48 protein-coding genes and 1 tRNA gene (2 of these 49 cut by a window edge) are annotated in these 57,671 nt (G+C 60.4%); 24 read left to right on the forward strand and 25 right to left on the reverse strand.

The genetic code is table 11. The annotated features are described in order from the left end of the window. Positions 1-1,236 carry the 5' portion of an NADP-dependent isocitrate dehydrogenase gene (gene icd / locus J4D99_RS10045; protein ID WP_208131569.1) on the reverse strand. It extends 30 nt beyond the left edge of the window, so the window shows 1,236 of its 1,266 coding nt (coding positions 1-1,236); the start codon lies at positions 1,234-1,236; its stop codon lies off the left edge, out of view. A gap of 204 nt (positions 1,237-1,440) precedes the next feature. After that, entirely contained in the window at positions 1,441-4,446 is a 3,006-nt protein-coding gene (locus J4D99_RS10050) for a M16 family metallopeptidase (protein ID WP_236018609.1), read from the reverse strand. A gap of 250 nt (positions 4,447-4,696) precedes the next feature. On the opposite strand from J4D99_RS10050, the gene J4D99_RS10055 reads away from it, so the two are divergent. Continuing rightward, on the forward strand, positions 4,697-5,515 hold the full coding sequence (locus tag J4D99_RS10055) for an SDR family oxidoreductase (protein WP_208131570.1): 819 nt from the start codon (positions 4,697-4,699) through the stop codon (positions 5,513-5,515). A gap of 145 nt (positions 5,516-5,660) precedes the next feature. On the opposite strand, the gene J4D99_RS10060 is transcribed toward J4D99_RS10055, so the two are convergent. After that, a complete protein-coding gene (locus tag J4D99_RS10060) occupies positions 5,661-7,364 on the reverse strand; it encodes a DEAD/DEAH box helicase (protein ID WP_458326956.1) in 1,704 nt (567 codons plus the stop codon). A 189-nt stretch (positions 7,365-7,553) separates the two neighbouring features. Between J4D99_RS10060 and J4D99_RS10065 the strand changes: the two genes are divergently transcribed. The 3 genes from J4D99_RS10065 (at position 7,554) to J4D99_RS10075 (ending at position 10,848) form a co-directional block, all read left to right on the forward strand. Further along, a complete protein-coding gene (locus tag J4D99_RS10065) occupies positions 7,554-8,294 on the forward strand; it encodes a class I SAM-dependent methyltransferase (protein ID WP_208131571.1) in 741 nt (246 codons plus the stop codon). A gap of 73 nt (positions 8,295-8,367) precedes the next feature. Further along, positions 8,368-9,492, forward strand: coding sequence for a CaiB/BaiF CoA transferase family protein (locus J4D99_RS10070; RefSeq protein ID WP_236018610.1), 1,125 nt, complete (start codon positions 8,368-8,370; stop codon positions 9,490-9,492). A gap of 78 nt (positions 9,493-9,570) precedes the next feature. Beyond that, positions 9,571-10,848, forward strand: coding sequence for a zinc dependent phospholipase C family protein (locus J4D99_RS10075; RefSeq protein WP_208131572.1), 1,278 nt, complete (start codon positions 9,571-9,573; stop codon positions 10,846-10,848). 24 nt (positions 10,849-10,872) lie between these two features. Here the strand turns inward: J4D99_RS10075 and J4D99_RS10080 are convergent, their stop codons facing one another. From J4D99_RS10080 to J4D99_RS10095, 4 genes are all read right to left on the reverse strand, one after another. Continuing rightward, positions 10,873-11,328 (reverse strand): DUF4890 domain-containing protein, encoded by a 456-nt coding sequence (locus tag J4D99_RS10080; RefSeq protein ID WP_208131573.1) that lies wholly within the window; start codon positions 11,326-11,328, stop codon positions 10,873-10,875. Between the two features lie 133 nt (positions 11,329-11,461). Further along, on the reverse strand, positions 11,462-12,271 hold the full coding sequence (locus J4D99_RS10085; RefSeq protein WP_208131574.1) for a SusE domain-containing protein: 810 nt from the start codon (positions 12,269-12,271) through the stop codon (positions 11,462-11,464). 100 nt (positions 12,272-12,371) lie between these two features. Next, the gene (locus tag J4D99_RS10090; protein ID WP_208131575.1) at positions 12,372-13,985 is read right to left on the reverse strand and encodes a RagB/SusD family nutrient uptake outer membrane protein; all 1,614 of its coding nucleotides are present in this window, start codon (positions 13,983-13,985) and stop codon (positions 12,372-12,374) included. Positions 13,986-14,007: 22 nt separating this feature from the next. Then, positions 14,008-17,016: a SusC/RagA family TonB-linked outer membrane protein gene (locus J4D99_RS10095; protein WP_208131576.1), complete on the reverse strand. Its 3,009-nt coding sequence runs from the start codon at positions 17,014-17,016 to the stop codon at positions 14,008-14,010. Between the two features lie 784 nt (positions 17,017-17,800). Here J4D99_RS10095 and J4D99_RS10100 point away from each other — a divergent pair. From J4D99_RS10100 to J4D99_RS10110, 3 genes are all read left to right on the forward strand, one after another. Further along, entirely contained in the window at positions 17,801-18,472 is a 672-nt protein-coding gene (locus J4D99_RS10100; protein WP_208131577.1) for a hypothetical protein, read from the forward strand. Between the two features lie 65 nt (positions 18,473-18,537). Continuing rightward, complete coding sequence (locus J4D99_RS10105; protein WP_208131578.1) at positions 18,538-19,692, forward strand: alpha/beta hydrolase; 1,155 nt, start codon at positions 18,538-18,540, stop codon at positions 19,690-19,692. Between the two features lie 269 nt (positions 19,693-19,961). After that, complete coding sequence (locus J4D99_RS10110) at positions 19,962-20,813, forward strand: hypothetical protein (protein ID WP_208131579.1); 852 nt, start codon at positions 19,962-19,964, stop codon at positions 20,811-20,813. A 77-nt stretch (positions 20,814-20,890) separates the two neighbouring features. On the opposite strand, the gene J4D99_RS10115 is transcribed toward J4D99_RS10110, so the two are convergent. The 5 genes from J4D99_RS10115 to J4D99_RS10135 form a co-directional block, all read right to left on the reverse strand. Beyond that, positions 20,891-21,754, reverse strand: coding sequence for a dienelactone hydrolase family protein (locus J4D99_RS10115; RefSeq protein WP_208131580.1), 864 nt, complete (start codon positions 21,752-21,754; stop codon positions 20,891-20,893). Between the two features lie 79 nt (positions 21,755-21,833). Next, positions 21,834-23,147 (reverse strand): ABC1 kinase family protein, encoded by a 1,314-nt coding sequence (locus tag J4D99_RS10120; protein ID WP_208131581.1) that lies wholly within the window; start codon positions 23,145-23,147, stop codon positions 21,834-21,836. 2 nt (positions 23,148-23,149) lie between these two features. Further along, positions 23,150-23,785 (reverse strand): TetR/AcrR family transcriptional regulator, encoded by a 636-nt coding sequence (locus tag J4D99_RS10125; RefSeq protein ID WP_208131582.1) that lies wholly within the window; start codon positions 23,783-23,785, stop codon positions 23,150-23,152. Between the two features lie 68 nt (positions 23,786-23,853). Next, entirely contained in the window at positions 23,854-24,570 is a 717-nt protein-coding gene (locus J4D99_RS10130) for an SDR family NAD(P)-dependent oxidoreductase (protein WP_208131583.1), read from the reverse strand. A 71-nt stretch (positions 24,571-24,641) separates the two neighbouring features. Next, entirely contained in the window at positions 24,642-25,580 is a 939-nt protein-coding gene (locus J4D99_RS10135) for a DMT family transporter (RefSeq protein WP_208131584.1), read from the reverse strand. A 151-nt stretch (positions 25,581-25,731) separates the two neighbouring features. Here J4D99_RS10135 and J4D99_RS10140 point away from each other — a divergent pair, with 151 nt between their 5' ends. The 5 genes from J4D99_RS10140 (at position 25,732) to J4D99_RS10160 (ending at position 32,564) form a co-directional block, all read left to right on the forward strand. After that, a complete protein-coding gene (locus J4D99_RS10140) occupies positions 25,732-27,024 on the forward strand; it encodes a replication-associated recombination protein A (protein WP_208131585.1) in 1,293 nt (430 codons plus the stop codon). A gap of 251 nt (positions 27,025-27,275) precedes the next feature. Further along, entirely contained in the window at positions 27,276-29,033 is a 1,758-nt protein-coding gene (sppA, locus tag J4D99_RS10145; RefSeq protein WP_370551408.1) for a signal peptide peptidase SppA, read from the forward strand. 140 nt (positions 29,034-29,173) lie between these two features. Continuing rightward, positions 29,174-31,057, forward strand: coding sequence for a M1 family metallopeptidase (locus tag J4D99_RS10150; protein ID WP_208131587.1), 1,884 nt, complete (start codon positions 29,174-29,176; stop codon positions 31,055-31,057). A 134-nt stretch (positions 31,058-31,191) separates the two neighbouring features. Next, the gene (locus J4D99_RS10155) at positions 31,192-32,010 is read left to right on the forward strand and encodes a purine-nucleoside phosphorylase (RefSeq protein WP_208131588.1); all 819 of its coding nucleotides are present in this window, start codon (positions 31,192-31,194) and stop codon (positions 32,008-32,010) included. 80 nt (positions 32,011-32,090) lie between these two features. Beyond that, positions 32,091-32,564, forward strand: coding sequence for a hypothetical protein (locus J4D99_RS10160; RefSeq protein ID WP_208131589.1), 474 nt, complete (start codon positions 32,091-32,093; stop codon positions 32,562-32,564). 2 nt (positions 32,565-32,566) lie between these two features. Here J4D99_RS10160 and J4D99_RS10165 read toward each other — a convergent pair whose 3' ends face one another. The 3 genes from J4D99_RS10165 to trxA all read right to left on the reverse strand — a co-directional run bounded on the left by J4D99_RS10165 (position 32,567) and on the right by trxA (position 36,279). Further along, positions 32,567-33,436 carry a DUF4249 domain-containing protein gene (locus J4D99_RS10165; protein ID WP_208131590.1) on the reverse strand — a complete coding sequence of 290 codons (870 nt, stop codon included), beginning with the start codon at positions 33,434-33,436 and terminating at the stop codon, positions 32,567-32,569. 101 nt (positions 33,437-33,537) lie between these two features. Further along, the gene (locus tag J4D99_RS10170; protein ID WP_309509579.1) at positions 33,538-35,781 is read right to left on the reverse strand and encodes a TonB-dependent receptor; all 2,244 of its coding nucleotides are present in this window, start codon (positions 35,779-35,781) and stop codon (positions 33,538-33,540) included. 192 nt (positions 35,782-35,973) lie between these two features. Beyond that, positions 35,974-36,279 carry a thioredoxin gene (trxA, locus tag J4D99_RS10175; RefSeq protein ID WP_208131592.1) on the reverse strand — a complete coding sequence of 102 codons (306 nt, stop codon included), beginning with the start codon at positions 36,277-36,279 and terminating at the stop codon, positions 35,974-35,976. A 102-nt stretch (positions 36,280-36,381) separates the two neighbouring features. On the opposite strand from trxA, the gene J4D99_RS10180 reads away from it, so the two are divergent. The 6 genes from J4D99_RS10180 to J4D99_RS10205 all read left to right on the forward strand — a co-directional run bounded on the left by J4D99_RS10180 (position 36,382) and on the right by J4D99_RS10205 (position 40,786). Next, on the forward strand, positions 36,382-37,107 hold the full coding sequence (locus J4D99_RS10180) for a polysaccharide deacetylase family protein (RefSeq protein WP_236018611.1): 726 nt from the start codon (positions 36,382-36,384) through the stop codon (positions 37,105-37,107). Positions 37,108-37,156: 49 nt separating this feature from the next. Further along, on the forward strand, positions 37,157-38,269 hold the full coding sequence (locus J4D99_RS10185) for a glycosyltransferase (protein ID WP_208131593.1): 1,113 nt from the start codon (positions 37,157-37,159) through the stop codon (positions 38,267-38,269). Between the two features lie 11 nt (positions 38,270-38,280). Continuing rightward, positions 38,281-38,712, forward strand: coding sequence for a GNAT family N-acetyltransferase (locus J4D99_RS10190; RefSeq protein ID WP_208131594.1), 432 nt, complete (start codon positions 38,281-38,283; stop codon positions 38,710-38,712). Positions 38,713-38,727: 15 nt separating this feature from the next. Beyond that, a complete protein-coding gene (locus J4D99_RS10195; protein ID WP_208131595.1) occupies positions 38,728-39,504 on the forward strand; it encodes a TatD family hydrolase in 777 nt (258 codons plus the stop codon). Positions 39,505-39,540: 36 nt separating this feature from the next. Then, positions 39,541-40,623, forward strand: a complete 1,083-nt coding sequence (locus J4D99_RS10200; RefSeq protein WP_208131596.1) for an asparaginase — start codon at positions 39,541-39,543, stop codon at positions 40,621-40,623. A 75-nt stretch (positions 40,624-40,698) separates the two neighbouring features. Beyond that, positions 40,699-40,786, forward strand: a tRNA-Ser gene (locus J4D99_RS10205). Positions 40,787-40,884: 98 nt separating this feature from the next. Here J4D99_RS10205 and J4D99_RS10210 read toward each other — a convergent pair. The 9 genes from J4D99_RS10210 to J4D99_RS10250 all read right to left on the reverse strand — a co-directional run bounded on the left by J4D99_RS10210 (position 40,885) and on the right by J4D99_RS10250 (position 49,445). Next, positions 40,885-41,307 carry a BLUF domain-containing protein gene (locus J4D99_RS10210; protein WP_208131597.1) on the reverse strand — a complete coding sequence of 141 codons (423 nt, stop codon included), beginning with the start codon at positions 41,305-41,307 and terminating at the stop codon, positions 40,885-40,887. Between the two features lie 141 nt (positions 41,308-41,448). Next, complete coding sequence (locus tag J4D99_RS10215; protein ID WP_208131598.1) at positions 41,449-43,305, reverse strand: PAS domain-containing sensor histidine kinase; 1,857 nt, start codon at positions 43,303-43,305, stop codon at positions 41,449-41,451. A gap of 127 nt (positions 43,306-43,432) precedes the next feature. Further along, on the reverse strand, positions 43,433-43,870 hold the full coding sequence (locus J4D99_RS10220) for a BLUF domain-containing protein (protein ID WP_208131599.1): 438 nt from the start codon (positions 43,868-43,870) through the stop codon (positions 43,433-43,435). 149 nt (positions 43,871-44,019) lie between these two features. Beyond that, entirely contained in the window at positions 44,020-44,604 is a 585-nt protein-coding gene (locus J4D99_RS10225; RefSeq protein WP_208131600.1) for a TetR/AcrR family transcriptional regulator, read from the reverse strand. 66 nt (positions 44,605-44,670) lie between these two features. Next, entirely contained in the window at positions 44,671-45,348 is a 678-nt protein-coding gene (locus J4D99_RS10230) for a cytochrome b/b6 domain-containing protein (protein WP_208131601.1), read from the reverse strand. A gap of 51 nt (positions 45,349-45,399) precedes the next feature. Further along, positions 45,400-46,638, reverse strand: coding sequence for a pyridoxal phosphate-dependent aminotransferase (locus J4D99_RS10235; protein WP_208131602.1), 1,239 nt, complete (start codon positions 46,636-46,638; stop codon positions 45,400-45,402). An 82-nt stretch (positions 46,639-46,720) separates the two neighbouring features. Next, positions 46,721-47,356, reverse strand: a complete 636-nt coding sequence (locus J4D99_RS10240) for a bifunctional nuclease family protein (RefSeq protein ID WP_208131603.1) — start codon at positions 47,354-47,356, stop codon at positions 46,721-46,723. Between the two features lie 246 nt (positions 47,357-47,602). After that, entirely contained in the window at positions 47,603-48,580 is a 978-nt protein-coding gene (locus tag J4D99_RS10245) for an electron transfer flavoprotein subunit alpha/FixB family protein (protein ID WP_208131604.1), read from the reverse strand. Between the two features lie 124 nt (positions 48,581-48,704). Further along, positions 48,705-49,445, reverse strand: a complete 741-nt coding sequence (locus J4D99_RS10250; RefSeq protein WP_208131605.1) for an electron transfer flavoprotein subunit beta/FixA family protein — start codon at positions 49,443-49,445, stop codon at positions 48,705-48,707. Positions 49,446-49,592: 147 nt separating this feature from the next. Here J4D99_RS10250 and J4D99_RS10255 point away from each other — a divergent pair, with 147 nt between their 5' ends. Next, positions 49,593-49,928 (forward strand): tetratricopeptide repeat protein, encoded by a 336-nt coding sequence (locus tag J4D99_RS10255; RefSeq protein ID WP_208131606.1) that lies wholly within the window; start codon positions 49,593-49,595, stop codon positions 49,926-49,928. 22 nt (positions 49,929-49,950) lie between these two features. Here the strand turns inward: J4D99_RS10255 and J4D99_RS10260 are convergent, their stop codons facing one another. After that, positions 49,951-50,619: a DUF4369 domain-containing protein gene (locus J4D99_RS10260; protein ID WP_208131607.1), complete on the reverse strand. Its 669-nt coding sequence runs from the start codon at positions 50,617-50,619 to the stop codon at positions 49,951-49,953. 110 nt (positions 50,620-50,729) lie between these two features. On the opposite strand from J4D99_RS10260, the gene J4D99_RS10265 reads away from it, so the two are divergent. The 5 genes from J4D99_RS10265 to J4D99_RS10285 form a co-directional block, all read left to right on the forward strand. After that, positions 50,730-51,416, forward strand: a complete 687-nt coding sequence (locus tag J4D99_RS10265) for a response regulator transcription factor (protein ID WP_208131608.1) — start codon at positions 50,730-50,732, stop codon at positions 51,414-51,416. Between the two features lie 19 nt (positions 51,417-51,435). Further along, positions 51,436-52,866: a sensor histidine kinase gene (locus tag J4D99_RS10270; RefSeq protein ID WP_208131609.1), complete on the forward strand. Its 1,431-nt coding sequence runs from the start codon at positions 51,436-51,438 to the stop codon at positions 52,864-52,866. A 176-nt stretch (positions 52,867-53,042) separates the two neighbouring features. Beyond that, positions 53,043-54,767: a TolC family protein gene (locus J4D99_RS10275; protein WP_208131610.1), complete on the forward strand. Its 1,725-nt coding sequence runs from the start codon at positions 53,043-53,045 to the stop codon at positions 54,765-54,767. A gap of 93 nt (positions 54,768-54,860) precedes the next feature. Next, a complete protein-coding gene (locus J4D99_RS10280; RefSeq protein WP_208131611.1) occupies positions 54,861-55,967 on the forward strand; it encodes an efflux RND transporter periplasmic adaptor subunit in 1,107 nt (368 codons plus the stop codon). A 36-nt stretch (positions 55,968-56,003) separates the two neighbouring features. After that, a protein-coding gene (locus J4D99_RS10285) for an efflux RND transporter permease subunit (protein ID WP_208131612.1) crosses the window boundary here: on the forward strand, positions 56,004-57,671 show its 5' portion. It continues 1,440 nt past the right edge of the window; only the first 1,668 of its 3,108 coding nucleotides appear in the window; it begins with the start codon at positions 56,004-56,006; its stop codon lies off the right edge, out of view.

The raw sequence follows: 57,671 nt of genomic DNA on the forward strand, positions 1-57,671 counted from the left end.
CTCGCTCGTTTTGAGCAAGGTAGCGCCTTCCATCTGGCGCTCGAAGTCGTAGGTGACGCGCTTGCTGGCAATGGCGGCTTCGAGGCCTTTATTGATGAGGGCAGCGGCTTCTTTCCAACCCAGGTGCTCGAGCATCATCACGCCCGAGAGGATAACCGAGCCGGGGTTCACCTTATCTTGGTTGGCGTATTTGGGCGCGGTGCCGTGCGTAGCCTCGAAGATGGCGTGGCCGGTCACGTAGTTGATGTTGGCGCCCGGCGCGATGCCGATGCCGCCCACGATGGCCGCCAGGGCATCGGAGATGTAGTCGCCGTTCAGGTTCAGGGTAGCCACTACCGAGTACTCCGACGGGCGAAGCAGGATTTGCTGCAGGAAGGCATCGGCGATGCTGTCCTTGATGATGAGCTTGCCCTGGTCCTGCGCTTGCTTTTGCAGGGCATCGGCCACCTGCACGCCTTGTTTGGCCACGATTTTGTCGTACTGCGCCCAAGTGAATACCTTGGCGCCAAACTCCTTCTCGGCCAGCTCGTAGCCCCAGGTTTTGAACGCGCCCTCGGTGAATTTCATGATATTGCCCTTATGCACCAGCGTCACCGAAGGCAGCTTGTTGTCGAGGGCGTACTTGATGGCGGCGCGCACGAGGCGCTCGGTGCCTTCTTTCGATACCGGCTTAATGCCGAACGACGACGACTCGGGGAAGCGAATCTTCTTCACGCCCATCTCGTCTTGCAGGAATTCAAGCATTTTCTGAGCCTGCGGCGTGCCGTTCATGTACTCGATGCCGGCGTAGATGTCCTCCGTGTTTTCGCGGAAGATGACCATATTAGTCAGCTCGGGGTGCTTCACGGGCGAGGGCACGCCGTCGTAGTAGCGTACGGGGCGCACGCAGGCATACAGGTCCAGCTCCTGGCGCAGGGCCACGTTGAGCGAGCGGATGCCGCCGCCCACGGGCGTGGTCAGCGGGCCTTTAATGCCCACCAGGTAGTCTCGGAAGGCGTCCAGCGTTTCGGCGGGCAGCCAGTTGTTGAGTTGCTTGTAGGCTTTTTCACCGGCCAGCACTTCTTTCCACACCAGCTTCTTCTTGCCGCCGTAGGCTTTTTCAACCGCGGCATCGAATACGCGCTGCGAGGCCCGCCAAATGTCCGGCCCAATACCATCGCCCTCAATAAAGGGAATGGTCGGTTGGTCGGGTACATTCAGCTTGCCATTTTTAATGGTGATTTTTTGCTCTGCCATGAGGAAAAAGATTGTCTAGTAGTTAGTTGTCAGTTCAGGTGGGAAATCTTATTTGGTGCCAGCCCGTCGGTTAGGGTGGCTGGCCTCGTCTGTCATTGCGAGTAAAGCGAAGCAATCTTTCCTTGTCGTTGGAGTAGTACCCCTAGCGGTAAGGAAGGATTGCTTCGCTTTACTCGCAATGACAGGCGGTAAATGGATTATTACTCAATACCCGAAAATTTCTTTCAGGGTCAGTTGCTGGACGGTGCCGTACTTGGCCAGCTCCTTGAAATTCAGTCTGTCCTTAGAGCCGATAACCAAGATGACCTGGTTTTGGCCCCGAATCTTGGCCTGCTGAAATTTCTGCAATTCGGCAAACGTCATGTTCTGGGTTTGGTCATACACGTCGCGGCGCAGGTCGTAATCGAGACCTAGCCGGCGGGCGCGCTCGTAGCTGAGCAAGATGCCTTCGTGGGTAATGCGGTCGGTGGCAATGCTGTTGCGAATGCTCTGCTTGGCAATGGCTAGGTTGGCATCGGCTAGGGGCATATCGGTGAGCAGACCTTCCATGCCGGCCATGGCCTCGGGCAGTTTATCGCTCTGCGTGCCGATGTAGCTGAGGATGTAGTTGGAGCGGCCCGTCTTATCGGCGTTCGCGTAGCGTGACATGGCCGAGTAGGCTAGGGCCTTGCTCTCGCGCAAATCCTGGAAGACGATGCTGCCCATGCCGCCGCCGAAGTACTCGTTGTAGAGCGCCACGGTGGGGGCTAGCGCACGGTCGTAGATGTCGCCCTTGGTCAGGAACAGGATTTCGGCCTGCACCATCTTGTAGTCAACCCAGTAGACCTTTTTGTCTTTCAACGGTTGCTCGGCGAAGTCCTTGGCCGGTGGGGTCGGCTTGAGCTTAGCAGGTGTGCGGTGGTCGGCAGCGATTATTTCTGTAATGCCATCCGAACCTACTGTAATGGATTTTCCATTGTTATCACGTCCCATATGGTAGCTCCCATCCATACGACGAGGCCCATAGTACAGCACGCGGTGCTGGTACGTCGGCAGCGATTTCAGTAGGCTCGTCAGCTGCTCCGGCTTCAACGCTTTCAGCTGCGCCTCGGGCACGATGTTCGTAAACGGATTGCGCGGGCCATACTTGGCGTAGTTCAGCATGGCCTGATTCAGAATCACGCCCTTATTGAGTTTAGCATCCTGGCGCTGCTTCAAAATGCCGGCCACCTGGTTTTTGAGGGCCGCCGCGTCGGGGCGCGGGTTGTTTAGCAACTGCTCAAACAGCAGCATGGCTGGCTTCAGGTTGCTGTCGAGCCCGCTGAGGCTGATGAGCACGCGGTCCTGGCTGCTGCTGACGGCAAACGAGCAGCCTAGCTTGTAAAACTCCTGTTGCAGCTGTGCCGCCGAGTGCTGGCCGGTGCCCAGGTACTGCAAATAATCGGTAGCTACGTCGAGCAGCGGATTATTATTGGTACCCAGGTCGATAGCGTAGAACAGGCTGAACAGCCCATTCTCGGTATTCCTGGTGTAGTACAGCGGCAGGCCGGGCTTGATATCGGCCGTTTGAATGTCCTTCTTGTAGTCGAGGAATACCGGCTTTAACTCGGTGCTGGGCAGCTTCGATACTTCGGTGTAGTAAGCCGAAGCCGCATCGCGGTTGGCGGGCACCGGCGTGATGGCCGGCTTCACCACTTTCACTTTGTTGGGGTCTTCGCCAGTGCGCTTGAACACAGCCACGTAGTTCTGGCCGTAGTTGTCGTTGGCAAACTTGACGATTTCGGCCTTCGTGATGGTGGCAAAATCCTCGTTCTGCTTCAGGTAGTCGGCCCAGCTCACGCGCTCGATAAACGCCTCGTACATGGCGCTAGCCCGCGCCTCGTTGCTTTCGTAGCTCTTGGTGCGGCTCAGCTTCTCGTTGTTTACGATGGCCGGAATGAGCCAGTCAGGGAAGTCGCCGCGCTTCACTTTGGCTACTTCGGCCAGCATCAGGGCCTGCACCTCTTCCAGCTTCTGGCCCTGGCGCGGCGTGCCGTAGAGCACGTGCGTCGAGTAGTCGTCGTTGAGGTCAGCGAAGGTCTGGGCTTGCAGCACGCGCTGCTGCTGGTTCAGGTCGAGGTCGAAGAGGCCGGCCTGGCCGTTGGTCAGGATTCTGTCCAGCATGCGCAGGCGCAGGGCATCACGGGTAGCCTTGCCAGGAAAACGATACCCTAGCATCACATTTTCCGACTGCGGCCCGAGCACTTCTTTGGTAATGGGCGCGGTAATGGGCTTCTCGACCGGGGCCACGAATGCCGGGGCCGGCTTACCCTGCCAAGCACCAAAATATTTATCAATCAGTCGAATGGTCTGGTCGTAGTCCAGGTCGCCGCTCAGGCACAGCGCTACGTTGCTAGGCACGTAATACTGGCCGAAGTACTTCTTAATCTCGGTTATCGACGGGTTTTGCAGGTGCTCAATCGTGCCGATGGTCGTCTGTGTACCGTAGGGGTGGGTAGGGTAGAGGCTGGCATTCAACGCCTCAAACTCCTTGCTGAAATCCGAATCCAGCCCCCGGTTTTTCTCCTCATACACAGCCTCCAGCTCAGTATGAAACAAGCGTGGCACCATCTCGGTAAAGCGCTCGCTTTGCACGGCGGCCCACTTTTCGAGCTGGTTGCTCGGAATGTCTTCCTGGTAAACCGTCTCCTCATTGGAGGTGTGTGCGTTCGAGCCCTTGGCCCCGATGCTGCCCATCAGCTTGTCGTACTCGTTGGGCACGGCGTAGCGCGCCGCTACCCCGGAAACAGAATCAATCTGATGATACGTGCGCTTGCGAGCCACCGGGTCGTTGCGCTCGCCCCGATAGGTTTCGTACAGCGCCTCAATCTTATCCAATTCGGGCTTCTCCTTGGCCCAATCCTTGGTGCCAAGCCGCGAGGTACCCTTGAACACCATATGCTCCAGGTAATGGGCTAGCCCGGTAGCGGTAGCCGGGTCGTTCTTGGAGCCGGCGCGCACCGCTACGTAGGTTTGAATGCGGGGCGCGTTTTTGTAGTCCGACAGGTAGACGGTCAGGCCATTATCCAGCTTATACACACGCACCCCCAGCGGGTCGTTGGGCGCCGTTTCGTAGCGATATTCTTTGGCCGGGGCCGGGCTGGCGGCGGGGGCAGTAGTGGCCGCCGTAGTGGCCGGCTTGCTCGATTGGCACTGCGTGGTGAGGCCGAGGGCCGCCAGGGCGGGCAGCAAAAGCAACAACGGTCGATTCACAAACAGGCTAGTCAGAGCGCGGGGGACTACAATAAGGGGCACAAAGGTAGAAGTTCATGCGAGGAATAAAAAACAAAAAAATCAATTCCACTGAGTTACCTTTACAGGTTTGATTTGAGCGGTAGCACCTTATAAAGTACATATTTGCGCCAAAACGTTGCCAGGGATTGCAATAAAAACCTGGCGGTTGTGTCAGCAGGAGCTCACTAGTCGATTACCTCCTTCTTAAATGGCCCAAACAGTTTTCATTACCGGCACCTCGACCGGTATCGGCGCCGCTGCCGTGCGGCTTTTTGCGGCCCATGGCTGGCAGGTGGCGGCCACCATGCGCAATCCCGCCGATGCCAAATTTGGCGACCTGCCCGGCGTGCGCTTGTACGCGCTCGACGTCACGGATGCCGCCTCAGTGCAAGAGGCCGTAGCCCAGGCGCAACACGATTTTGGGCAGCTCGATGTACTGGTCAACAACGCCGGCTATGGGTTGGTGGGCCCCTTCGAGACGGCTACAACGGCGCAGATTCAGCAGCAGTTTGCTACCAATATGTTCGGCGTTTTTGCCGTGACGCAGGCCGTGCTGCCCGCCCTGCGGGCGCAGCACTCGGGCATTATCATCAATATTACCTCGGTGGGCGGGCGCACGGGCTTCCCTATGAACTCGCTTTACCACGCCACCAAATTCGGGCTCGATGGCTTTTCCGAGTCGCTGTGGTATGAGCTGGCGCCGTTCGGCATTCAAGTGAAAGTGGTGGCGCCGGGCGGCGTGGCCACCGATTTCGCCACCCGCTCGCTGCACCTCACCGCTAGCCCCGACGATGCCGCCAACCCCTACGCCGGCCAGATGCGCGCCGTGCTCGACGCCTTCAGCGGTCGCGCGGGCAACGCCTCGCAGCCCGAGCAAATTGCCGAAGTCATCTACCAGGCTGCTACCGATGGTTCGTCGCAGCTGCGCTACATCGCCGGTGCCGATGCGCAAAGCCTGCTAGCCACGAAGGCGCAAATGCCCGAGGCCGACTTTATGCAGATGATACAGAAAAGCTTTGGTGGCTAGGGGGCAATTTTGGACAAAAACCAAAGAAAGCAGCAAAGGATGCGCAATTGTCTCACTACCATGAAGTAATTGCTGCCGACATATAAGTGCATAAAAAATCCCGGTCACGCTAGTTGTGGCCGGGATCTTTGATTTGAGCTAGCGGCTATTCGGCGCTAGGGGTTGCCGAGGGCTCGGCCGCTGGCATAGTGCCATCGGCCGGGCGCGGGCCTTTGCCGCGGTTGCGGCCGCCGCGCTTGCGGCGGCGCTGGCCTTCAGGCTTGTCGCCATCGGCGCGGGGCTCGCGGGGCGCAGGGTTTTCGCCGTCGGCGCGGGGTTCGCGCGGTGGCCGGGCCTCCCCGGCTGGGCGGGGCTCGCGGGGCGGGCGGGCTTCACGCGGGGCCTCACCTTCGGGGCGCGGGGCGCGGGGGGGGCGCGCTTCGCGGGGCGGGGCTACGTAAGCGTTCACGGGTGTCTGGCCGGCGTCGATGGCGGCCAGGCGGGCGGCCGCATTGGCTAGCCGCTCGGCGCGCTGCGGGTCGTTCTTATCGCCGTCGCGACGGGGGCCTCGGTCGCGACCACCGCCACTGCGGCGGTCGCCGTCAGGGCGCGGGCCACGGTCACCTTCGGAGCGGGGGCCGCGGTCACGGCCACCACTGCCGCCGCTACGGCCACCATCGCGCGGGCCGGTTTTGCCGCGCAGGCCGCTAAAGCGTTTGGGGTCAAACTCGGGCGCGGGGCCGTAGCCCAAGCCTTCGGTAATGGCCTGCTTCTCAATCTCGCGCTCGATGAGCTTCTCGATTTTGATGATTCGGTCCTGGTCCTGGTCGGCGATGAAGGTGATGGCCGTGCCCGTAGTAGCGGCCCTAGCGGTGCGGCCGATGCGGTGCACGTAATCCTCGGCAGCGCGGGGCACGTCGAAGTTCACCACGTGGCTCAGCGAGTCAATATCAATGCCCCGGCTCACCACGTCGGTGGCCACGAGGATGGGAAACTGCTTGTTTTTGAAGGCACGCATAGTGGCTTCGCGCTCTTCCTGGGTGCGGTCCGAGCTGATGCCCTGGGCCGGGTAGCCCAGCTTGTTGAGCGAGCGCACGATGCCGGCGACGGCCGACTTCTTGCTGGTAAAAAGCACCATGCTTTGCACGTCCTGAGCTTTGATGAGGTGCTCTAGCACGGGCAGCTTTTGGTGGTCAAAAGTCATGTAAAACTGCTGGTTGATGCCAGCGGCGGGCTTGCTCACGGCGAGGCGTACCTCGTCGGGCTCGTGCAGAATCTGCTGCGAGAAGTCGCGGATTTTGCTCGGCATGGTGGCCGAGAATAGCAGCGTCTGACGCGTTTTAGGCAGCTGCCGCACAATGTTGAGGATGTCATCGGCAAAGCCCATATCCATCATCTTATCGGCCTCGTCGAGCACCAGGTATTTGAGGTCGTCAAACTTGACGTACCCTAGCTGCATGTGAGCGATGAGGCGGCCGGGCGTGGCAATAATAATATCGGCCCCGCTCGTGAGGGCCCGCTTTTGCTGCTCCCAGTTTTCACTTTTGCCACCGCCATAAATGGCAATGGAGGAGGCTTCTACAAAGTAGCCGAAGCCCGTTACCTGCTCATCAATCTGGGTGGCCAGCTCGCGGGTGGGTACCAGCACCAGGGTCGACGTGGTGCCGTGCTTGGCGTGCGAAATCTTGTCGAGCAGCGGCACGAGGTAGGCGGCCGTCTTGCCCGTGCCGGTCTGGGCGCAGGCAATGAGGTCTTTGCCAGCCAGGATTTTCGGAATTGCCTGCTCCTGGATAGGCGTGGCGTTGAGGTAGTTCATGGCGTCCACGCCAGCCAGCAGGTCGTCGTGGAGATTAAAATCGTGGAAAGTCAAGAGTGCAGCTGGTAAAGTGAATAAATTAGGGCTGACCTTGCATTTCCTGGTCAGCAAAACCGCTTGATTTAGAACAAAGGTAAGCCGGATAAGTGCCCGGCTTGCGGGCTGGTGCGTAGGGGTAGCTTTAGCTTGCCGTTTTATCGGCAGCTGCCCTGGCGGCAGGCTAAAGCTACCCTTACTACTCGCATGGCCCTCGACCGCTTTTCTGCCCAGGCTGCACAATACGCTCGCTACCGTATTGACTATCCAGCTGAACTCTATGCCTGGCTGTTGCCGCAGGTGGCCAACCACTTGCGCGCCTGGGACTGCGCTACCGGCAATGGCCAGGTGGCGGCCGTGCTAGCCCGGCACTTTCGCGAGGTAGAAGCTACAGACCTTAGCGCCAGCCAGCTGGCCGAAGCGCCCCGGCTGCCCAACGTACGCTACCAGGTGGCCACAGCCGAACATTCGCCTTTTCCCGACGATTACTTTGACCTCATCACGGTGGGGCAGGCGGTGCATTGGTTCGATTCGGAGGCTTACCACCGCGAGGTGCGGCGCGTGGCCGGCCCCGGCGCTACCCTGGCCGAGTGGGGCTATGGCCTGAGCCAGACCGGCGACGACGCGATGGACGCGCTCATCCGGCGCTTCCACGACGACACCGTGGGCCCGTACTGGGATGCCAACCGCTGGCACGTGCTGGATGAGTACGCCCGGCTGCCGTTTCCCTTCGCTAGGGTGCGCCGGGCACGCTTCGAGGTGCGCAAGAAGTGGTCGGCGGCGTGGTACCTCGACTACCTGCGCACGTGGTCGGCAGTGGCTAACTATGGCCGGCAGCACGAGGGTGCCGACGCCGTGCTGCTGGTAGCCGACGAACTCACGCGGCTCTGGGGACAGGGCGAGCGGGAGATAACATTTCCGGTATTCGCGCGGGCTGGCGTGGTGTAGCGGCTAGGGTAGCTTTGGTGTAATATTCCTGCGGCGAAGGCGATGAAGCCAGCCGTACCTATCAGTTGCTTCCATGACTTCTTCCCTTCCCTTCGATGGCCTGCGCGTACTGGAGCTGGCGGCCGTACTGGCTGGCCCACAAGTAGGCCAGTTTTTTGCGGAGCTAGGAGCAACGGTTCTAAAAATAGAGCCGCCCACTGGCGACGTAACGCGTACCTGGCGCACCCCCGGCGACGAGCCCGACAGCTCGGTGTCGGCGTATTTTGCCGCCTCCAACTGGGGCAAAACTTCACTGGTGCTCGACCTCACCGAAGCTGCCGCTCAGGCTGAGCTGCACCGGCTGGCCGGCGAGGCCGACATTCTTATTGCGAGCTACAAGCCCGGCGATGCCGAGAAGTTTGGTGTTTCCTACGCCACGCTGGCCGGGGCCAATCCGCGCCTTATTTATGCGCACCTCACGGGCTATGGGCCGGCTAGCCCCCGCGTGGGCTACGATGCCGTGCTGCAAGCCGAAACCGGCTTTATGCACCTCAACGCGGCCAGCCCGGCCGACCCGCCGCAGAAGATGCCAGTGGCACTTATCGACCTGCTGGCCGCGCATCAGCTCAAGGAAGGTATTCTTACGGCGCTTTATCAGCGCGAAAAAACCGGTCGGGGTGCTTTTCTCACCGTGAGCTTGCTCGACAGCGCGCTAGCCTCGCTGGCCAACCAGGGCGCTACCTGGCTTGTGACCGGCCACGACCCCCTGGCGCTTGGTTCGGGCCACCCCGGCATTGTGCCCTACGGCACCGTGTACCGCGCCGCCGATGGCCAGCGCCTGGTGCTGGCGGTGGGCACCGATGCGCAGTTTCGGCAGCTGTGCCTGGTGCTGATGCGCCCGCACTGGGCCGCCGAGCCGCGCTTTGCCACCAACTCAGCCAGGGTACGCCACCGGACGGCCCTTGAGGAGCTGCTGCTTGTGCGCATTGCCGAGCTCGACAGTACTGCCCTGCTGCACGAGCTGGCCCGGCTAGGGGTACCCGCCGGCGCCGTGCGCACCGTAGGCGAGGCCCTGAGCCAGGAGGCAGCCCAGGCTATGCTGCTGCCACCTCAGGGTCCGGCATTTCCCTTCGCTGGGCTGCGCACGGTGGCATTTCGCAGCTCGGCGTGGTCCGTGGCGGCGCAGCTGCCCGCGCCCCCGGTGCTACCTGCCAGATAGGGGCTAGCGGATAAGTAAACTCGGCCGTGCAACGCCGGAGGGGGCTTTGCCGTTGAGCCAGTTCTTACGCTCCCTCCCATGACTTCTGCATTTGTATCGCGCCTGCTGGGCGTGCTGCTGCTAGGGCTGTTGCTGCTGGCACAACGGCCGGCCCGGGCCTACTCGGTGCTCAGCCACCAGGCCAATATCGACTCGTGCTGGCTGCCTTGCCTGCGGCCGGCCATTGAGCGCCGCTTTCCGGGCGCTACGCCCGATGAGCTGCGCGAAGCCAAGGCCTACGCCTACGGCGGCGCCATCATCCAGGATATGGGGTATTATCCCTTTGGCTCGCCGCTGTTTACCAACCTCACGCATTATGTGCGCTCGGGCGACTTCGTGGAAAACCTGCTCAAAGAAGCCCACGACCGCAACGAGTATGCCTTTGCGCTAGGAGCGCTGGCGCACTATGCGGCCGATATCTACGGCCACGAAATGGGTATCAATCGGTCGGTACCGCTGCTGTTTCCCAAGCTCAAGGCTGAGTACGGCCCCGTTGTGACCTACGCGGAAGACCCGGTGGCCCACGGGCGCACCGAGTTTGCCTTCGATGTGACGCAGCTGGCGGCCGGCAAATACCGGTCGGCAGCTTATCACGATTTTATTGGCTTCAAGGTCAGCAAAGAAGCCTTGGAGCGCGCTTTTGCCCGCACCTATGGCATCGAGTTGAAGCAGGTTCTCTTTAACGTTGACTTGGCGCTGGGGTCCTATCGCTTTGCCGTGCGCAACTTAATTCCGCTGGCTAGCCGGGCGGCGTGGCGCGCCAACCGGCATAAGCTGCGCGAGGTAAATAACCGCATCCGCCGCCGGGACTACGTCTACAAACAAGGCAAAGACGAGTTTGAGAAAGAGTTTGGGACTGCCTACGAGCACCCCAAGCTAGGGGCGCGCATCGTGGCTGGCATCATCGATATTCTGCCTAAAGTGGGCAAGTTGAAGAGCCTGAAGTTCATCGCGCCTTCGCCCGAAGCACAGGCGCTGTTTCGGGCCAGCTTCAAGCAGACAATGGTAACGCTGTGCAGGTTTACCAACGAGCAAATGGCCATTGACAAGCCGGCGCCCGACCTGGTGAATACCGATTTCGACACTGGCCACCCTACCAAGATTGGCGAGTACAGCCTGGCCGACCGCACCTATGGCGAGTGGGTGCGCGAGCTGGCCAAACGCGATTTTAAAGATGTTTCGGCGCCCATGCGCCAAAATATCCTGGCCTTTTTCGGCAATGCCAACCAAGCGCCTATTGATGCTGAAGAGAAGGAAAAAGACAATCGCGCCAAGACGGAAGAAGCGCTAGCCCGCCTGCGCTCGCTGAAGATGTAGCACCCGTAGGCGGCCTAGCGGCCTTTATTCATCGCCCCGGTTGCTGGGTAGGCCGGGAGGAGGTGTGCCCTGGTTACCGCGCAACGTCGGGATGCCCATTTTCTCCTCCCGCTTCTGCTGGTAGCGCGCAAACTGCGTAGACGTGAGCACATCCTTCAGCTGGTCGAGCCTGGCCAGGCTAACGTCGTCGATGTAGCTTTTTAGCTTGGCCGGGTTGTCGTGGTAGCGCTGGCGGGCTGCTTCTACATTGCGCACTGATGTTAGGTTGATGGAGCGCACCTTTTCAACCTGAGCCGGCGTGAGAGCCAATGCCTGGGCCATGTTAGTCGTCAGGGCATCGGCCCGCGCCGAGGTGCTGGCCGCGACTGGCGGAGTGGAAGTAACTGGTTGCGTAGCAGGCGTAGGGTGCTTGGCCTGCGCCAGGAGCGTGACAGGGGCTAAAAGCAGGGCAGCTAGCAGAGCAGTCGGGGAGATATGCATAACTTATAAAAGCCTAAATGCCGAATTAGTTGAAGCGTTTGAGCTGGGTGGCAACAAAGCTACTTTTAGGCCAGTTCATAAAAAAAACCGCTGTGAGCAGCGGTTTTTTTATGAAGAGCAATGTACGAGCCTATTAGGGCTTGATTGTAACGGTGCCCGACTTGCCGTCGGCGCTCGGGGCTAGCACGATATTATACGTGCCGGCCGTAGTGATTTGCAGGTTGTTGTTGCCATTAGTGAGTGTGATGCCTTGGGCCAGGCTGCTCATCGTGATAGCGGTTGTTGCCTGCGTAGTTCCAAAGTTTACTGACCAGTCATTGTTAGCACGGAACTTGAATTCAGCGGCTTGCAGGGGAAGACGGGCTTTAAAAGTTTGGCTGTAGCAATCGTAGGTGAGGGCTACATCAGTGCCCCAGTCGGTGCCGGCGGGGCCAATCAGGCTCCAGGTACGACCAGTGGTGTTCGGTACGCATACGGGTGTAGGAGTAGCCGAAAGCGTTACGACCGACGAAGACTGCTTGGTAGCATTTGGGCTCACCGAAGCAACCACGCGCGCGTCTACCTGGCCAGAAGCCCCATAAGGTACCCCTAGCGCAAAGAAGGCGTTTGCCAACTGGGCCTTGGTCAGCGTAATAGCGCCAGCCGAGGTGCCGCCATCGAACGATTGTGGGCTGCTGAAGTCGCCACCTTTTTTATCAATCTGCAGCGAGTAGCTGGTAGCTGACTGGTAGCCAAAGTCGGCAGCGGTGAACGTAAACGTGTCGCCGGTGCTGTTCGCATTAGCGGTAGAAAGCACCAGGTCTGGCGTAGTGGTAGCAACCGAAAGGGCGGGCGCCGCCTTGGGCGTGAGCGTGACTTTCGTCTCGTCCTTCTGGCACGAGCTGAAGCCAAGCAGGGCTAGCGTAAGCAAGCCGGCCGTAGCACGGGTAATAGAGGTAAACATGGGATATACAAGCTAACTGGGTGAGAAAAAGACAGTCGAATACCTAGAGTTCGCAAGCTGTAGCAGCCAAGGGCCCGCCACAGCCTGCGAACGAAATAGGTTAGTTGTAGCCGGGGTTCTGCGGTAGATTGGTATTCACAGTCCGGTCGCTGTTCGGAATGGGGAACAGCGTGCGGAACGACTCAATGTCTTTGCCAGCCGGTACGCCGCCTTTGAAAGCCCAGTTATAGCCGGTAGTGAATTTACCAAAGCGGATAAGGTCGGTACGGCGATGACCTTCCCAGTACAGTTCCCGGGCGCGCTCATCGAGGATATCATTCAGCGCAACGGCAGCCAGCGGTGCGGCGCCCGAGCGGGCCCGTACCTCGTTTACCTGGTCGAGGGCCGTGCCAGCCGTGCCGCCCGAGCCGCCCCGTAGCAAGGCTTCGGCATACATCAGCTTCACGTCGGCTAGGCGGAACATCGGGAAGTCGGTATCGGGGAAGTTGCCCGAGCCACCATTCACTTGTGCATCAGAGCCGGCTGCACCCGTCGAAGTAACATTCTTATACTTCAATACCAGGTAGCCATTGCTAAACAAGGTCAGCGTGTCTACGCTAGACTTCTGGCCCTTGGTGAAGAACAAGGTCTGGCGAGCGTCGGCATTACCTGTAGCGCCGCCCGGAAACAGCGTCGTCAGGGTAGGCTTGGTGCGCAGGCCGCCCCAGCCACCATTGATGCCGATAGCGGCGGGCTGTACGGCACCACCCACCGGGGCGTGCACGAGATAGGTCATGCCGCCATAGGTCTGGGTACGAATGCCATCGAACGTGATAGGGAAGATAATCTCGTTCTTAGCCGCCGATTTATCATTGTCGGCCAGGAAAAGCCACGAATAGTTGGGGCTCAGCGTATAGCCGGCGCCCAATACTTTGTTGGCATACGTGATAGCGTCGGTCGAGCGGTCGGTGCCGGTATACACCTTGGCGTTCAGGTACAGCTTGGTGAGCAGCGTCCAGCATACGGCCTTGTCGGCACGGGCATACACGGCGCGGGGGGCTAGCAGCAGCCCAGCCGCGTCTACAGCCTTCAGCTCCGACTCGATGTAAGTGAACAGGTCAGTGCCTTTTTTATACTGTGGAGTAGTGCCGATAGCATCATTCTCAGTAGCAAAAGGACCACCGCCAAACAGGTCGAGGGCGTGCCAGTACGAAAGGGCCCGAAGCACACGGGCCTCTTCGCGATAAACGCGTACCGTATTAGCCGCGTCCGAGCCTAAGCCACGCTTCGACAGGTTGGCGTCCGAAGTCTGGCGAATGAACTCGTTGCAGAGAGCGATTTCGTAAAACACCCGGTCGTAGGTGGCGCGCACAAACTCGTTGTTGGCATCCCACTGGTCCGTGTTCAATTTAGGAAGCGTACCATCGTTCCAGCCAATAATGGCTTCGTCGGTGGTTACTTCCTGCACCTGCCAGTACTGGCGCAGGTAGTTCGAAAAGCCTTCGTCGATGCCCGTGATGTCGGGCTGGCCGGCGGGGCCCTGCTGGCCGCTCACCGCGAAGGTGGCGTAGAGGCGGGCTAGCACCTGCTGAATCTGGGCGGGGTCGCTATACACCACCTCCGCGTTGGCCGAATAGTCGGGCGCCTGATTGAGGTCTTTGGTGCACGAGGAAGCGGCGGCCAGCCCGGCGGCGAGCGCTAACATTCCCAGGGTGCGAGTGAAGTTGCGTTGCATAATAGCGATAGGGTGGGAAAAATTAGATACCAAGGTTTAGGCCAACGGTGAACGTACGAGGACGGGGGTAAATCGTATTGTCGATGCCCTGGGTGTTAGGCGTGCCGAAGTTTACAATTTCGGGGTCCAGGCCCGTGTACTTCGTGATTACAAACACGTTCTGAACTGCAAAGCTGAGGCTTAAGTTCGTACCTTTCTTAATTAGCTGGCCAAAATTGTAGCCTAGCGTAGCGTTCTGCATCCGCAGGAACGAGCCATTCTCCATGAAGTAGTCCGAATAGTACTGAGCCGAGGTGAAGCCTGAGTTCAGTACCTCGCGGTTCTTGTTGCTCACAAAGCCATTGCTGCCGGCGTCGTAGAAGGCCCCCGAGCGCTGGTTGTTGTAGATGTAGTTACCGAGGTTAGCCCGCAGCGTGAAGGCCAGGTTAAGGCCACCGTAGTTGATGTTGGCACCACCACCAAGGATGTAGCTTGGGCGGGGCGACTTGTAAACATAAAAATCGTCGGCAGTCGTGCCATTGCCATTACGGTCTACATACACGCCTTCGAGGGGCTTGCCATTCTGGTCGTACACCTGCTGCTGCAGATAAAACGACTGGGCCGCATAGCCAGCTTTGTTTACTTGAATCGTATTGCCTACGCCACCGCTGATGCCGCCCACCTTGTATACATCAGGTAGATAAGTAATCTCGTTGTGGTTGTACGTGGCATTGGCATTCACCGTAATGTTAAGACGGTCGCCCTTAACTACATCCATGTTAACTACGGCCTCTACCCCTTTGTTGGTGAGCGAGCCGATGTTAAAGTTGCCAGCGTTGGAAAGGCCGGACAGCGCGGGGATAGTGACGAAAGCCAACAGGTTTTTCGTGTCGCGCTTGTACACGTCGATAGAGCCGTACAGGCGGCCGCCGAAGAAGCCGTAGTCCAAGCCCGCGTTGTAGGTCGTCGTGGTTTCCCAGGTAATGTTGGGGTTGTACTGATTCGGGCGCAGCGTCTGATAGAACGTGTTGCCGAGCTGGTACTGCGCCGTGAGCGTGCTCAGGCCCAGGTTGGCCAGGTAGGGGTAGTAGTTGCTATCGCCCAAGTCCTGCTGGCCGGTCTTGCCATAGCCAAAGCGCAGTTTCAGGTCCGAGATAGCCGTGTTGTCCTTCAGGAAATCCTCGCCTTTTATGCGCCAAGCAATGGCACCCGATGGGAAATAGCCGAAGTGATTTGGGTTAAAGCGCGAAGTGCCATCGGCGCGGAAAGTGCCGGTGACCAAGTACTTATCCGAGAAGTTCAGGTTAAGACGGGTGTAATAACCTTCCAGCACGTTGGTGTTGAGCGTAGTATATGAGCCATTGTAGGCCGGGGCCACGGGCTGCTGGAAAACGGTGCCGTCAGCCGAGTAGTTATTAACGATGTAGTTGCGGTTCTGAAACTTCTGGAACGAGTAGCCTGCCAAGAATTCCAGCTTGGTGTTGGCACCAAACGTGTGCTCGTAGCGGCCATAGGCTTCAAGCAGCGTGTTGTTGAGGTCCTGGGCGTAGTAATTGTTCACGCCGCGCTGGTTGAAATAGGCGGCAGCATTAGGAGCTGCATTAAGGGTACCCCGGCCGCGCTGAATGTCGTAGCCCACGTTGAGGTTGGCGCTCAGGCCCGGCACAAACGGGATTTTGTAGTCGAGCTGCAGGTTGCCAATGCTACGACGTACCGTGCTGCGGTCGCGGCGCTGGTTGATGAGGGCTACCGGGTTGAGTGTAGCCAGCGAGTTGAGGTTGCCATTGCCGCTAGGGTCCAGGAACTGGTAGTAGCCGCCAAACGGAGCATACTTGGGGTCCGAAGAAGTGATGGGCTGAGTGGGGTCATACGAAACGGCAGCACCCACGGCGCCCTGGTCCGAGAAGTTGTTGTCAATCCACGAGCCTTTCAGGTTCAGGTTTACGCGCAGGCTGCCGTTGAGCAGCACCGGGTTCAGGGTGATGGCGCCGGTGTAGCGCTTCAGGTCGTTGCGCTTCAGGATGCCTTCCTGGTAGAGGTAGCCAGTCGAGATGCGGTAGGGCAGAATGCCCGCCGCGCCGCTGATGCTCACGTTGTTATCAGCCGTGTAGGCAGTGCGGTAAATTTCGCGCTGCCAGTCGGTGCTGGCGTTGCCCAGCGAGGCCTTCTGGCTAGCCGAGCCCTTGGCGTTTACTAGGGCCTTAAATTCGCTGGCATTCAGCACATCCACGTACTTAACAGGCGTAGACAGCGACTGCTGCGTCGAAGCGGTAGCGTGGAACGTGTCGCCCTGCGTACCGCGCTTGGTGGTGACCAGGATAACACCGTTCGAAGCACGCACCCCGTAGATAGCCGTCGACGAAGCATCTTTCAGCACCGTGATGCTCTCGATGTCGTTGGGGTTGATGAGTGTCAGGACGTTAGAAGCCCCAGATAGGCCCGTGTTATCTACCGGCACGCCATCGATAATAATAAGCGGCTGGTTAGAAGCCGACAACGACGAGCCGCCGCGGATAAGAATCTGCGAATTTGCGCCCGGTGCGCCACCGCCGGTCGTAATCTGCACGCCAGCTACTTTGCCTTGCACTAGCTGCTCCGGGCTGGTTACCTGGCCCTTTACAAACTGCTTGGAGTCGATTTGCTCTACCGAGCCCGTCAGGTCCTGGCGGCGCTGCGTGCCATAGCCAATTACTACGGCTTCGCCCAGGGCAGTGGCATTTTCAGCCAGCGTCTGGGCCGCTACGTTGGTCGTTTGGCCGGCCCGCACCGTCACCGGTACCCGGCTGGTAGCGTAGCCTACAAAAGAGATTACCAGCGTGTGCCCGCCGGTCGGAATGCCCGAGATAGTGTAGGTACCATCGGCATTGGTAGAGCCACCAACACTGGTGCCTTCTACCAGCACGGTTACGCCGGGGAGGCCTTCATTTTTAGCGTCGGTTACACGGCCGCTTACTGTGCCGGTACCCGCTTGGGCCCAGGCGCCTAGCGAAGCAGTCAGGCCTAGTACTAATAGAAGGAGAAACCGTAGTTTCACCAAGTAGGGTTGTTTCATAAATTTGAAACTGGGGTGGGGAAAAGTGAAATAGAAATTACAAGCTCAGAGGCTCTTGGCTAGCCGGCACAACGCGTGAAAATGGCCACTTACTGGTGCCAGGCAGGCCTCCGCAACAAGGAAGAAAAAAGGTGAGTAAGACCTGCAATCGATTGCAGATTGAATGGGGCAGAATGTTAAAAAATTATTAGAATTCATAGCAAGATAAGCCATCGACCCAGCAGAAACCAACTAAAAAGCCCCTGCCAGCACGTGTGCACAAACCGCTTTTGGGGCACGGTCATGGCCATAGCATTTCGATAGTGGATAGAGGCTTTGTATAAAACATATTTATCTTATAAATAAATATTTAAATTTAACAAGCAAAATATTGAGCATTTGATTTAGGTAATCCGTTGAAAGGCATTGCTATGGCGCGATGTATTGCTCAAGATAGGCTAGCGGATTCCTGCGTGTAGAACCGTTGCGGGCTAGGTAAAAGCAGCTACAGTTTGGTAGGGTCCAGTGCCTGCTTCATCAGAAAAACAGACTGCCTAGCTGCCCATGAAAGGCAGTTTTTTGTGGTAGCTAGGCGCTAAGTCACGGCACAAATTCTGCTCAGCGGCTCATTATACTAACAGTAGTTAGCTTTTGCGTTTTAAAACGGTGGCAAAAACTGCTTAGGCACCCTATATTTTGTTGAAATCAACGGGGCTTGCCCGCTAAGAAATGCGCTCCGTACTTTTGGATGATTTCGATTGCTTCCATGAAACCACTCCAGTATTCTTTGGCGCTGAGTTTAGCGTTGTCGCTTCTTGCTACCAGCGCCCGCGCTCAGACCCGTCGGCCGGCCCCTGGCAAGCCCGTGCCCGGCAAGGCGGCTTCCAAAGGCCGCCCCGGCACCAAAGTGCCGCCCCCGCCGCCCGCGCCCATCGAAGCAGCCAAGCGGATAGAGGCGGAAGATGAAAAGCCGCCGCTCGTTATCAATCGGATAAAGATTAAGGACCCAGTGCTGGTATTTTATCAACAGGCCGGCCCTACCAATGCTGTGCAGCAGCTGCTAATGGATGAAAAGAGCCTAGGGCTACTGAAAACCATGCCGCTGGAAGAGCTGGTTGCTCGCCGCGAGGTTTTTATTGATGGGCTAGGCAACTACGACCCACCCAAAGGCACGGCCGATGCGCAGAAATACCGCCTGGCTGGCGTGAGCCTGCTGGCCAACAGCGAAAAGCGCAAAGCGGCCCCCGACGGCCGCAGCACCTACGCCCGCCTGAAAGTGCCTAGCCCCGGCGACCTCTACGTAGTGCGCGAATCGGCGGAGGAATATCGTCACTTCGTGAGCGGCCCTCAGAAAAAAGGCTCGCGTATCGATTTCAGCGTCAATGGCTTGCCGGGGGTTGATTCTGTGCGGGCGGTGTATACGCTACGCAAAATTGATACCTCGGAGCGTGGCACAAGCGGTGACGTTATTCGGTAAGGGCGCTCGCGAAATCATTAAAAAGCACTTGTATGCATGGAATGAAGTGGCCAGTTAGGCTATGGTTGAGCGCGTTTGCAGCGTTACTGTCGTGGCAGGCCCAGGCTCAAACTACACTGCGCCTTACGGTGCCAGCCACTACTCCGGTCGCACAATCCATTTATGTAGCCGGCTCTTTCAATAATTGGACGCCTGGCGCGGCGGACTTTGCGCTGACCCGCCAAGCCGACGGCAGCTACCAGCTGACCCTGCCCGCCACGGTACGTGGGGTGCAGGAATTTAAGTTTACGCGTGGCTCCTGGGCCACGGGCGAGGCCGACGCGGCGTTTCAGCCGGTGGCCAATCGCCGCGCCGAGTTTGGGGCTAGCCCCGCTGTGCATACGTTTCAGGTAGTGAACTGGCAGGACCAGCGCCCTGGCGGCACCGCTCCGGCCGCCCCAAAGCCCCACACGCAGACCGTTAACGTGCACATCCTCAGCGATTCGTTTCGGCTGCCGCAGCTAGGGGGGCGAAGGCGCCGGGTGTGGCTCTACTTGCCTCCTGGCTATGCCGCAGCCCGGCTGAAGCGCTACCCGGTGCTGTACCTGCAAGATGGCCAGAACGTGTTTGATGAGGCAACTTCCTTTTCGGGCGAGTGGGGCGTTGATGAAACGCTGAACCGCTTGGCAGCGGGTAAAAGCGGCCCCGAGTGCATCGTGGTGGCCATTGATAACGGGGGTGAGCGCCGCCTCGATGAGTACTCGCCGTGGCCCAACGCCGAATATAAGAAGGGTGGGGAAGGCGACCAGTATACCAACTTTCTGGCGCTTACCCTAAAGCCCTACATTGATGCGCACTACCGCACTCAGCCCGACGCTGCGCACACCGCTATTGCCGGCTCCAGCATGGGCGGCCTCATTGCGCTGTATGCGGGGCTGAAATATCCGCTGCTGTTTGGGCGAATAGGGGTGTTTTCGCCCGCCATCTGGTTTGCCAAAGACTCGATTTTGGCCTATGAGCGTCGCCGGCCTGCCCCGCGGGCTAGCCGGTTCTATTTTGTGGCGGGCCTTGGCGAGAGCGAAACGATGGTGCCGCTGATGAAGGAGGTGCGCGCAGGCCTGCTGGCCAAGGGTGTGCCAGCCAGCCACATTGCCTACACTACGCCCGCCGATGGCAAGCACGCCGAATGGTTTTGGCGGCGCGAGTTTGGGCCGGCCTACCGCTGGCTGCTGGCCGAGTAAGCACGCAGGCAAGCAAAAATAATCTGTCGAAAACTTGCGGGTGTTGGCGCCGCCCGTATATTTGCCGCCATATGAACCGCCACCAGCTAGTCATTACCGCGATGAATTGCCGACCCAAACCGGGCTCCGGAATCGCGCGTCATGGCCAGCTGCCTCGGGCACTCAGCAACTAAAAATGCTCCCGCCCCTCCCGTTCAGCTAAGCTTTACAGCCCGATTCCAGGTCTCTGGAATCGGGCTTTTTTTTGGTGTTTCCTTTTCGTTACCGCTATGTCACTGCACGTGCTTGCCCGCCCGCACCACCCCGCCACGCCCGCTTCGGGTATGGTCTGGAAGATGTTGTTCGACCGCCAGCAGGCGCTGCTGCATCGCTGGGCTAGCCCGGCGTTTGGCCAAGCCGTGGTTGAGCTGGGTCTGCGCCGCGATGCATTGCCTAATCTCACGCACATCGGCCAACTGGTGCACCAGCGCACGGGCTGGACACTGCTGCTCACGAGTACTCCAGTGAGCGAAACGACGTACTACGCGGCCCTGGCCCGGCGCGAACTGCCGATAGTATCACGGCTGCGCAGCTTTAGTGAGTTTGACCAGCCGCCTGGTGGGCCCGACCTGTTCGCCGACCTCTTTGGGCGGGTGCCACTGCTGCTGGAGCCCGGCTATGCCAGCGCACTGCAAGGCCTGGGGCAAGCCTGGGCGCTGGCCACCGCGCCGGCCGCGCTGGCCTTGTTGCGGCGCTTCACCCGTGCCACCTTCGACCGGGGCTTGCTGGCAGGCCCTAGCGGCCGGCCGCAGTTTTACGGCGCGGCACTGCTCACCTCGGCCCGCCACCTGCACGCAGCGGCCGCCGCCGATGCAGCAGCCTATCAGCCCCTGGCCAGTGCGCTACCTGCTTTGAGCCAGCCCGAGCTAATTGAAAGCAACTTGCTGGCCGTGGAAGCACCTGTTTATTACGTAGCTGCCAACTGGGCTGACCTGGGCGCGGCGGTGCAGGGCTTGCATCAGCAGCTTGCGAAACTGCACCGCCAAGCCCTGGCAAGCCGGCCGCTACCCTTTGCCAGCGTACCGGCCGCGGCCGATAGCCGGAGCCGAGCATTTGCGGCGCGTATTCCCGGGCTGCGCTAGGGCCTGGCTCAACGCCCTATTAAAAAAGGCGCCCACTTCAAGCGAAGTGGGCGCCTTTTTAGGAGCAGTAAGTTGGGTTAGGCTTTAAGACGCGCCTTGAGGTAAGCCAGGGCGCGCTGGTGCGCATCGGCGGCTAGCTCTCTATTGAACTTGGGGTTGGAAGGGTTGGCGAAGGCGTGGTCGGCGGGGTATTCTTTTACAGCTACCTTTTTGCCGGCGGCAGCCATGTCTTTCTCAAACTGCTTTACCACCTCGGGGTTAATCCATTTATCCTGCTCTGCGAAGAGGCCTAGCACGTCTGAATTCAAGGTTTTGAGCTTGGCTACGTCTTTTTCGGGCATCCCGTAATACATCACGCAGCCCACGGTTTGCTTGCCGCCAAGCAGGGCGCTTTGCAGGCTCCAGCCGCCGCCAAAGCACCAGCCTATCGAGGCAAACTGCGCTTTCGGGCCGGCGTATAGCTGGGCGCCTTTGATGATGGCCTGAGCGCGCTCGGTTTTCACGCCCTGCATCAGCTTGCCGGCTTCTTCGGGTGTGGTGGCCACCTGGCCGTCGTAGAGGTCCAGGGCAATAACGTTTACGCCGGGTAGTTCCTGGGCGTAGGTCGCAGCCTCCTTCTTGATGTAATCGTTCAGCCCCCACCATTCGTGGATGACGAACAGGTACTTATTGCTCGGCTTGGCGCTCTTGATTTCGAAGCCGTGGCCGGTCTGCCCGTCGGTAGTTTTGAAAGTTATCATCTGGCCATCACCCTCATACGAATAGGGGAGTGGGGCATCGTGGCCGCCCGAGAAGTCCTTATCGGTAGCGAGCATGGCGAAGGCCTCGGTGGCGCTGGGGCCGGCCGGGCGGGCGCAGCAGCTCAGCACTGTGGGGGTGGTTTGGGCAGTGGCGGGGCCTAGCGAAAGGGCCGCCGCCAGCAAGAGAAGTAGTTTTTTCATGGGTAAAAATGAGGGTGGTCCGGAAAGGTGCTAGCCTAACCGGACCACTACGGTACAGGTTTTCGGAAGGGGCGCCGCGCTAGCCCTCGTACTGTGTGCGCACCACGGCGCCCAGCTCAGTAAGCAGCGAAAACAGGCCCACGAAGGTGCGGTTCAGGTACACGAAGTGGGCCGAGCCGCGGGGCTCGCGCTGCTGGCGCAGCTCTTGGTCTTGCAGTAGGTCGTCGCCCAGGGCGTAGAGACTTTGCAGGTAAGCGGGGTCGCCAAAATCAAACGTGTCCTGACGGAAGGGGCGGCCTACCAGCTCCAGCGACTGCGTGAGCGTGCGCAGGTACATAGCGCGCAGAGCAGGCGCGTCAGCGGGGCGCAGCACGCCGGCTTCGGTGAGCAGCGCTTCGAGGCGGGCCGGGTCGGCTAGGGTCTCAGGCGCTAGCAGAGCCAGAAACTGTTGCTGCTCCAAGGGCGGCACGTCTTTGACACAGCCGAAGTCGAGCACGCCCACGGTGCCGCCGTTGGCACTGCTAAACAGGAAGTTGCCCGGGTGCGGGTCAGCGTGCAGCTGGCGCAGCTCACGCAGCTGATATTGGTAAAAATCCCAGAGCGCCTGGCCAAGCTGGTTGCGCACCGCCGGGCTAGGCTCGGTGGCCAGAAACTCCTTGAGGTGCTGGCCGGGCAGCCAGGCCATGGTGAGGATGCGGGCCGATGACAAGGCCGGATAGTAGGTTGGAAACTGTAGGTGCGGCAGGTGGCCACACTTGGCTGCCACGGCCTGGCCACGGCTCAGCTCTAGCTTATAATCAGTCTCTTCCATGAGGCGCGCCTCTACCTCGGCCAGGTAGGGGCGCAGGGTTTCTTCCTTCAGGCCTATAATACGCAGGGCCACCGGCTTCACCATCGCAATGTCGGACCGGATGCTGGCGCCCACCCCAGGGTATTGCACCTTCACGGCCAAGGGCTTGCCTAGCTTGCGGGCAAAGTGCACCTGCCCGATGCTGGCGGCCTGCCGGGCCTCGGGCTCAAACTCATCGAATAGCTGGCTGGGTGAGTGCCCGAAGGCATCGCGGAAAGCCTTGACTACCAATGGGCCCGAGAGCGGTGGTGTCTGGTACTGCGCCTGCCGGAACTGCTCGGCGTAGGCCGGGGGCAGCAGGTTTTTCTCCATCGCCAGCATCTGCGCCACTTTCAGCACCGAGCCTTTCATCTCACTAAGCGTGCCGTAGAGCTCGGCGGCGTTGGCCTGGTGCAGGTCGGCGGTAGGGGAGTCAGCCCCCACGGCTTTTTTGGCGTAGTGCTGCACGTAGTTGGCGCCCACTTTGAGGCCGGTTTTGGCAAAGCGGGCGGCGCGGGCCACTTTTGAGGTAGGCAGCGATTCCTGGGGCTGGTCGTCAGACATGGCTAGGCGCGCTTTTGCAGCAAAAACCGGCCGAAATCGAGGGCCGAATCGAAGGTATTGCGGCCCACCAGGTCGAAGCTCAGGGTCACGGCCTTTTCCACGGCGGCGTCGGTGCGCTCGAAGTTGGCCGACTCGTCGCGCACGAAATAGAGCAGGATGAACTGCAGCTGGCGCAGGAAGAGGCGCCCGTAGCCATCCTGCAAAAAGGGCCGGCTAGCCACTTCGCCAGTGGCGCGGCCCTCCTGCAATATCTCCTGCACAAAGTCTTTGAAATCAGCTTCAAACTGATTTAGCACCTTGGGCACCAGCGCTGGTTGCCGCTTTTGCGAGCGGCCGAGCGTGAGCAGCACAAAGCTGCGGTTGTTTTTCAGGATTTCGAGCAGTGTATAATAAAATGCCAGCAGCTTTTCGCGGGCGCCGTAGCCTTGCCAGGCGGGCTCCAGGGCCGCCTGAGTGCGGGCTTCGCGGCCAAAATCAACCCACGCTTCCCGGTTGATGCTGGCAAAGGAGGCGTAGTAACGGTAAAACTCGCCCTCCGAAATACCCTGTGCATCGGCAAAGGCAAAAACGGTTTTGGGGGCGTAGCCGTGGCGGCGCAGGTAGTCGAGGTAGGCGGGCTTTAGCGAAGTAGGCTCCATGCCAGTACAACCACTAGGCTAGCCCGGCAGTTCGGGCTAGCCGCGCTTATTTTGGGGGTGGCCGGGCGCTATTTTAGTTTGCCCATGCCGCCATCTACGGCCAGCACCTGGCCCGTGATAAAAGTAGCCTGGTCGGAAAGCAGGAAGGCGGCCATGCCGGCCAGGTCGCCAGCCCGGCCTACGCGCTGCAAGGGGTGGCGCTTGGCGCCGGCCTCGGCCTTTTCGGGCGTGTTGAGCAGGGCGGCGGCCAGGGGTGTATCGGTCAGGCTGGGTGCCAGGCAGTTGACGCGGAGACCGCTAGCGGCATACTCAGCGGCCAGCGCACGAGTGAGGCCTTCCACGGCAGCTTTGGCAGTGGCGATGCTGGTGTGAAAGCTCATGCCCACGGCGGCGGCCACAGTGCTGAATAGCACCACGCTAGCCCCACCTTCGGCCTTTTTGAGGCGCTTAATGGTCGCCTGCAGTGCCTGCACCGCCCCTAGCACGTTCAGCTCAAAATCGGTGCGAAAGTCCTCGGATGGCACCCGCTCAAAAGGCCGCAGCTTGATGGAGCCGGGGCAATAGACCAGGCCGTGGAGCACCTCGGGCAGGGCGTCGAAGGCCGCGCCTACGGGCTGCGTGGCATCGTAGGGGAGGTGGGTGGTACTCAGCGCCGCCAGCTCGGGCGACAGGTGGCGCGAGGCCGTGAATAGCGTGGCCCCCTCGGCGTGCAGCTGTTGGGCCGTGGCTAGCCCAATGCCCGACGAGGCACCAATAACGAGGATATTCTTACCAGTAAAAGTCATGAGGTCAGCGCAAGCAAGTAGTTGAGCCTCGCTAACGGTTGAGCTAGGGCCAGGGTTGGCGGCTAGCCGGGCTACTCGGCGGCTAGCTCGCTGGCGGGCGCCGGGGCGGGGCTAGCAGTCGGCTTTGGCTTTTTGCTCACCAGCCACACGCCCACGAAGATGAGCGCCGCCTGCCAGGCTTTGTCCAGGGTAAACTGGTCTTTGCCCGTAGCCACGGCAATGAGTACCGCCAGCACGGGCTGGAGGTAGATATACACCCCTAGCAAAGCGGGCGTGGCATACTTCAACGCCCAGTTATTCAGCAGATAGGCCAGGATAGTGAGGAAGAATATCATGTAGCCTATTTCGCCCCAGATGTAGAGCGGGAAGCTGGCGTAGTCGGCCCGAATGGCCTGCGGCAAGCCAATGGGAATGGCAATGACGCCGCCCACCAGAAAAATGCGCGCCAGTACCGTAAACGCGTGATACTTACGCATGAGTGGCGCCACTATTACCAAGTAAAGACCAAACACGGTGGCGTTGAATAGCAGGTATAAGTTGCCGAGCAGCGCATTCTGGGCCTCCGCGCCATTGCTGGGCCGGCTCAGGATGAGGGCCGCCGCACCCACCGTGCCCAGCGCCACGCCCGCCAGCTTGGGCAGCGTGATTTTATCTTTGAGCAGCACCGCCGAGGCCAGCACTACCACGATGGGCGAGACGGTCTGGAGCAGCGAGGCATTGATGGGCGTGGTGAGGTTGAGGCCAGCAAAAAACGACAATTGATTGAGCCCGATGCCCAGCACGCCGCTGGCAATGGCCCGCAGGTTGTCGGCCCGCCCCCGAATGCGCTCGCCGGGCGCCACCACTAGCTGCAACAGCCCAAAAAACAGCGCCGCCCCGGCAATGCGCAGCGTCACGATGCCCAGCGGCTGCATGTAGTGCGGCATAATATCCTTGGCGAGGCTATAGGTGCCGGCGTAAATGAGCGAAACCAGAAACAGGGCCGTGTGCAGGCGAATTTTAGCGAACATAAAAGGGGAGCGCAAGTAACGCGACTCAACGAGGGCGGAGCCAACTTTGTAGTTCGCGTTCGAGGGCCGGTAAGCATCGTTAGGTACGGCGCGCGAATGCGAACTACAAAGTTGGCTCCGCCTTCGTTGAGTCGCGCTACGTTATCTGTTTATGGCTTCCCTTTTCGATACTCCTACCACGGCCCCGCTGGCCGAGCGCCGCCGCCCACGCCGCCTGGCCGACTACGCGGGCCAAACCCATTTGCTGGGCCCAAACGGCGTGCTACGCCGCTACCTGGCTGCGGGGCGCCTACCCTCGCTCATTCTGTGGGGCCCGCCGGGCGTGGGCAAAACCACGCTAGCCCTACTGCTGGCCGACGAGCTGAAGCGACCCTTTGCCATGCTTTCGGCCATCAATGCCGGGGTGAAAGATGTGCGTGAGGTCATCGACCGCGCCAAAAAGCAGGCCGGTACCATCCTGTTTATCGATGAAATTCACCGCTTTAGCAAGGCGCAGCAAGATGCGCTGCTGGGGGCGGTGGAGAATGGCACCGTCACGCTCATCGGGGCGACTACCGAAAATCCGTCGTTTGAGGTAATTCCGGCCCTGCTCTCGCGCTGCCAGGTGTACACGCTAGAGGCACTGAGCGCCGACACGCTGCGCGACATCGTGCGCCGGGCGCTGGCCGAAGACGAAATTCTAAGTAAGATTCCGGTCGATGTCATCGAAGACCACGCCCTGCTAGCCCTCTCGGGCGGCGATGCGCGCAAGCTGCTCGGCCTGCTGGAGCTGGTAGTCGAAAGCATGCCCCCCGACCCTAGCGGCCGCGTGCAGCTCACCGACGAGGCCGTGCAGCGCACCGCCCAGCGCCCGCTGGCCCGCTACGACAAGGGCGGCGAAATGCACTACGACGTCATCTCAGCCTTTATTAAAAGCATCCGCGGCTCGGACCCCAACGCCGCGCTCTACTACCTGGCCGTGATGCTGGAGGGCGGCGAAGATGTGAAATTTATCGCCCGGCGCCTGCTTATTCTGAGTTCCGAAGACATCGGCAACGCCAATCCCAACGCCCTGCTGCTCGCCCAGAGCTGTTTTCAGGCCTGCACCGTTATCGGCCTGCCCGAGTCGGATTTGATTCTCAGCCAGACGGTCATTTACCTTGCCACCTCGCCCAAGAGCAATGCCGCTTACACAGCCATTCGGGCGGCGCAGGCGCAGGTGCGGCAGCAGGGTGTGCACCCCGTGCCGGTGCCGCTGCGCAATGCCCCCACCAAGCTGATGAAGGAGCTCGGCTACGGCCAGGCCTACCAATACTCGCACAATGGCGAAGGCAATTTTGCCTACCAGGAGTTTATGCCCGAGGCGCTGAGCGGCACACGCTACTACGACCCCGGCGACAACCCCGCCGAGGCCAAAATCCGGGAGCGCCTGCGCGGCTGGTGGCAGGAAAAGTATGGTTACTAGCCCAGCCCTCAGATTTAAACGGATTTAACGGTTTGCGCCGATACGCCTACCTGCGGTGGGCTGACTACGCGGGGCCGCAGCCTGCGACTAAGCTTGCGCAGTGTAATGCGCAAGCCAGGGCCGCGATATAACCTGGCAGCAAGCGGCGGCTGTATCTTGCCGCTCGCGTAGTCAGCTTGCTTTAGCAAGCGTATCGGCGCAATCCATTAATCCGTTAAATCTGCGGTCCTGTGAGGCAATTTTTTAAGTTTGTGCTAGCCACTGTGGTGGGGCTGGTAGTGTTTTCGGTGCTGGGCTTTATTCTGCTGACGGGCCTAGCCGCAGCCCTTAGCCGCAGCACCGCCACCAGGCCGGTAGCCAGCAACTCGGTGCTTGAGTTAAAATTTGACAAGCCCATTTCGGAGCGCAAGCAGAGCGCCGACTTGCTGGGTAACAGCGGCTCGACGCTGGGGTTGGTTGGGATAAAAGACGTCATTCGCCGGGCCAAAACTGACGATGACATCAAGGGCATTTTGCTTAATCTGGAGCTGGTGCAGGGCGGCATGGCTAGCCTCGAAGAGGTGCGCGACGCGCTGCTCGACTTCAAGCGCTCGGGTAAGTTCATCGTGGCGTACCACGAGATTTCGTCGGAGAAAAGCTACTACCTCTCCTCGGTGGCCGATGAAATTTACCTGCACCCGCAGGGCACGCTGGAGTTCAATGGCTTGAGCTCGGAGGTGATGTTCTACAAGCGGCTGTTCGACAAGGCTGGCATCGAGCCCTACATCTTCCGGGTGGGCTCCTTCAAGAGCGCCGTGGAGCCGTTCTTTCGCGAAAACTTTTCCGACTCAGCTCGCTACCAGACGGTAGCCTACCTCAACTCGCTCAACGACCACATGATTGGCCAGGTGGCCGAGAGCCGCAAGATTCCGGCGCAGCGCCTCAAGGTGATTTCCGACTCGATGCTGGTGCACAATGCCAAAGACGCCCTGCGGCTGCACCTCGTCACCAAGCTCGGCTACTTCGACCAGGTGCAGGACTATATGCGCGGTAAGCTGGGCATTAAAGCCGATAAGAAGCCTAGCGTAGTGAGCCTGAGCGACTACCAGGATAACAGCAAGACCGACGAAAAGGAAGGCAATACCAGCGGCAACCGCATCGCCGTCATCTACGCCGAGGGCGACATCGTAACCGGCCGCGGCTCGGACGACAATATCGGCAGCGACAAGTTTGCCGAAGCCATCCGCAAGGCCCGCCTCGACGATAAGGTGAAGGCCGTGGTGCTGCGCATCAACTCGCCCGGCGGCTCGTCGCTGGCCTCCGACATCATCTACCGCGAGGTGGTGCTGACCAAGAAGGTGAAGCCTATCATCGCCAGCATGAGCGACGTGGCGGCTAGCGGCGGCTACTACATTGCCATGGCCTGCGATACCATCGTGGCCCATCCTAATACCATTACGGGCTCCATCGGCGTGTTTGGCGTGCTGCCCAACATCCAGCCGCTGCTGGCCGATAAGCTCGGCATCACCGTCGACCGCGTTACGACGGGCAAGTTCTCCGACCTACCCACCATCACCCGCGCCCTCACGCCCTACGAGAAGCAACAGCTTCAATTAGAAGTGAATGATATCTATGCCGACTTCACTACCAAGGCCGCGCTAGGCCGCCACATGCCCGTCGAGCGTCTGCGCCGCATCGCGTCGGGCCGGGTGTGGAGCGGCAGCGAGGGCAAGCAGATTGGCCTCGTCGACGTGCTGGGCTCGTACGAAGACGCGCTAAAAATTGCCGCCGCCCGCGCGCACATCAAGGCCGACGACTACCAGGTGCAGCGCCTGCCGCGCCAAAAAACGGCAATCGAGAAGTTCTTCAGCCGCTTCACTGGCGGCGGCGACGATGACCAGGCCGCTGCCGAAGCCCGCGTGCTGCAAGCCAAGCTCGGCCCGCTCTACCCGGCCGTGCGCCAGTACCAGCAGCTCATGCAGATGCGCGGCGTGCAGGCGCGCCTGCCGTATGAGCTGGAAATCAAGTAGTCTATCAGCAAGTAATAAAAAAGAACGTCCTGCTGCGCCGGTCGAAGCATCTCGCTCGCGCCGCTAGGGTCACTAACCCAACGAAACGGGAGAGATACTTCGACCGACTCAGCAGAATGTTCTTTTGTGAAATGGTTTTTATGAATAAGCTTTTCCCTGCGGTAGCAGCCGCGTTTGTCCTGGCTAGCCTCGCCCCCACGGCCCACGCCCAAACCACCCTGTACCAGCCCCGCGACATCAAGCGGGCTTATGCCAAGGGCACCCGCGCCGCCGACGGCCGCCCCGGCCCCAACTACTGGCAAAACCGCGCCCGCTACGACATTACGGTGCAGGCTGCGCCGCCCGCGCGCGACATTCGGGGCCGTGAAACCATCACGTATTTCAACAATAGCCCCGATACGCTTAAGAGCCTGACCATCCGGCTTATTCAGAATATTCATAAGCCCGGCGTGGCGCGTGAAGGCGATGCCTCGCCTGATTATATCACCGAGGGTGTTTCCATCGATTCCTTCGCCGTGGGCGGGCAGACCCGGCAGTACAACGGCCGCGGCGGCGCTACCGCCCAGGTCATTGCCCTGGCCAAGCCCCTGCTGCCCCACGACTCGGTGCGGCTGGCCTTCGGCTGGCACTTCCCCATCTCGGAGCAGAGCGGCCGCGAGGGCATGCTCGATAAAACGACCTTTTTCCTGGCCTACTTCTACCCGCGCGTTGCGGTGTACGACGACTACAACGGCTGGGACCGTCTGCCTTTTGTAGACAGCAAGGAGTTTTACAACGACTTTAATGACTACACGTTGCGGGTGCGGGTGCCGGCCAATTACCTCGTGTGGGCCACCGGCACGCTGCAAAACCCCAAGCAGGTATTGCAGCCCGCGTTTGCCAAAAAGCTGGAGAAGTCGATGACCAGCGACCAGATTATTCACATCGCCACGCCCGCCGACCTGGCCAAGAAAAACATCACGGCCCAGCAGCCCTTCAACACCTGGGTGTGGAAGGCCAGCGACATTTCGGACGTGACGCTGGCTCTGAGCAACCACTACGACTGGGACGCGGCTAGCGTAGTAGTAGACCCCGCCACCAAGCGCCGAGCCAGCGTGCAGGCCGCCTTTGGCGACTCGACCGAGGATTTTCACTCATCCGTCAAGTTCAGCCAGAACGCGCTGAGCTGGTTTTCGCGCAACTGGCCCGGCGTGCCCTATCCGTTTCCAAAGATGACGGTGGTGCAGGGCTTTGCCGACATGGAATACCCGATGATGGTGAACGACAGCCCCGAAAAGGACCTGAAATTTGCCCAGCTGGTGCAAGACCACGAAATCGCCCACACCTACTTCCCGTTCTACATGGGCATCAACGAGAGCCGCTACGCTTTCATGGATGAGGGGTGGGCCACCACGTTTGAGCTGCTCATCGGGCGGGCCGAGAATGGCCCGGCGGCGGCCGACGAGTTTTACCGCAAGTTTCGGGTCACGCGCTGGATAAATGACCCTAGCACGGCCGAAGACCTGCCCGTTATTACCCCGAGCAGCGAGCTCAAGGCTGGCTACGGCAACAACTCCTACGGTAAAGCATCGCTGAGCTACCTGGCGCTCAAGGATATGCTGGGCGATGACTTGTTCAAGAAATGCCTGCACACCTACATGGACCGCTGGCACAGCAAGCACCCCATTCCGTGGGATTACTTCAACTCGATGAGCAGCGCTTCGGGCCAGGACCTGACCTGGTTTTTCCAGAACTGGTTTTTCAGCAATGGCTACATCGACCTGGCGCTCACCAAAGCCGACAAAACGGCCCAGGGCACGGTCGTAACCATCCAGAACGTGGGCGGCTTTGCCGTGCCCGTTGACCTGAAAGTGACCTACGCCGATGGCAGCAGCGAAACGCTGCATCGCTCGCCCGAGCTCTGGCGCGCCAACCAGCAGCAGGCCAGCCTCACCATTCCGGCTGGCAAGGCCGTACAAAGTGTGGCCTTCGACCACGGCCTCTACCTCGACGCCGACCCGAAAAACGACCGGCTAGCCCTATAACCCAACCAGTAGCGCGAAGCTTCCGCATCGTGCGCGAGCAGCGCGAGCGTCTCGCGCTGGGGCCACCTGGCCCCGCCGTCTCGCTGCCGCTCGCGCACGAAGCGGAAGCTTCGCGCTACTTACTTCTTTATCCCATGCAAGCCATCCGCGAAGCCGCTGCCTATATTCAGGCACATTCCAATAATTTTCAGCCAGTTACCGGCATTATTCTCGGTACCGGGCTAGGGGCCCTAGCCAAGGAGGTCGAAGTAGCACATGAAATCAGCTACGCCGACATTCCCAATTTTCCGGTGAGCACCGTGGAGAGCCACGCCGGGCGCCTGCTGCTCGGCACCCTGGCCGGGCAACAAGTGGCGGTGCTGCAGGGGCGCTTTCATTATTATGAGGGCTATACGATGCCGCAGGTGGTGCTGCCTGTGCGGGTGCTCAAGCTTCTGGGTATCAAGAAGTTGTTTGTTAGCAATGCGGCTGGCGGGCTCAACCCGGAGTTTGCCATGTCCGATTTGGTGCTTATCGAAGACCACATCAACCTGCTGCCCACCAATCCGCTTATCGGCCCCAACCTCGACGAGCTGGGCCCGCGCTTTCCCGATATGTTTGCGCCCTACGATGCCGACCTGCTAGCCCGCGCCCGTGCGGCGGCCGAGGCGCTGGGGCAGGGGAGTACTACCCAGCGTGGCGTGTACGTGGCCGTGCCCGGCCCCATGCTCGAAACGCCCGCCGAGTACCGCTACTTGCGCACCATCGGGGCCGACGCCGTAGGCATGAGCACTGTGCCGGAGGTTATTGCGGCCCGTCACCTGGGCCTGCCGGTGCTGGCCGTGTCAGTTATCACCGACCTCTGCTACCCCGGTCAGCTCAAGCCCGTGCAGCTGCCGGAGATATTAGCTGCGGCCGCCACCGCCGAGCCTCGCCTCACGGCCCTCATGAAAGCCGTGCTGACGCAGGGCTAGCGGGCTGCTGGACTAAGTAAGCCGAGCTAAGAATAGCAGATTTTTCATACAAAGCATAGCTTGCTATACGAGATTGCTGTATGAAAAATCTGCTATTCTTGGCGCTATGGCTACTGCGGCCATGGGCCGCGCTGGCACAAGATGCCTCACTGGCTACCCGGCCCGATAGCCTGCTCAAAGTAAACGTAGTGGGCAGCGGCCGCTACACGCACTGGCTGTACTCCATGAACGGGGAGCCAGTCACGAGCTCTACACTCAAAAAGCTGCTGGCCAAGTATCCTGAGTCGGCGGTCGAGCTGCATAAATACCGGGCGCAAAAGCGTAATGCGTTGTTGCTGCTGCCGGTTTTTGTAGCTTCGACAATAGTAGGTGGCCTAGCGGCTGACCAGCAGCGCGATAAGCCTGGCTCTAATTTCAGCAAAGCCCCGCTGCCCTTCTCTATTTCGCTCGCTGCTTTTTTTGGCAGTATCGCACTAGCGGTCAGCAACGACCACTACGAGAAAGCCATTGAGGCGTACAACGGTCATTTTCATAAGCGGCAGGCAGTTCGCTAGCCTCACTTTAGAATAACCGTGCGCTTGTCGCTCACGAGCACTGAAAATACCCCAAGCCCGCCCTGCACCGTGCTGTGAATGGCGGAGGGCTGGGCGAAGGGGTTGCCGTTGGCATTGCGGGCGTTGCGCACCGACTGCCGGAAGTCGAAATACAGCGAGTCGACGTGGTAGAGCGTAGCCGTCACGGTGTCGCCCGGCCGGAAGCGGTAGGTGGTGACCTGTGCGTAGGATTGCCCATTGAAGAGCTTGTCGCGAATGTCGTTGTCAGTTTCCGAGTTGTTGGCCGGCTTGCCCTTGTGCAGCATCAGGCGGTAGAAGTCGATGGTGGCGCCGGGGTCGGTCCACTTCGTCATGAAATAGGCTTTCTTGTTATCACCCGTTAGCCCATTAAACTTGTATTTAACCGAGTCGATAGGAATAAATGTCGGCGTGATGGCCGTGCCCGTAAGGTGCCGGCCGCGCTTGTCCTGCGCATCGAGGCCAAACTGCTGGCCGGCCGTTGCGGTAATAGCTCGGGTACCGATGTGCGTATAATACTTCCCGGTTGAGGCATCGATACCGGGGCTGAAGCGTAGCGGCATGGGCTGCCCGCCCGGCAGTGTCAACGACACCGTTACGTCGGTGGGCAATTGAATGGTCTGCCCATTGGGCAGCGTCAGAATCTGCGAGCCCGCCGCAATAGCCTGGCCGTTATCCAGGTAGGGCACTGACTCCGTGATGGATAAGCGAGGTACTACGCCGCTTTCTAAGTAGCACTCTGCTACCAGCTGGTTGGGGTAGGTTGGCAGTACTACGTTGGCATCATTTTGCAGTTTTTTGCAGCCAGCCAGCACCCCAAGCAACCCAAACCCTATTAAAACCTTCCGACGCATACTCACTACCAAAAACATACTTACTAAAAATAACCCTCTAAAAGCCAGCCTGCTTTAGCTGGCGTATCTGCGAAATCCGTTTAGTTCGTTTGAATCTGCGGTTAGAACTTGAAATTGTACGTTACCGAGGGAATGAGCGGAAACAGCGATACCTGCTGCGCCCGGTAGCCCGTGACCTTGTCCGTGGCCTTGTCGCGGGTTTGCTCGAAGTAGATGAAGTAGGCATTGCGACGGTTGTAGGCGTTGTAAATGCTAAAGGTCAGGTCGCGCTGACCGCTAATGCGCGAGGGCCGCAGCTTATACACCAGGCCCAAATCGAGGCGGTGATAAGGTATCATGCGGTACGAGTTGCGGTCGGGGTACACCGGCACGGCCTGAATGCCCCCCTGGTAGATATCTTGAAGAGCAAACCGCCCAAATGGCAGCGTGGTCGGTGCCCCGCTCGTGTACACAAAGCTAGCCGTGAGCGAGATGCGCGGATTGAGCTCGTGCAGCACCACAATGTTGAGGTTGTGGCGCCGGTCGTAGTTTGGGTAAAAATCGTGCCCGTTATTGATGCCCGTGGTGCCAAGCTGCGGCGGGAAGTTGCGCTTGGTCCAGGCGAGGGTGTAGCCAATCCAGCCGGTGGTTTTGCCGGTTTTCTTCTCCAGGTACAGCTCGTTGCCATAGGCCCAGCCGCGCCCAAACAGAAACTGCGAATCGAGGTCGTTATTGGCAAAAATCTGGGCGCCGTCCCGAAAGTCAATCTGGTTGCTGGCCCACTTGTAGTATACCTCATCGGTGAGCAGAAACTTGCCGCCACCCAGCAAAAAGCTAGCCCCGGAGCTCACCTGCTGCGAGCGCTCAGGCTTCACCGACAGCCGCGACGGGTACCAGATATCGGTAGGCAGCGAGGCGCCCGAGTTTGACACCAGGTGAACGTACTGGTACATAAGCGCGTAGCTGCCCTTGAGCGCGATATTATCAGAGAGCGAGTAGCGGGCCGAAGCACGCGGCTCCAAGCCGCCAAAGTGGTTGGGCGCGCTTTGAAAACCGGTAGCGCGCAGGCCTAGCTCGGCTTGCAGCTTGTCGGTAACCTTAATATTATCAGTGGCATACACGGCGCCCTCCTGGCCGGTGTAGCTCACGTCGGCCCCGAAGTTCACGCTGTTGTCCTGGGAGCTACGCTGCAAGCGGCCCACGCCAAAATCGTGGTAAGTGAGCAGCGCACCAAACTTGACGTTGTGCCGGGTGTTGGGCACGTAGTCGAAATCGGTGCGCAGCGTGTAGTCCCGAATAGTCGAGCCTAGGTCGAAGCTGAACTGGTCAATGCTGTTGCCCAAATTGTATTTGTACGAGGTCACCGAAGCGGCCGTGTTCACAGTCAGCCTGGGCGAAAACACGTGCTGCCAGCGCAGCGCCCCTAGCGTATTGCCCCAGGTAAAATTGGCCTGGAAGCCATTGGGCGAGGTAAAGCCAAAAATATCGCGCCCCAGGTAGCCCGTGAAGAACAGTTGGTCCTTCTCGCCGAGCGTGTAGTTGGCCTTGGCATTGAAGTCGTAGAAATAGTAATCCGGGATGGGCGAGTAATCCTCTTTGCCGGCATTGGCGCGGTTGAGCGCCCTCGTAAAAATGTCGAAATAGGTGCGGCGCCCGCTCACGATAAACGAGCCTTTGCCTTTCTGAATAGGGCCCTCAAAGCTGAGGCGCGACGAAATGAGCCCGATGCCCCCCGTAGTTACAAATTTCTCGCGGTCGCCCTCGCGCAGCTTCACGTCTACCACCGACGACAGGCGCCCGCCAAACTGCGCCGGAAAGCCAGCCTTGTACAAATCAACGCTCTGCACAGCATCGGAGTTAAACACCGAAAACAGGCCAAACAGGTGGTTAGGGTTGTAGACCAATACATTATCTACGAGCACCAGGTTTTGGTCGGCCGAGCCCCCGCGCACAAACAAGCCGCTGCTGCCCTCGCCGCCGCTCTGCACACCAGGCTTCAGTTGTAAGGTCTTCAAAATATCGACCTCCCCGAAGAGGGCCGGCAGCAGCTTGGCCTCGCGAATGGTGAGGTGCTCGACGCCCATCTGGGTCGATTGCAGCTTCTCTTTCAACGTTTGCTGGCCCTGCACCACCACCTCAGCCAGTTCAGCGTTGGCAGCGGCTAGGGTAAAGGTATGCTGCTGATTGTGACGCAGATTGACCGCCAGCGTTTGCGAGGTGTAGCCCACAAACGACACCACCACCTGCTGCGGTCCTTCGGGCAGGCTGAGGCTGAAATGGCCATCGGCCTCGGTAGCTGTGCCGAGGTTCAGGGTAGGCACGGCCACCGAGGCGCCCGGCAGGGCCAGGCCATCGGCGCCGCGCACCAGCCCGCTAAAAGTATGCTGGGTTTGAGCTTGGCTTGCCTTCGGCAGCGTGCAGAATAAAAGGAAAAATATAAATAACCTGTACGGACGGAAAGCTCGGAGCATACCTGCAAATTACGACGCCAAGGGGCAGCGTTTCGCCAACGCCGGCCCCCGAAGTTTAGTTTGCAGCCACAGGTTATCTGCTTATTATCACAAATAAGCGCCTACCGCTTGCGTAAGCTGGCCGGCCGGCACTACGCCCGCCTGCCGCCACACTGGCTGGCCCTTGTGAAAAAGGATGAGCGTCGGGATGCTCTGCACCCGAAACTGCTGCGCCACGGCCTGGTTTTTATCCACATCTATCTTGATGATGCGCAGCTTGCCCTCGTGCTGGGCCGCCACCTGCTGCAAAATGGGCGCCATGGTCTTGCACGGGCCGCACCAGTCGGCGTAAAAATCCACTAACACGGGCATGCCGGGACTATTAATGAGTTCAGAAAAGGACTTGCGAGGCATAAGAATGGAGGACGGGGCTAGCCCCCGCCCGGCGCTAAGGTGAAAGTAGCCGCATTGGGCGGCGCCCTACTTTTACCTTTAGGGCAACTATTCGGTTTCGTTTTGCTGCTGCCCAATCCGCTCACCCGTCCGCCCGCTTGGCTGCGCCCTGTGTTTCCGGGCAGCGAGTGGCGCGCCGTGCCGGCTGGCCCCACCGGCCGGCCGCGCCTGTACTTAACGTTCGACGACGGCCCCATTCCGGAAGAAACGCCCTGGGTACTTGAGCAATTAGCTAATTATAAAGCTCTGGGTACCTTCTTCTGCGTGGGCGACAACCTGGCCCGCTATCCCGACATAGCCCGCGCCGCGCTCGCTGCCGGCCACCGCCTCGGCAACCACACCCAGCACCACCGCAGCGCCTGGAATACCCCCCGTGCCGAGTACCTGGCCGGCGTGGCCGAGTGCGAAAAGCTGTTAGCTGCCAGCTATCGGGCGTTAGCTGTGAGCTCCTGGGCGGCTAAAAGTGAAAAATTAATTGACGAGCAGCTAATAGCAAACAGCTATCAGCTAGCAGCTAAATTATTTCGCCCGCCCTACGGCCGCCTCACCTGGCCGGTGCTGCGGCAGCTGCGGCAGCGCTACCGCGTGGTAATGTGGTCGTTGCTGACGCGCGACTATGACCCCGACCTGGCCCCCGAGCGAGCCCTGCGCCTAGCGCTGGCCGCCACCCGGCCCGGCGATATTGTGGTGCTGCACGACTCGCGCAAGGCGAGCCGCTCGCTGCGCTTTCTGCTGCCGCGCCTACTGGCACACTACAGCGAGCTAGGCTACGAGTTTGCCACGTTGTAGCTGGGGCCGCCCGGCACCGGTATTTTTGCGGCTCGCTAGCTGTGTCGCCTTGTTTTCTTTTGCCTTCGTCTACTGCGGCCTGTGGCTGTGCATCATGGCCTGCGCCACCTGGCGGCTGGCTAGCCGGCGCGGCGCAGCGGTGCCGCAGGTGCTGCCCACGCCCTGGCCGCGCGTGAGTATTCTGGTGGCGGCGCGCAATGAGGAGGTGGCCCTGCCGCGCTGCCTGGCTAGCCTGCGGGCGCTAGCCTACCCGGCTGAATTGCTGGAAATCCTGGTCGGCGACGATGGCAGTACCGACCGCACCCGCGCCGTGGCCGAAGCGGCCCTAGCTGGCTTCGGGGGGCAGCATCAGGTGCTCACTATTCAAGATAATCTCGGCCAGGCGCGCGGCAAAGCCAATGTGCTGGCCCACCTGGCGCAGGCCGCGCACGCTGATTACCTGTTGATTACCGATGCCGATATTGCCGTGCCGCCTACTTGGGTTTCGGCAATGGTGCAGCACGCCGCACCCGGCGTGGGCACCGTCACGGGCCTCACGGTAGTAGAAGGTGTCGGCCTGCTAGCCCGCCTGCAGCGGCTCGACTGGCTCATGTCGCTTGCCCTCATTCAAGTAGGCACCGAGGCCGGCCAGCCCATGACGGCGATGGGCAACAACATGCTCATTACGCGCGCTGCCTACCAAGCCACCGGTGGCTACGAGGCGCTGCCCTTCTCCGTCACCGAAGATTTTGCCTTGTTTGAGGCCGTAAATGCGCGGGGCTTCGGCTCCCGGCAGCTCTTTGAGCCGGCCGTGCGGGCAGCTTCGCTGCCCACCGGCTCGTGGCAGGCGCTCATTAAGCAGCGCCTGCGCTGGCTGCGCGGCGTAGCGGCGCTGCCGTGGCACGTGCAGGCCGGGCTCATTTTCTTTAGCGGCTACTGGCTGGCGCTGGTTTTGATGGGGCTAGCGGGCGGTCTAGCATGGGCGCTGGCGGCGCTTGCCCTGAAAGTGGCTAGCCACTACGCGCTGGCGCTGGCGGCCAGCCGCCGCGCCGGGCTGCCCCGCCCTGCCTGGTGGCTGCTGCCGTTGTTTGAGGGGTATTCGCTGCTGCTCACCACGCACCTCACGCTGGCCCGCCTGCTGGGCCGGCGCAGCGTAGAATGGAAAGGCCGCCAGTATCAATAACGCATAAGTACATGACTGCAAATCAGCTAGAGATTGTTATTCAACCCATTGAGCCGGCCCAAACGTATGCCCTGCGCCACGCCGTGCTCTGGCCCGATAAGCCGCTTGCCTACGTGCAGCTGCCCGACGATGTCGCTGGCCAGCACTACGGCGCGTTCGTGGCTGGCGCCCTGGTAGCCGTTATCTCGCTTTTTGTGGCAGCCGATGGGGTGGCTCGCTTTCGCAAGTTTGCCACCGACCCGGCCTGGCAGGGGAGGGGCGTGGGCACGGCGCTTCTGCAATACGTTATCGGGGCGGCGCGAGCGCAAGGGGCTAGCCAGCTGTGGTGCGATGCCCGGCAAAACACGCTGCCCTTTTACCAGCGTTTCGGGCTAGCCCCCGAAGGCGCCGTTTTTTACAAAGGCGAAGTGCCCTATGTACGGCTAAACCTTGCCTTGTCTTAGAATAGTATATTGATTATGAAATTGATAGAAACCCACGCGCATCTCTACTCCGAGCAGTTCAAGCCCGACCAGGCCGAGGCGCTGCACCGGGCCGTGGCGGCCGGCGTCGGCACCATTTTAATGCCTAATGTAGACCACTCGACCATCGATGCCATGCTGGAGCTGGAGGCCGCCGCCCCCGAAACCTGCCAGGCCATGATGGGCCTGCACCCGTGCTCGGTTGGGCCGGGCTTTGAAAAGGAATTGCAGCTGGTAGAAGGCTGGCTGGCCCAGCGCCCCTTTGTGGCGGTGGGCGAATGCGGTATCGACCTGTATTGGGATAAAACTTACCTGCCGCAGCAGCAAGAGGCCCTGCGTGTGCAGCTAGCCCTGGCCAAGCAGTACGACCTGCCCATTGTGCTGCACACCCGCAGCGCCTTCGAAGAGGCTTTTGAGCTAGTAGCGGAGGCGCAGGATGGCACCTTGCGCGGGGTATTTCACTGCTTTTCGGATGGGCTGGCCGAGGCGGAGCGCATTATCGCGCTAGGGGGCTTTAAGCTGGGAATCGGCGGCGTAGCTACGTTCAAAAATGGTGGCCTGGATAAGGTGCTGCCCCACCTCGACGTGGCGCACCTGGTACTGGAAACCGACTGCCCCTACCTGGCGCCGGTGCCCTACCGCGGCAAGCGCAACGAGCCGGCCTACCTGCCGCTGGTGCTGCACCGCGTAGCTTCGCTGCTAGGGCAGTCGCCCGAAGCCGTGGCCGAGGCTACCACCCGCAATGCGCAGGCCTTGTTCGGCCTCCCTTCCTAACCTCCTCAGCCGCTTTCGGCGCCCCTAGCAGCCCTGATGCTCCCCGACCTGCCGCTTCTTACCCTAGCCACTGCCGCCGAGGCTACCGACCTGGCCGCGCCGCGCCTGCTCATTCTCTACACGGGCGGCACCGTGGGCATGGCCGTGAACCGCCGCCAGGAGCTGGTACCCATGCACTTCGGCAAGCTCGACCGCAAAATGCCCGAGCTGCGCCAGCTGCCCTACCGGCTGGAGCTGCTGACCCTGCCCCAGCTCATCGACAGCAGCAACGTGACGCCCGCCGACTGGCTGCAGCTAGCCCAGCTCATCGGCCGGCACTACGCCGATTTCGATGGCTTCGTGGTGCTGCACGGCACCGATACCATGGCCTACTCGGCGGCGGCGCTCAGCTTTTTACTCGAATGCTTAGGCAAGCCCGTGGTGTTTACCGGGGCGCAGGTGCCGGTGGGCCGAACCCGCTCCGATGCTACGCGTAACCTGCTCACAGCCCTGGAGATAGCCGCCGCCCGCCACCCCCTGGCCCGCACCGTGCGCGTGCCCGAGGTGGGCGTGTTTTTCAACGATATCCTTATTCGGGGTACTCGGGCCAAAAAGGTGGAAAGCCAGCAGTTTGCGGCTTTCAAGAGTGAGAACTACCCGCCGCTAGCCCGCGCCGGTATCGGCTTGACGTTTACTGACAAAGACATTCGCCCGCTGCCCGCAAGCCCGCTGAAAGTGCACGCCCGGCTCGAAGAAAAAGTAGCGGTGCTGCGGCTGTTTCCGGGCATCACCGAAGCGGTGGTAGAGGCGATACTAGGGGTGCCTGGCCTGCGCGGCTGCGTGCTCGAAACCTACGGCTCGGGCAATGCCCCCACCGCGCCGTGGTTTCTGGCTAGCCTGGCGCGGGCGCAGCAGCGCGGCTTGTTTGTGCTCAACGTAAGCCAGTGCGAGGAAGGCCGCGTGGTGCAGGGCCACTACGAAACCAGCGCCCGCCTCGCCAGCCTCGGCATTATCGGGGGCGACGATATCACCACCGAGGCGGCCATTACCAAGCTCATGTTTGTGCTGGGCCAGGGCCTGGCCGAGGCCGAGACGCGCCAACTGCTCAGCCAGGATTTGCGGGGCGAAATCACCCCCTAGCCCGCACAAAAACGGGTTGCTGGAGCTCGGAGCGCGGTAGTGCCGGCTTTTCAGCCTATCTTTGCACCCCCATTCAGAGAGGTGTCCGAGTGGTCGAAGGAGCACGCCTGGAAAGTGTGTATAGCCCAAAAGGTTATCGTGGGTTCGAATCCCATCCTCTCTGCTATTTTTTTTGAAATCCGCTGTAAATCAAGTATTTACAACGGATTTTCTATTTAACGGGAATGCCTCGCTAAGTTGACTGGCTCTATCCAGCTAGGCCTAGGCACTTTCGGGCAGCACAAAGGTGCGTAGTAATTGAAGCAGCTGCGTGTCGGCGATACTCAGGCTGGGGTGCTCCAGCCGCAGCTCATCGGGTGAAACGTAGCTGGCAAATTCTAAAAACTGCTGGGGAGGCAGGGAGTGATAAGCCATTTGCCAGTCGGGAAAGGCACGCGCTACGATAGGCTTATCGGCATAGGTAGTAACGTTGCGGTGCCGGGGGTCTTCACAAATGCGGGCGTAGAGGCTATGCACCGTTGCTTGGTCGCCCTCCAGTACCTGAAAAAACTGGTCGTTGCCGTAGAGCAGGATGCCGGTCAGCTCATGCGCCGCGTTGAATTGGCGGGCCTGCACGAGTAAGTGCTCCAGCTGGGCTTTATCAAAGGGTACGGTAGCCTGGCTCAAATAGATAATGTGGTGCATCGAATTAAGAATTAGCTGTTTGCTACCAGGGCAGATGCTCAACCAGCGCTAGGGCAAGCTAAAGCCAGGAAGTGAAGAAAGGTGCCGAAAACAGTAGGAGTAGGATGCAGAGCGCCGTAAGTGGCCGGCTGACCTACCTGCTTACGCCGGCCGGGTCCAGAAGATAGTAAACGTAGTACCCTCGCCTAAGGTGCTGGCCACCTCGACGTGGCCACCGTGGCTACGCACAATACGCTGCACCAGATACAGCCCCACACCGGTGCCTTCGATGTGGGTATGCTGACGCACAAAAAGCTGGAACACGGGGTTGCGCGCGTCGGTGAGGGTCATGCCCAGGCCATTGTCGCGCACTTCGAGCGCGGGCTCGCCATCTGGGGTGAGGTAGCTGCGCAACACGATGTGGGGTGGCCGGTCGGGGTGGCTGAATTTCAAGGCATTACTGACCAGGTTGTGCACCACCGAGCGCAGGTTGGCCCGGCCGTAGACGAGGCCCGGCGCAGCGGCCACATCTATATCGAGCCGGGCCTGGCGGGCCAGCACCTGCGGCTGCAGGCCAAGGACCACTTCTTCCAGAATCAGCCCCACGTCGAGCACTTCGGCCGGGTCTTGCTGGGCGCGCTGGGTTTGCACGGTCACGGCCAGGTCGTGCAGCGTGGTATCAAACTGCGTGAGGGCGCCATCTACCATGGCCAATAGCTGGGCCTGGTCGGGGTCGGCGAAGGTGGCCGTGCGGCGTAGCTCATCGAAAAGCCCGCGCAGGTTCAGGGCCGGCTGGCGCAAATCGTGCGAGGCGGCATACACGAACGTATCGAGGTCGTGGTGGGCGCGCGCCAGTTCATCGTACTGCGTTTGCAGCACCTGGCGCAGCAGGTATTGGTCGTGCACGTCGGAGCACGTGCCAAACCAGCGCAGTACCGGCCCATCGGCGAGCTGCCGGGCCCGGATAATGTGCCAGCGGTAAATGCCATCGTGCCGGCGCATGCGGTATTCGCCCTCGTAGGGCTCGCCGCTGGCCACGCACGCTATCCAGCGGCGGGCGCCTTCGGCCTGCTCGCTAGGGTGCAGCAGGCCTACCCAGCCTGTGGGCCCTAGGTCTTCCTTGTTCAGGCCCGAGTAGTCGGTGGTATAGTGGTTATAGTAATCAATAAACCCTTCGGCCGAGGCCGTCCAGATTAACTCCGGAATGCTATCGGCCAGGAAGCGCACCTCGGCCTCGCCCCGGCGCAAAGCATCGGCTAGCTCGCGCTGGTCGTGCACTTCGGTAAGGGCCCCATGCCAGTACACGGGCGGGTCGGGCAGGTGTACCTCGGGCAGGGCGCGGCTCAGCATCCAGCGGTACTGCCCGTCGTAGCGCCGCAGGCGGTACTCGTAGTTCCAGCCCGTGCCCGAGCGGCGGGCGGCGGCGGCCTCGTAGAGCACGCGTAGGCGGTCGTCGGGGTGGATGAGCAACGGCCAGATGGCCGTCAGGTCGGCCGCAGGGGGCTGGCCCGTAAACCGATACCACTGGGGGCTAGCGTAGCGGCAGCGTCCCTGCGCATCAAGGGTGTACGTGATAAGCGGCGCCGTTTCGGTAAGCACCCGCAGCCGGGCATCGAGGCGGCGCGTCACGAGCGAAAGCTCGTGCGCCTGCTGGCGGGTAGCCTCCTGCTCACTCACATCAATGGCGAGCAGCAGCAAGCCGGCCACCCGCTCCTGCTCGTCGCGGTAGGGCTCCAGGGCCAGGTCATAATACCGGCAGTCTGCCGCATCGGGGGCCGGTGTGCACAGGCAGGCCTTGGCTACGTAAGGCTGGCCCGTGGCATATACCTGGGCTAGCACCCCTAGCAGCGCCTGGGGCAGGCCGCCCGGATGGTCGGCGATGCGCTGGCCAGCAGCATCTGCACCCACCAGTGAGTACATCGCTTCGTTGACGAACCCGAACCGAAGCTCGGGGCCTTCTAACGTGGCTACGCCGGCTGGCAGCTGGCGCAGAAGCTGTGGAAAAGGAAGGGTAGGCATACCTCAGCCGCGCGGCCATGAGGTGCGCAAGCAAGTAGAGTGTAAAGAAGTAGCAGAAAGGTACAACGCATCACGTGCTCTTGGCGCTAAGCTACCCACCGGCGCTATGGCCTCTTGCGCGGCCTGGTTAGTGAGCAGGCTTGGATGGGTCGGCGCCAAAAACTGCCAGCCGCACCAAGTCCACCAGCAGGGCGTCGGCGATGCTCAGCGACTCGGGTGCCGGCGGCACGTGGTGGGGTAGCAGGAAGCCTTGCAGCGCGGCAAACCCTTGGGGTTCAATAGGGTGAAAAGCCATTGACCAGTCGGCAAAGCTGCGCTCGGTAATAGGCTTATCGATAAGCTTTTGCACGTGCGAGTGGCGGCCATCGACGGCGATGCGATTAAAGAGGGTATCGGCGATAGCCGGCTCCCCTTCAAAAAGCTGCGCAATGTTGCCATGGCTATAGAAGAGAATGCCCGTAATGCCATGTAAGACATTATCGCGGCGACACTGTTGGAGCAGGCGCTCCAATTCTCGGTCAGACAGGGGGTGGACCGCACGGCTGATGTATACAATATGCTTCATACAGTAAGGTAGCAGAGCTGTCTGGTACGGAGGGATTACCTGTAGCGTTTAAAACAAGCCATTTCTTGTGAATCAGCTACATAAGTAAGCCTGGGTATTGCGGCGGGCCGTAACCTCCTCAGCACTATGCCCAAACGGACTACTGAAAGCTAGTGCTGCTCCAGGCCGCCCAGCAGCACCGTGATGATATTATTTTCCAGCTCCTGCGCCGTAAGGCCCCGGCCCGGCCGGTACCAAAGCTCTACCCAACGCACCGCCGACAGCACCGTGAACAGCGCCACCGAGGCGTTCACCGGCCGAAACTCGCCCGCCGCAATACCCGCCTCTATCAGCGCCGCAAAGCCTTTCTCGTAGGTTTTGCGGGCTTGCTTAAACTCGGTGAGGCGCGGCTCGGGCAGGTATTTCCAGTCGTGGTTGGCCACCGATACGGCGGCGCTGTCCTCCACCATCAGCTGGATGTGCAGGCGCACCAGCGCCTTTATCTTGTCGCTGTAGGGGCTAGCGGTATGCTCTATCTCGCGCAGCTGCGAGATGTAGGTGTCCGAAATCCGGAAGCAGATGGTATCCAGCAGCTCGTCTTTCGACTTGATGTGGTTGTACATGCTGGCGGCTTCCATGCCCACTTGCCCGGCCAGGTCGCGCATCGAGGTGCCGCTATAGCCCCGGTCTTTAAACAGCTTGGCCGCTTCGGCCAGAATAAGCTCGCGCTTGACCGATTTTTTCGTTTTTAGCATGGGTGGGATAGGGGAGGGCTAGCCTGACAAAGTTACCCCTAGCTCTCGGCTGCTAACAACTGTTTGTTACACATTGTCCGGCGTGCGCGGGTCTTCGCCGCTCACCATGCGCGACACCAGGCCATGGTCATCGTGGTTATCGGCCCAGACCACGCCCACCACGTGCAGCACGATGTAGCCGATTATCAGGTACATCGTCACGTTGTGAATCTCCTCGGCTGTGTGCTCAATGCGGTGCAAAAAGGGCACGTCATCGGCAAAAATCAGCGCTAGCCCCGTCACGACCATAATGGTAATAAACAGGTAGAATGCCGCATAGGTGAGCTTGGCCAGCAGCGCGTGGCGGGCATCGGCGTGCTCGGCCGGGGCAGCCAGCTTGTAGCGGCGGGCTGCCGCCAGCAGGCGCGCGCCGAAGCGCCGGCCAGCCGGGTCTAGGGCCTGCATCACCGTCCAGAACAGCCAGAACGCGGCCAGCGTCACGCCCATCCAGATGTGCCATTGCCAGATGCGCTCGCTGATAACGTGCGCCACGGCGCGGCCCTGCTGGTCGGTGAGCGTGCTGCCGCCTTTACTGATGGCCTGCTGAAACTCGGGCACGGCTTGCTTGGCATTCACGATAACCTTCTGAAACAGAATAGTTAGCAGCTGGCCCGACACCAACGCGGCATTGGCCCAGTGCCAGATGCGCATCGCAACGGAATAATCATGAGTAGCGGCTACGGGCGGGGCGGTTTGGGCGGGCATTGGAAAAAGCTGGAGTGCAGGCTACAGACGCAAAACCACGGGTCTGGGTTATTACGCCGCGTGGGCTTCGGCTGGCTCCGGGGTGAGCTCGGTGGTGCGGCCGGGGTAAGCCAGCAGCGCCTGTTCGAGGCAGGTGAGGGCGGCGTCGAGGTCGGTCAGGTTTAAAATGTAGGCTAGCCGCACCTGCTGGCGGCCCAGGCCGGGCGTCTGGTAAAAGCCATTGGCCGGCGAGAGCATCAGGGTCTGGTTTTCGTAGGCAAAATCAGTTAGCAGCCACTCGCCAAAACGCTCGGCATCGTCTACGGGCAGGTGGGCCATCACGTAGAAGGCCCCACCCGGCACCGGGCACTGCACGCCCGGCATAGCTTGCAGGCGCCGCACCGTCAGGTCGCGGCGGGCCTGGTACTCAGCCCGGTTTTCAGCAAAATAGCTTTCGGGCAATGCCACGGCGGCCTCGCCCAGCAGCATGCCCAGGCCGGGCGGGCTGATGCGCATCTGGGCAAAGTGAAACGCGGCCTCAAACACCGCCTTGTTGCGTGTCACGAGCGAGCCTACCCGCGCCCCGCAGGCGCTGTAGCGCTTCGAAATGGTGTCGAGTACCACCACGTATTCTTCGCCGCCAGCCAAGTTGAGCGCGCTGGTGGCGCGGGCGCCATCGTAGCAGTACTCACGGTACGCCTCATCCGACAGCAGGTAGAGCTGGTGGCGCTGGCAGAGGCCTAGCAGGGCCTCCAGCTCTTGGCGCGTGTACACATATCCAGTCGGGTTGCTCGGGTTACAGAGCAGAATGGCCTTGGTGTGCGGCGTAATAACAGCTTCAAAGTCAGCCAGCGGCGGCAGGGCAAAGCCGTTGTCGATGGTGCCCGTAACGGTCACAATCTTTACGCCGGCCGCAATGGCGAAAGCCGTGTAGGTACCATAAAAAGGCTCGGGCACCACCAGCTCATCGCCTGGGTTGAGGCAGGTGAGCAGCGCAAACAGGATGGCCTCGCTGCCGGCTGTCGTAACGAGTATCTCATCGAAGTTTACCGGGATACCCGCGCGGTGATAATACTCAGTGAGCTTGCGGCGGTAGCTCTCGGTGCCTGCCCCGTGGCTGTAGGAAATAATGCGCAGGTCGGCCTGCCGCAGGGCTTCTACCGCGCTCGGCGGGGTCGGAATGTCGGGCTGGCCAATGTTGAGATGATACACCTTGCGCCCGCGGGCCTTGGCTGCCTCGGCAAAAGGGGCTAGCTTGCGAAACGGCGAAACGGGCATATCCTGCCCCCGCTGCGATACCGATAATGCCATAATTGATAGCTTCTTACAGAAAGAAAATAAGAAAAAGTCCCAGCCGATGCTTCGGCCGGGACTTCGGAAATGATGAGGTGAACTAGCCGTTGCGCTTGTTCAACTCGTCTCGAATTTTGGCGGCCTTTTCGTAGTCTTCTTTCTCCAGCGCCTGCGCCAGCATCTTGGTCAGCTCATCGAGCGACACCTGCCCGCTGGGCTCGCGCGCCTCGGGCGCTTTCGCCGGCCGCGCGGTTTCGCCCTCGTTATCATCATCGTCCTCGTCGGTGTCGTCGTCATCCTCATCTTCCTCGCTGGCTTCATCAAGGTCTGAAAGGATGATGCCGGCTTCGCTGAGTACACTTTCAACCGTGAAAATGGGCACGCCGAAGCGCAGGCCAATGGCAATGGCGTCGGAGGGCCGGGCGTCAATCTCAAACGTGGTAGCGCCGTCGGAGCACACAATGCGCGAGTAGAATACGCCCTCCTTGAGGTCGGAGATAACTACTTCGAGAATAGCCACGTGCACGTGCTCGGCAAAAGCCTTGAACAGGTCGTGGGTAAGGGGCCGGTTGGGGCTGATTTTCTCAATCTGGATGGCGATGCTCTGGGCCTCAAACATGCCGATGATAATCGGCAGGCGACGGTTGCCGTGCTTTTCGCCCAGGATGAGGGCAAACGAGCCGGACTGCGACTGTGAGGAAGACAGGCCCAGAATTTCGAGGGGAATTTTTTTCAAGGGTCGCGGGGACGGTCAGGTCCGGGAAACTGGTACGGAGGTTCTGTACGACAAATTAAGCAACGATGGCCGTAACGACGCGCTTTCTCGGCGGATTTTACCTTCAAATAAAAGCAAAAAGAACGTCATGCTGCGCTTGCTAAAGTGTCTCGCTCGCATCGTCGGGGAGTAGACCCTAGCGGCGCAAGCAAGCTACTTCAGCAAGCTCAGCATGACGTTCCGGTAGCAAATGGCTGTCTGGCTAGCCTAGTCCAGCTCTTTCACAGCAGCCGTGAGCTTGGGCAGCACGTCAAATACGTCGCCCACGATGCCATAATCGGCTGCTTTGAAGAAGGGAGCCTCGGGGTCCTTGTTAATGACCACAATCACCTTCGACGAGTTGACGCCCGCCAGGTGCTGGATGGCGCCCGAAATGCCGCAGGCAATATACAGGTTCGGCGATACCGTGATGCCCGTTTGGCCCACGTGCTCGTGGTGGGGGCGCCAGTCTACGTCGCTCACCGGCTTCGAGCAGGCCGTGGCCGCCCCTAGCGCCTTGGCCAGGTCTTCGATAAGGCCCCAATTTTCAGGGCCTTTCATACCGCGGCCGCCGCTTACTACGCGCTCGGCCTCGGGCAGCAAGATGCCGCCGGCCTGGTCCTGCATTACTACTTGTTTGGGCGCATCGGCAAAGTCAGCGTCGCCGAGCTGGGCCGAGAAGGCAACCACCTCGGCCGTTTTGCCTGCCTCGTGCTGCGCTTCGATGGAGTTCTTCTTTACGGCAATAATCTTGCGGTCGCCGTTCAGCACCACGTCCGAAAACGCCTTGCCCGAAAACGCACCGCGCTTTACCGTAAACTGGCCACCGTCGGTCTTGGGCAGCTCGACTACATTGGTGGCGAGGGCCGCCTGCAGGCGGATAGATAGGCGCGAGCCCACGGCCGCGCCGATGTTGCTGTTGGCCAGCACAATCACCTTGGCATCTTCCTGCTGCGCCGCCGTGGCAATGAGCTTGGTGTAGGCATTGTTCACGAAGTCCTTCAGGCGCGGCTCCTTGTCGTAGAGCACTTTCGTAATGCCCTGCTCGCCGAGCTTGGCGAGGCTGGCGTCGGTGGCTTCGCCTACGGCAATGGCCGTAGCGCTGGTGCCCAGCTGCGCGGCAAGCTGCGCGCCGTAGGTAGCCACTTCGAGCGAAGACTTTTTTACTTCGCCCTTATCGCATTCAACTACTACTAAAACTGACATGATTTTTTCTGTTTTGTCATCCTGAGCGCTGCGACCTTATCACGCAGGCGCCGATTGGGGTAGGAGAGGGCTAGCGAAGGCAGCCGTGATAAGATGCCTCCTTCGTCAGCATGACAGACGATAATTAGATGACCTTGGCTTCGTTGCGCAGCAACTTGATGAGGTCGCCAGCGCTTTCGGCCGGGATGAGCTTCACACCCTGCTTCTTGGGCGGCAGCGCGTACTCGGTTACCTGGGTGCGGGCGGCGTCGCCGGTAGCAGCTACCACTTTCAGCGGCTTGGTGCGGGCCGTCATAATGCCACGCATGTTCGGAATGCGCGGCTCGCACATCGGCTGCTGGCACGAAGCCACGAAGGGCGCGTTTACCTGCACTATTTCCTTGCCGCCTTCGATTTCGCGCTCCAGCGTGGCGGTGGTGCCGCTCATGTCCAGCTTCATAGCGGGTGCTACGGTCGGAATGCCGAGTAGCTCGCCTACCATGCCGTGCACCTGAAAGCCGTTGTAATCAATACTTTCCTTGCCCATCAGAATCACGTCGTAGCCGCCTTCTTTGGCAATGGCCGCAATCTGCTCGGCCACGAAAAAGGCATCTTTCGGCGCGGCGTTCACCCGGATGGCATCGTCGGCGCCGATGGCCAGCGCCTTGCGGATGTTGGGCTCGGTATCGGCCTCGCCCACGTTGAGCACCGTCACGGTACTGCCGGGGTTGGCTTCTTTCAGCTCGATGGCACGGGTGAGGGCGTATTCGTCCCAGGGGTTAATCACGAACTGCACCCCGGCCTTGTTAAACTCCTTGTTATCGGGCGTGAAGGTGATTTTGGTGGTCGTGTCAGGCACGTTGGAGATGCAAACCAGAAACTTCATCTAAGCAAAGTAAGGGTGAGAAGAGATGCAAAAATAGTCGGCTTGCATAACATTCGCTAAGCCTGAAAAGGTCTTTCGACCTGCTATAAACAAGAATGCGGCGCGGGGGTCGCAATTTTGCCCCAAAGATAGTTAAAACTACTGCCCATGACTGCCCCCAGCCGCTTACAACAGTTGTTAGCTTTTTATGAAGCCGACCCCACCGATGCATTCACTATTTATGCCCTAGCCACCGAATACCGGGCTGCCGAGCCGCTGCGCGCCTGGGAGTTTTACGAAAAGCTACTCACCGAGCACCCCGATTACGTGGGCACCTACTACCACGCCGGCAAGCTGCTCGAAGGCTTCGGCAAGAAGGATGAGGCCGAGCAAGTGTACCGTAAGGGCTTGATTGTAAGTCGCAAGGCTGGGCAGCTGCACGCCGCCAGCGAGCTTCAGCAGGCGCTGAATAGCTGCCTGGGGCTGGATTACGAAGACGACTAGCCCCAGACAACTGCGCAGTAAATCAGTGCTTCAGCTTAGCTAGCTGCTCCCCGTAGAAGTGGCCGGGCCGGCTGTTTTTCAGCTCGGGGCTGAAGGCTTCGTAAAGTGGCGCCACCACGGCGTATTGTGGTGGTTCTAGCATGCTAAGCTGGGCTAGCTGCTCCAAGCTAGCCCAGGCGGTGGGATTGGCTTTGATAAAAGCATGGGCCGTTTGCACGTATTCATGCTGCAGGGCTTCCTTTTCTTCCTTACTATGTGCTGCTTTGGCCTTAGCCGCAGCAGCCTTTAAAGTCGCATCGAGGCGCTGGTAGGCCGCTAGCTGCGGCCCGCCTGTTAGGCGGGCCTTTGGCAGCGAATCGGGGCTAGCCACGGTCACCGGCTCGGGGCTTATAAACACGGAAACGCGCTCAGGCGATGCCCGACGGTATATGCCATTGCGTATGCCCTCGCGCAGGTGGCCCTGGCGCTCCAGCACCAGCTCGGCCGAGTGGGGCCAGCCATTGGAACCGCGCAGCTCAAACTGGCCGTTCTTGAGCGTGGCCGAGTCCAGCACCTGCGGGCCGTAAACCAAATAGATTTTGGCCGGCGCGTTCAGTTCGCCCACTTTACCCTTGACTACGTAAGGCCCAGGAGCTTGGGAAAAGGTCAGCGCGGGCACGAGCAGCAGGCTGCCGAGTAGGTAGTTTTTCATGTGAAAGCGTGCGAATTGCGTGAATAGTTGCGAAACGCTGAGCGGGCCGAATATAGTATATCGCCAACGGCCCCCGATTTTCCGCAAGCCGCCGCGTTACTTTGCAGCGTATGGCAACCAAGATATTAGTAGTCGAAGACGAGCCCAAGGTATCGGCCTTCATCCGCCGGGGCCTCGAAGAGGAGGGCTACGAGGTGGAGGTGGCCTACGATGGCACTTTTGGCCAGCGGCTGGCGATGAGGCAAGGATTTGATTTGCTTATCCTTGATGTTATTTTGCCTGGGCAAAGCGGCTTGGAGGTGCTGAAGGCCGTGCGCGCCCAGGACCAGGAGCTGCCCATTTTGTTGCTCACCGCGCTCGGCACTACGCAAGACAAGCTGCTGGGCTTCGACGGTGGCGCCGACGACTACCTCGTCAAGCCCTTCGACTTTGTGGAGCTGCTGGCCCGGGTGCGCGCCCTCACGCGCCGCCGCGACCGGCGCTCGGCCAAAGGCAACAAGCTGACCCTAGCCGACCTGACGGTGGACACGGCTGCCAAAACCGTGAGCCGCGCCGGCCAGCCCATCAAGCTCACAGCCCGCGAGTTTAATTTGCTGGAGCTGCTGCTGCGTCACCAGGGCCGGGTATTGAGCCGGGGCGAAATAGCCGAGCACACCTGGGAAGAGTCGTTCGACACGGGCTCCAACGTGATTGATGTGTACGTGAACTACCTGCGCAACAAGGTAGATAAAGGCTTTACTAAGAAATTGATTCATACGGTGGTAGGCATGGGCTACGTGCTGCGGGAAGAAGACTGATACACCCGCTGCCCTGGCTATGCTACCTGCGCCCCGCTTTTCCTTTCTCTACCGCGTGACGATTCGTAACCGTCTGACCTGGCTCTTTGTGGGCGTGGTGGCCGTGCTGTTGTTTGGGGTGCTGTCCCTGGTGTTTGTGCTGCAATCGACCACTTCGCAGCGCGAGTTTCGGCAGCGCCTGCGCGAGCGGGCACAGGTGACCGGCTACATCTACCTCGAAAAAGACGAGATGCGGGCCAGCGCCTTCCGCGACTTCGAGAAAAAGTACCTGCAAGCGCTCAGCAATGAGATTTTGCAGGTGTACGACGCCACCGGCCGGGTGCGCTTCGTGGCCGAAGACGAGCGCGTGCGCCTGCCCGACGTCGTGCTGGCCCGCATTGTGGCCAACAAGGAATACTATTTTCAGCTAGGCCAGCGCCAGGCCGTGGGCCTCTTTTACCAGGACAACCAGGGCGACTACATTATTGTGGCGGCGGCTGAAAACGTGTATGGCCAGCGCCGCATGCAAAGCCTGGCGTCGATAATGGGGGTGATTTTTGTGGTGAGCCTGGGCGTGATTTTCTTCCTGGGCCGGGGCTTTGCGGGCCGCGCGCTAGCCCCCATCGCGGCCCTCAACGACCAGGTAGACCGCATCACGGCCCGCGACCTGCACCAGCGCGTAAACGAAGGCCACCTGCGCACCAGCGAGCGCGACGACCTCACGCGCCTGGCCCGCACCTTCAACCGCCTGCTGGGACGCCTTGAAGCCAGCTTTGAGGGCCAGCGCACCTTTGTCCGCAACGCCTCGCACGAGCTGCGCACGCCGCTCACGTCCAGCATCGGCGAGCTGCAGGTGCTGCTGGCTCGCGAGCGCTCGCCCGAGGCTTACCGCGAAGGTGCCTCCTCGGTGCTGGGCGAATTGCAGCAGCTCAAGACATTGATTAACAACCTGCTTGACATGGCGCAAGCTGAGGGCAACGTGCCGCTCACCGACGAGGTGCGCCTTGATGAGCTGTTGTGGGAGGTGCGCGAAGGCGTAGCCCCGGCTCAGCGCAACCGCGTGCAGGTAGACCTGGGCGACCTGGCCGAGCTGCCCGACGACCCGGCTGCCTTTGTGGTGCCGGGTCACCGGGGGTTGCTAGCCCGTGCCCTGGGCAACCTGGTCGATAACGCCCTCAAATACTCTGCCCCCGACCAGCGGGTACTACTGAGCCTGCGCTGCCAGCCCGGCGGGGGCTGCGTAGTGCGCGTGGCCGATGCGGGCATGGGCATCACGGCCGACGATTTAGAGCAGGTGTTTCAGCCGTTTTTCCGGTCGGCGGCGGTGCGGGGAGTCGTGGGCCACGGCGTGGGGCTGCCACTAGCCCAGCGCATTGCGGCGTTGCACGGCGGCACCCTCGCGTTGTGCTCCGAGCCTGGCCGCGGCACGGTAGCCGAGCTGGTATTTGGGGGGCTGGCCGCCGAAGCGTAAGATGAAAAAATGACAAAGTTTTTTACAAAAATTCATCTTTCTAATTCGCCTCTAATGTGCCTCTAATAGAGACCTAATGTGGGGAGGGGAGCTTTGTAGCATCTTTTCACAAGCGCTTTAGCGCCCGCCATCATGCCACATACGGCGCGGTGGCGGCGCCCAGCGGTGAACCCACTATGCGTTTCCCTATTTCTGCCTTCCGAACCCTAGCCACGGCCGGGGGATTCAGCTTGATTACGCTGGCCGGCTGGGCCCAGATGCCCTTGCCCAACGTCGCCCGCCCGGCCACCGGCACCCCGCTGCCCGCGTCTACGGCGCCAGCCGCCGCCCCTGCCTCTACCACCGGCCAGGCGCCCGGCGCCCAGCGGGGCGTCACGCCGGCCCAACTGCCCGGCCAGCCTAGCGCTACTCCCACGTTTGGGCAGCCGGGCGCGCCGCTTACCAGCCCCGGCGGCACCTTAAGCGGTGCCCCCAATGGCGGCGCCCCTACCAGCAACGCGCCCATGAGCCCCGGCATCCCGACGCGGGCTGGCGCCGGGCAGTCGGCTGCGCCCGGTACAGTGCCGGCCACGGGCAGCGCTACGCCGGCTTCCCCGGCCGCGCCGGGGGCTAGCCCGGCTTTCGGGCAGTATCCGGTGGCAATGGGCGCGCTGGCTGGCACGACGGCCCTCACTACGCCTACCGACTCGCTGCGCCTCACGCTCGACCAGGCCCAGGCGCGCTTCATGCAGGCTAATTTCCAGCTGCTGGCCCAGCATTTCAACATCGATGTGGCCAACGCGGCCATCCGGCAGGCATTGCTGCGCGATAACCCCAACCTTCAGATGGAGGTGAACGCCTACAACCCGAATACGGGCGCGTTCTTCCCCCTGCAAAAGCAGACCGACCCGGTAAACCCCACCGGCGGCACCTTCGTGGCCCAGATTCAGCAGCTGATTGATATTTCGGGGCGGCGCTCGAAGCTGGTGCAGCTCGCGCGCACCGGCGTGGCGGTGCAGCAGGCGGCGTTTGAAGACCTGCTGCGGCAGGCGCGCTACCAGCTGGTGCAGTCTTTCTATAATGTGGCGGCCGAGCGGCGCAAGCTCAATTTTACCGACCAGGAGCGCACCCAGTTGGGCCGCTTGCTGGCTGCCTACCGCGAGCGCCTGCGGCTAGGGGTGGTGGCCTCGTATGAGGTGACGCGCCTGGAGCTGGAGCAGCAAAGCCTGGAGCGCGACCGCGCCGACCTGCTCAATCAGCTCACCCAGGACCAGGCCACGCTGCGCGTGCTGCTGGCCGCACCAGGTACTGTATTCGTAGCGCCCGAGGGCGTCGAGTTTCTGCCGGCCGCGCCGGCTAGCGTGCCCGCTCTGGCCGACCTCGAAACGCAGGCCTACGCCCTGCGCCCCGACCTGCGCGCTGCCACCCAGCAAACTACCTACACCGAGCAAAACCTGGCCGTGCAGCGCTCGCTGGCCGTGCCCAAGCTGATGGTGGGTGCCGACTACGCCAGCCAGGGCAACACCTACGTGCACTACTTCGGCGTGCAGACGGCCATCGACCTGCCGGTTTTCAACCGCAACCAAGGCAATATTCAGGCGGCCAAAATCGGGATTCAGCAATCGGGCTTTGCCCTGAACGGCGTGCGCCTCCAGGTAGAGCAGGACGTGGCCGGCGCCTACGAGCAGCTGCAGCGGGCCATTGCGCTGCGCCAGAGCATCACGCCCGATTACCTGGCCCGCACGGCCAGCGTGAGCCGCGATGCCGTGGCCGACTACAACCGCCGCCTTATCGACCTGGTGAGCTTCATCGACAAGTTCCGGGCCTATAAGGAAGCCCAGCTCGGCCTCATCGACATCAGCAGCCGCCTGCTGCAAAGTGAGCAGCAAATCAACTTCGCCACCAACGCCAAAGTGTTTTAAATAATGGTAAATGGGTAGTTATCAATGATGAAAGGCTGGGAAAAAGCCGTGAAGTCATTCGCAATTAACCATTAATCATTAACCATTATAAAAATGAAGTCTTTTCCCAAAACGCCCTTCCGCCTGCTCATCGTGGGCCTGCTAGCTGCCCCGGTCGTGAGCCTGACTGCCTGCGGCGACAAAAAAGCCGAGCTGCCCACTAATACGAAAGATACCGAATCGGCGTACCGCACCGACACCGTGAAGAGCCAAAACCTGGCGCAGGACCTGCGCTTTACGGGCAAGGTGAGCTACGACCAGCGCCGCGTCGACCAGGTATACCCCGTAGTATCGGGCAACGTGCTGGCCGTGAACGCCGCGCTAGGGGCCCACGTGACCCAGGGCCAGCCCCTCGCCACCGTGCAAAGCGCCGACGTGAGCGGCTACCTCAACGACTACAACGCCGCCAAGAGCGACTACGCCCTGGCCAAGCGCACGGCCGACAACACCGAGCAGCTGTATAAAACCAACTTCGCCTCGCAGCAAGACCTTATCGCGGCCCGCGAGGGGCTAGCCAAAGCGCAGTCGGCCCTTACGCGCACGCAGCAGGTACTCAAGGTGTATGGCGCCAGTGCCAGCGGTACGGCGCAACCCGTGTACCAGGTGAAGGCGCCGGTGAGCGGCTACGTGGTGGCCCGCAACATCAATCCCAACATGCAGCTGCGGCCCGATAACTCGACGCCGCTCTTCACTATCTCCGATTTGAGCCGGGTCTGGATTCTGCTCAACGTGTATGAGACGGATGTGGAAGAAGTGAAGGTGGGGGAGAAAGTGAATATCACGGCGCTAGCCTACCCCGACAAGCAATTCTCGGGCACCATCACCAACATCTCCAACGTGGTAGACGCCGACACCCGCGTGCTGCAAGCCCGGGTAGAGCTGCCCAACCCCGACGGCCTGCTCAAGCCCGACATGTTTTGCACCGTGAGCCTGCACCTCGAAGACGCCGGCGAGGGCCTAGCCGTGAACCCCAAGGCGGTGATTTTCAGCCAGGATAAATACTACGTGGTGAAGCAGGACAGCCCCGGCAAGTACCGCGTGGTGCCGGTGCAGGTGGTGCGCACCACTTCGCAATACAGCTACGTGACCGGCGCCCTCAAGCATGGCGACCAAGTGGTGACCGAGGGGAGCCTGTTGCTTTTCAACGATTTGACGGACTAGTTTTTTCAGTCGGCAGCTCCTGCCAACTACCTGACCATGAATAAATTCATCAAAGGTGTCATCGGCTTTTCGCTGCGGCACCCCTTCGTCGTGTTCTTTATCACCGCCCTGGTGGTAGTGGCCGGCGCGGTGAGCTTCTACTTCACGCCCGTTGAGGCGTATCCCGATGTAACGAATACCGAAGTAGTTATCATCACGCAGTGGCCCGGCCGCTCGGCCGAGGAGGTAGAGCGCTTCATCTCCATCCCCATCGAAACGGAGATGAACTCGATAAGCCGCAAAACGGTAATTCGCAGCATCAACCTTTTCGGGCTGTCATTCATCAAAATCGTGTTTGAAGATGGCACCGACAACTTCAACGCCCGGATGGAGGCCGCCCAGAAGCTGGCCAACGTGAACCTGCCCGACGGCGTGGCCCCCGAGGTGCAGCCCCCCACCGGCCCCACCGGCGAGATTTACCGTTTCACGCTCACCTCCAAAATAAAGTCGGCTACCGAGCTTAAAACCTTGGAAGACTGGGTGATTGAGAAAAACCTGAAAGCGGTGCCCGGCGTGGGCGATGTAGTGAGCTTTGGTGGTAAGGTGAAGACCTACGAAGTGGCCGTGACGCCCCCGCTGCTCACTAAATACGGCCTCACGGCCCTCGACGTGTTCCAGGCCTTGCAGCGCGCCAACGTGAACGTGGGCGGCGACATTGTGCGCGAAGGCCAGCAAGCCTTTGTGGTGCGCGGCATCGGCATCGTGAAAAACGTGGCTGATATCGAGAAGATTATCATCAAGAACGTGAACGGCGTGCCGGTGCTGGTGCGCAACATTGCCAACGTCCACACTTCTAACCTGCCGCAGCTTGGCATTGTGGGCCGCGACGACCACGACGACGTGGTGGAAGGCATTGTGCTCATGCGCAAGGGCGAAAACCCCGGCGCCGTGCTGCCGCTGCTCGAAGCTAAGGTAGACTACCTGAACACCACAGTGCTGCCCAGCGACGTCAAAATCAAGGTGTTCTACGACCGCACCGAGCTCAACGAGCACACCCTGCACACGGTAGGGGAGAACGTAATAATGGGTATTACGCTGGTAACCATTGTGCTGCTCATCTTCTTGGCAGATTGGCGCACCACGGTAACCGTGGCAATGGTTATCCCGCTAGCCCTACTGTTTGCCTTCATCCTGATGCGCTGGAAGGGCATGACGGCCAACCTGTTGAGCATCGGCGCCATCGACTTCGGCATCATTATCGACGGGGCGGTGGTGATGGTGGAAGGACTCTTCGTGATGCTGGCCCACTGGGCCGAGCACGAGGGCATGGAAAGCTTCAACAAGCGCGCCAAGCTGAGCAAGATTCTGCACACCGGCACCGAGATGGGCAAGTCCATCTTCACGTCTAAGCTCATCATCGTCACGGCGTTGATTCCGATTTTCTCGTTCCAGAAAGTAGAAGGCAAGCTGTTTTCGCCGCTAGCCTATACGCTGGGGTTTGCCCTGCTAGGGGCCTTGCTGCTAGCCCTTACGCTGGTGCCGGTGCTCTCCAGCATCTTGCTGAAGAAGAACGTGCGCGAGCGCCACAACCCGCTCATCGAGTTCTTAAACCGCAACTATGCGCCGCTGCTCGATACCGTGATGGGGCACCCGCGCCGAGCGATGGGTGGGGCCCTAGTGGCACTGCTGCTGGGTATCGGGGCGTTTCACTTTGTGGGCACCGAG

The organism is Hymenobacter sp. BT559 (assembly GCF_017571525.1).
Classification (GTDB): Bacteria; Bacteroidota; Bacteroidia; order Cytophagales; family Hymenobacteraceae; genus Hymenobacter; species Hymenobacter ginsengisoli.

Excerpts from the sequence above, each read along its gene's own strand:
- J4D99_RS10055 (WP_208131570.1), top strand. The coding sequence starts at position 4,697 with ATGGCCCAAACAGTTTTCATTACCGGCACCTCGACCGGTATCGGCGCC.
- J4D99_RS10065 (WP_208131571.1), top strand. The coding sequence starts at position 7,554 with ATGGCCCTCGACCGCTTTTCTGCCCAGGCTGCACAATACGCTCGCTAC.
- J4D99_RS10070 (WP_236018610.1), top strand. The coding sequence starts at position 8,368 with ATGACTTCTTCCCTTCCCTTCGATGGCCTGCGCGTACTGGAGCTGGCG.
- J4D99_RS10075 (WP_208131572.1), top strand. The coding sequence starts at position 9,571 with ATGACTTCTGCATTTGTATCGCGCCTGCTGGGCGTGCTGCTGCTAGGG.
- J4D99_RS10080 (WP_208131573.1), bottom strand. The coding sequence starts at position 11,328 with ATGCATATCTCCCCGACTGCTCTGCTAGCTGCCCTGCTTTTAGCCCCT.
- J4D99_RS10085 (WP_208131574.1), bottom strand. The coding sequence starts at position 12,271 with ATGTTTACCTCTATTACCCGTGCTACGGCCGGCTTGCTTACGCTAGCC.
- J4D99_RS10090 (WP_208131575.1), bottom strand. The coding sequence starts at position 13,985 with ATGCAACGCAACTTCACTCGCACCCTGGGAATGTTAGCGCTCGCCGCC.
- J4D99_RS10095 (WP_208131576.1), bottom strand. The coding sequence starts at position 17,016 with ATGAAACAACCCTACTTGGTGAAACTACGGTTTCTCCTTCTATTAGTA.
- J4D99_RS10110 (WP_208131579.1), top strand. The coding sequence starts at position 19,962 with ATGTCACTGCACGTGCTTGCCCGCCCGCACCACCCCGCCACGCCCGCT.
- J4D99_RS10115 (WP_208131580.1), bottom strand. The coding sequence starts at position 21,754 with ATGAAAAAACTACTTCTCTTGCTGGCGGCGGCCCTTTCGCTAGGCCCC.
- J4D99_RS10120 (WP_208131581.1), bottom strand. The coding sequence starts at position 23,147 with ATGTCTGACGACCAGCCCCAGGAATCGCTGCCTACCTCAAAAGTGGCC.
- J4D99_RS10125 (WP_208131582.1), bottom strand. The coding sequence starts at position 23,785 with ATGGAGCCTACTTCGCTAAAGCCCGCCTACCTCGACTACCTGCGCCGC.
- J4D99_RS10130 (WP_208131583.1), bottom strand. The coding sequence starts at position 24,570 with ATGACTTTTACTGGTAAGAATATCCTCGTTATTGGTGCCTCGTCGGGC.
- J4D99_RS10135 (WP_208131584.1), bottom strand. The coding sequence starts at position 25,580 with ATGTTCGCTAAAATTCGCCTGCACACGGCCCTGTTTCTGGTTTCGCTC.
- J4D99_RS10140 (WP_208131585.1), top strand. The coding sequence starts at position 25,732 with ATGGCTTCCCTTTTCGATACTCCTACCACGGCCCCGCTGGCCGAGCGC.
- J4D99_RS10150 (WP_208131587.1), top strand. The coding sequence starts at position 29,174 with ATGAATAAGCTTTTCCCTGCGGTAGCAGCCGCGTTTGTCCTGGCTAGC.
- J4D99_RS10155 (WP_208131588.1), top strand. The coding sequence starts at position 31,192 with ATGCAAGCCATCCGCGAAGCCGCTGCCTATATTCAGGCACATTCCAAT.
- J4D99_RS10160 (WP_208131589.1), top strand. The coding sequence starts at position 32,091 with ATGAAAAATCTGCTATTCTTGGCGCTATGGCTACTGCGGCCATGGGCC.
- J4D99_RS10165 (WP_208131590.1), bottom strand. The coding sequence starts at position 33,436 with ATGCGTCGGAAGGTTTTAATAGGGTTTGGGTTGCTTGGGGTGCTGGCT.
- trxA (WP_208131592.1), bottom strand. The coding sequence starts at position 36,279 with ATGCCTCGCAAGTCCTTTTCTGAACTCATTAATAGTCCCGGCATGCCC.
- J4D99_RS10190 (WP_208131594.1), top strand. The coding sequence starts at position 38,281 with ATGACTGCAAATCAGCTAGAGATTGTTATTCAACCCATTGAGCCGGCC.
- J4D99_RS10195 (WP_208131595.1), top strand. The coding sequence starts at position 38,728 with ATGAAATTGATAGAAACCCACGCGCATCTCTACTCCGAGCAGTTCAAG.
- J4D99_RS10200 (WP_208131596.1), top strand. The coding sequence starts at position 39,541 with ATGCTCCCCGACCTGCCGCTTCTTACCCTAGCCACTGCCGCCGAGGCT.
- J4D99_RS10210 (WP_208131597.1), bottom strand. The coding sequence starts at position 41,307 with ATGCACCACATTATCTATTTGAGCCAGGCTACCGTACCCTTTGATAAA.
- J4D99_RS10215 (WP_208131598.1), bottom strand. The coding sequence starts at position 43,305 with ATGCCTACCCTTCCTTTTCCACAGCTTCTGCGCCAGCTGCCAGCCGGC.
- J4D99_RS10220 (WP_208131599.1), bottom strand. The coding sequence starts at position 43,870 with ATGAAGCATATTGTATACATCAGCCGTGCGGTCCACCCCCTGTCTGAC.
- J4D99_RS10225 (WP_208131600.1), bottom strand. The coding sequence starts at position 44,604 with ATGCTAAAAACGAAAAAATCGGTCAAGCGCGAGCTTATTCTGGCCGAA.
- J4D99_RS10230 (WP_208131601.1), bottom strand. The coding sequence starts at position 45,348 with ATGCCCGCCCAAACCGCCCCGCCCGTAGCCGCTACTCATGATTATTCC.
- J4D99_RS10235 (WP_208131602.1), bottom strand. The coding sequence starts at position 46,638 with ATGGCATTATCGGTATCGCAGCGGGGGCAGGATATGCCCGTTTCGCCG.
- J4D99_RS10245 (WP_208131604.1), bottom strand. The coding sequence starts at position 48,580 with ATGTCAGTTTTAGTAGTAGTTGAATGCGATAAGGGCGAAGTAAAAAAG.
- J4D99_RS10250 (WP_208131605.1), bottom strand. The coding sequence starts at position 49,445 with ATGAAGTTTCTGGTTTGCATCTCCAACGTGCCTGACACGACCACCAAA.
- J4D99_RS10255 (WP_208131606.1), top strand. The coding sequence starts at position 49,593 with ATGACTGCCCCCAGCCGCTTACAACAGTTGTTAGCTTTTTATGAAGCC.
- J4D99_RS10260 (WP_208131607.1), bottom strand. The coding sequence starts at position 50,619 with ATGAAAAACTACCTACTCGGCAGCCTGCTGCTCGTGCCCGCGCTGACC.
- J4D99_RS10265 (WP_208131608.1), top strand. The coding sequence starts at position 50,730 with ATGGCAACCAAGATATTAGTAGTCGAAGACGAGCCCAAGGTATCGGCC.
- J4D99_RS10270 (WP_208131609.1), top strand. The coding sequence starts at position 51,436 with ATGCTACCTGCGCCCCGCTTTTCCTTTCTCTACCGCGTGACGATTCGT.
- J4D99_RS10275 (WP_208131610.1), top strand. The coding sequence starts at position 53,043 with ATGCGTTTCCCTATTTCTGCCTTCCGAACCCTAGCCACGGCCGGGGGA.
- J4D99_RS10280 (WP_208131611.1), top strand. The coding sequence starts at position 54,861 with ATGAAGTCTTTTCCCAAAACGCCCTTCCGCCTGCTCATCGTGGGCCTG.